The organism is Variovorax sp. VRV01, assembly GCF_014852545.1.
GTDB classification, from domain to species: domain Bacteria; phylum Pseudomonadota; class Gammaproteobacteria; order Burkholderiales; family Burkholderiaceae_C; genus Variovorax; species Variovorax beijingensis_A.
Genome location: NZ_JACVBS010000003.1, coordinates 1 through 55,668 on the forward strand (window position 1 = coordinate 1; position 55,668 = coordinate 55,668).

The window sequence follows — 55,668 nt, forward strand, 5'->3', positions numbered from 1 at the left end:
TATCAGGCCGCACGGGGCGCGTTTCGCTCACCCGCGCGCCGCCGCAGTCGCCATAGACGCCGCTGGTGGAGCCGTAGACGAACGCAAGCGGCACGGAGCGCAGCCGCAGCGCGCGCGCCAGCGCGGTGGTGCGCTGGTCCCGCCACCAGGCGGCGCCGCCGTCGCGCGCCGGCGGCGCCAAGTGCAGCACGCGGGTGGCCACGCCGGCCAGGCGGCGCAGCGTAGCCGGATCGTCCAGGTTGCCCACGAGCGGACGGATGCCGGCCGCCCGCAGGGCCGGCACCCGTTCGCCCGATGAAGTGAGCGCCACCAGCTGCAGGCGGCCGCGCAGGCTGCGCGCCACGCGCTGGCCGACGTCCCCGCAACCCACGATCAGCAGGCGTTCGCGGCGAAAGCGCGCCGGCAGCGCGCCGGAAGGGCTATTGATTGAAGGCAAAATCCGAGTTCCTTTCCCTTTTCAGCCAGGCTGAAACAAGCCGAAGAATACCGATGACTGTTGCAGCGCCGCATGAAGCGGGCTTTTCCATCACCGTCGAGCCCAGCGGGCGTCATTTCGTGGTGCATGGCGACGAAACCATTCTCGCGGCCGGCATCCGCCAGGGCATCGGCCTTCCCTATGGCTGCAAGGACGGCGCCTGCGGCTCGTGCAAGTGCAGGAAGCTCTCGGGCGAGGTCGAGCTCGGGCCGCACCAGAGCAAGGCGTTGAGCGCCGAAGAACAACTCGCGGGCTTCGTCCTGACCTGCTGCGCCCATGCCAAGAGCGACGTGGTGCTCGAGTCGCGCCAGGTCACCGAGGCCGGCGCCCTGCCGATCCGCAAGATGCCGGTGCGGGTGCTGGCGCTCACGCGGCTGTCGCACGACGTGATGAAGCTGCGCCTGCAGCTGCCGGCCGGCGAGCCGCTGCAGTTCCATGCGGGCCAGTACGTGGAATTCATCCTGCGCGACGGCGCGCGCCGCAGCTATTCGATGGCCAATGCGCCGCACACGCTGGCCGAGCCGGGCACGGGCATCGAGCTGCACCTGCGGCATCTGCCGGGCGGCAAGTTCACCGACCATGTGTTCGGCGCGATGAAGGAAAAGGAAATCCTTCGCATCGAAGGCCCCTACGGCAGCTTCTTCCTGCGCGAGGATTCCGCCAAGCCGATGATCCTGCTGGCCTCGGGCACCGGCTTCGCGCCCATCAAGGCGCTGCTCGAGCACATGAAGTTCAAGCGCATCGACCGGCCTGCCACGCTCTACTGGGGCGGCCGCCGGCCCGAAGACCTCTACATGGACGCCTGGGTGCGCGATCAGCTGAGGGAAATGCCGAACCTGCGCTACGTGCCGGTGGTTTCCAACGCCACGCCGGAGGACAACTGGACCGGCCGCACGGGCTTCGTGCATCGCGCAGTGCTGGAAGACTTTGCCGATCTTTCGGGCCACCAGGTGTATGCCTGCGGCGCGCCGATCGTGGTCGACTCGGCCAGGCACGACTACGTGGCGCTGGCCGGCCTGCCCGATGAAGAGTTCTTTGCCGACGCGTTCACCACCGAGGCCGACAAGGCGCTGCCCTGATCCCGCTTTCCCTTCCCCCGAGACACAAAAGAATGAAGACGAGACACTTCCTCCTCGCGCTGCTCGCCAGCGCCACGCTGCTGGCCACCGGCCAGGCCGCGGCCCAGCAGCAGCGCCCGATCCGGCTCGTGGTGCCCTATGCCGCGGGCGGCCCGATCGACGTCACGGCCCGCATGCTGGCCGAACGCGCAAAGGACACCCTGGGCCCGATCATCATCGACAACAAGCCCGGTGCGGGCGGCAACATCGGCGCCGACATCGTGGCCAAGGCAGCGCCCGACGGCCTCACTATCGGCATCGCGGCCACCGCTACCCATGCGGTGAATCCATGGCTCTACAGCAAGATCCCGTTCAACGCAGCGACCGACTTCGCGCCCATCACGCAGATGGTGCGCGTGCCGAACGTGCTGGTAATGAACGCGGAAACCGCGCAGCGCCTGAAGATCAACACCGTGGCCGACCTGATCCGCTACGCCAAGGCCAACCCCGCCAAGCTCAACTACGGCAGCGGCGGCAACGGCAGCGCCGGACACCTCGCGGGCGAGCTGTTCAAGAAGCAGGCCGGCATCTTCGCGCTGCACATTCCGTACAACGGCGGCAATCCGGCGCAGCTGGCGCTGCTCTCGGGCCAGGTCGACTTCAACTTCGACAACCTTGCCACGGCGGCGCCGAACATCCGCTCGGGCAAGCTCAAGGCCATTGCCGTCACGACCTTGCAGCGCAGCAGCGCCATGCCCGAACTGCCACCGGTGGCCGACACGCTCAAAGGCTTCTCGATCGATACCTGGTGGGGCCTGGTGGCACCGGCCGGCACGCCGCACGACGTGGTCATGAGGCTCAACCAGGCCTTCGTGGCCGCGCTGAACGCACCGGAAACGAAGACCCGTTTTGCCACGCTGCTGGCCGAGCCCGTGCCCAGTTCGCCCGAGCAGTTCGGCGCGTTCATGAAGAGCGAGCTCTCCAAGTACGAAGCCGTCGTGAAGGCGACCGGCGCCCGGGTCGACTGACCCGCGCGATTATTCGCCCAGGTAGGCGGCCCGCACGCGCGGGTCGCTCAGCAGATCCTTGGCATCGCCCGTCATCGTGATGAGGCCCGACTCCATCACGTAGCCGCGGTCGGCCAGCTGCAGCGCGCGGTTGGCGTTCTGCTCCACCAGCAGGATGGTCACGCCCTGCGCGGCCACGGTCTGGACCACCTCGAAGATCTTGTCGCACATGATCGGCGACAGGCCCATGGTGGGTTCGTCGAGCAGCAGCACCTTGGGGCGCGCCATGAGCGCACGGCCCATGGCCAGCATCTGCTGCTCGCCGCCCGACATGGTGCCCGCGAGCTGGTCCTTGCGCTCGCGCAGGCGCGGGAAGGTCACGAACACGCGCTCCATGTCGCTGGCGATCTCGGCCTTGTCCTTGCGGATGTAGGCGCCGATCTGCAGGTTCTCGGTAATCGTCATGCGCGTGAAGACGCCGCGGCCCTCGGGCACCATCACGAGGCCCTCGCCCACCAGGTCCCAGGCACCGCGGCCCTTGATGTTGCGGCCCAGGAATTCGATGGTGCCCGCGCCCGCCGGCAGCGTGCCGGTGATCGCCTTCATGGTGGTGGTCTTGCCGGCGCCATTGGAGCCGATCAGCGACACCAGTTCGCCTTCGTGGACCTCGAAGTCCACCCCCTTCACCGCCTGGATGCCGCCGTAGCCGACCCGCAGGCCGCTGACCTTGAGCAGCGTCTTGCCGGTGGCGTTGGCCGCAGTCTTCCGCGGAGTTGCAGTTGCCGTTGCCGTCGTTGTGTCTTCTGCGCTCGTCATTGTCGTCGTCGCCATTTCAGTGTCCTCCGGTGCCGAGGTAGGCCTCGATCACCTTCTCGTTCTTCTGCACGTCGTAGGGCGTGCCTTCGGCGATCTGCTTGCCGTAGTCGAGCACGGTGACGCGGTCGCACAGGCCCATGATGAGCTTGACGTCGTGTTCGATGATGAGGATGGTCCGGTCGTCCTTGCGGATGCGGTCGATCAGTTCGCGCAGCAGCACCTTCTCGGTCGAGTTCATGCCGGCGGCGGGCTCGTCGAGCGCGATGAGCTGCGGGTCGGTGGCCAGCGCGCGCGCAATCTCGAGCCGGCGCTGGTCGCCGTAGGACAGCGTGCGCGCCTTGTAGTCGGCGAACTTGCCGATGCCCACATAGTCGAGCAGTTCCTGCGCTCGGTCGGCAATGGCCTTTTCCTCGGCCTTGAACGAACGCGTGCGCAGCATGGCGCCGAACACGCCCGAATGGGTGCGGATGTGCCGCCCCACCATGACGTTCTCGAGCGCGGTCATTTCGGAGAACAGGCGGATGTTCTGGAAGGTGCGCGCAATGCCGGCCTTGGCCACTTCATGCACGGCCGTCGGTTGGTAGGGCTTGCCGGCCAGCTCGAAGCTGCCGCTGTCGGGCGTGTAGAGCCCGGTGATCACGTTGAAGAAGGTGGTCTTGCCGGCGCCGTTGGGGCCGATCAGGCCATAGACCTGGCCGCGCTTGATGGTGATGCCGACGTCGGAAAGGGCCTGCAGGCCGCCGAAGCGCTTGGAGATTCCGCGAACGTCGAGGATGGTGTCTGTCGTCATGTGGATGGCTTCCTTCGGCTCACGGATTGATCGACATGGGACGCGAGGCCGCACCCGGCAGTTCGTCGGCGGGCGTCTCGATGCCCGGCGCGTGGGTCTGCAGCGAACCCGGCGCCACCGGTGCATCGGAAGCCACGCCCTTGCGCTGCAAGGTCTTGCCATGCTCGGGCGAAGGCCAGAGACCGCGCGGACGCACCAGCATGATCACGATCATGGCCAGCGCGATGAAGAGCTGGCGCAGGATGGATGCGTCGAGGCGGCCGTCGGTCATGGCCTGCAGCGGGCCGGCGACGTAGCGCAGCACCTCGGGCAAGGCGGCCAGCAGCACGGCGCCGAGAATCACGCCCGGCAGGTGCCCGATGCCACCCAGCACCACCATGGCAACGATCATCACCGACTCCATGAGGCTGAACGATTCGGGCGAGACGAAGCCCTGGAAGGCCGCGAACATGGCGCCCGACACGCCGCCAAAACTGGCGCCCATGCCGAAGGCCAGCAGCTTCATGTTGCGGGTGTTGATGCCCATGGCCTTGGCGGCGATCTCGTCTTCGCGGATGGCCATCCAGGCGCGCCCGATGCGCGACATCTGCAGGCGGTGCGAAATGATGATGGTGGCCACCACCAGCGCAAGGAACAGGTAGTAGTAGAGCGTGACCGACGAGATCGTGAAGCCGTCGAACTTCCACGCCTTGCCGAGGTCGAGCCCCCAGAACTTGATGGAGTCGATGGCTGTGATGCCCTTCGGCCCGTTGGTGATGTTGATCGGCTGGTCGAGGTTGTTCAGGAACACCCGGATGATTTCGCCGAAGCCCAGCGTCACGATGGCCAGGTAGTCGCCGCGCAGCTTGAGCGTGGGCGCACCGAGCAGCACGCCCAGCATGCCGGCCACCACGAGCGCCAGCGGTATCACGATGAGCAGCGAGGTGTGCAGCCCGTTCGGAAACATGGCCTTGAACCACGGAAAGGTTTCCGACAGGTGCGACGAGCCCATCAGCGCGAACAGGTAGGCCCCGATCGCAAAGAAGGCCACATAGCCCAGGTCGAGCAGGCCGGCGTAGCCCACGACGATGTTCAGGCCGAGCGAGAGCATCACGTAGAGCAATGCGATGTCGGCGATGCGCACCCAGGCGTTGCCCTGGCTCTGCAGGAAGATCGGCAGTGCGAGCACCGCGACGACGCCCAGGATGTAGAGCGCGAGGTTCTTGCTGTTTTTCATGGCGTGCTGCTCCTCAGGCCCGATCCGCCACACGCTCGCCGAGCAGGCCCGAGGGCCGCAGCGTGAGCATGACGATCAGCACGATGAACGCGAAGATGTCGCTGTAGTTGCTGCCCAGCACGCCACCCGTGAGGGCGCCGATGTAGCCGGAGCCGATGGCCTCGATCAGCCCGAGCAGGATGCCGCCGACCACCGCGCCGGCCAGGTTGCCGATGCCGCCGAACACCGCCGCGGTGAAGGCCTTGAGGCCGGGCAGGAAGCCCATCGCGTGCTGCGCGATGCCGTAGTTGGAGGCGTACATGACGCCCGCGATGGCCGCGAGCACGGCACCGATGATGAAGGTGGCCGAAATGACCATGTCGGGCCGGATGCCCATGAGCGCCGCGACGCGCGGGTTCTCGGCGGTGGCGCGCATCGCGCGGCCGAGCTTGGTGTAGTTGACCAGCCACATCAGCACCACCAGCGAGAACGCCGTGACGCTCAGGATCATGACCTGCGTGGGCGAGATCACCGCGCCGCCCACCTCGATGGGCGTGGTCGACAGCAGGTTGGGGTACGCCTTGTTGGTGGGCTTCCAGATGATCATGGCCAGCGTCTGCAGCAGGATCGACATGCCGATGGCCGTGATGAGCGGCGCGAGCTTGGGGCTGTTGCGAAGCGGCCGGTAGGCGACCTTCTCGATCACGAAGTTGAGCGTGGCCGCAACGATGCAGGCAATGATCAGCGCGATGATGAGGACCAGCCAGCCAGGCGTGCCGGGCATCGACTCCTTCATGAGCCCGATGATGGTCCAGCTCGTGAGCGCCCCCACCATCAGCACTTCACCGTGCGCAAAATTGATCAGATTGATGATGCCGTACACCATGGTGTAGCCCAAGGCTATCAAGGCATACATGCTGCCCAGGACCAGACCGTTGATGATCTGCTGCAGCAATATTTCCATAACGCGTTCCCTATTTGTTGCACCGTTGCGGGGTGCTGTTCACCCACCTTGGCACCGGTTTGGCACCTTGGCTTGATAAGCAAAAAACCAGCCAACATGTGCCGCCGGCTGATTTGTGGGCGGGATTGTAAGCACCCACCAGCGCCGATTTGGTGCGCCTTGCCCGGGGTTTACCCGCTCATGCCATGCTGTATGCGAGTGAAGTCATGCATGGGGTACGCGCATGGTGAAAAAGGCGTATCACTCCTCGCGCTGGCCGTTCAGGCGGCGCAGTTCGCGCAGTTTTTCCGCGATGCGGATTTCGAGCCCGCGCTCGACGGGCTGGTAGAAGACCTGGCCCTCCAGGCCATCGGGCAGGTAGCGCTCGCCCGCGGCAAAGCCGCCCTCCTCGTCATGCGCGTACCGGTACCCCTTGCCGTAGTCGAGGTCCTTCATGAGCTTGGTGGGCGCGTTGCGCAAGTGCATCGGCACGGGACGCGTGCTGTCCTTCTTGATGAGCGCGCGCACGGCGTTGTAGGCGGTGTAGACCGCGTTCGACTTGGGCGCCATCGCCAGGTAGACCACGCACTCGGCCAGCGCGAGTTCGCCCTCGGGCGTACCCAGGCGTTCGTACACCTCGGCGGCGTCGAGCGCGAGCCGCAGCGCACGCGGATCGGCCAGTCCGATGTCCTCGCTGGCCATGCGCACCAGCCGGCGCGCCATGTAGCGCGGATCGGCGCCGCCGTCGAGCATGCGCACGAACCAGTAGAGCGAGGCGTCGGGGTCGCTGCCGCGCACCGACTTGTGGAGCGCGCTGATGGTGTCGTAGAACTGCTCGCCGCCCTTGTCGTAGCGCCGCATGCGCTCGCCGAGCACGCGCAGCAGCCACTCGTCGGTGATGTGGCCGAGCTTTTCGGCGCGGGCCGCCACGGCCAGCGTCTCGAGCGTGTTGAGCAGGCGCCGCGCATCGCCGTCGGCATAGGCGACGAGCCGGTCGATGGCCGTGTCCTCGATGCCCGGCACCGCCTGGATGGCCTGCGCCTTGGCCACGATCTGCTTGAGGTCGGCCTCGGTGAGCGGCTGCAGCACGTACACGGCCGCACGCGAAAGCAGGGCCGAGTTGACCTCGAAAGAGGGGTTCTCGGTGGTGGCGCCGATGAAGGTGAACAGGCCCGACTCCACATGCGGCAGGAACGCATCCTGCTGGCTCTTGTTGAACCGGTGCACCTCGTCGACGAAGACGATCGTGCGCTGCTGCTCCAGGCCGTCGCGCGCGGCCGTGGCGCGCTCGACCGCATCGCGGATGTCCTTGACGCCGCCAAGCACGGCGCTGATGCTGAGGAACTGCGCATCGAAGGCATCGGCCATCAGCCGCGCGATGGTCGTCTTGCCGGTGCCGGGCGGCCCCCAGAGGATGCAGGAATGCGGCTGCCCCGATTCGAAGGCAATGCGCAGCGGCATGCCCGGCCCCAGCAGGTGCTGCTGGCCGATGACCTCGCCGAGCGTCTTCGGACGCAGGCGCTCGGCAAGGGGTTGATGCGAACTGGTGGCCAAACCTGCGGTGCGCCCGATGGCTGCTATTGCTTGATGACGTCGGCGCCGGCGGGCGCCTTGAATTCGAACACGCTGGCAGGCAGCGCCGGATTCACCTCGACCTTGCTGAACTTGAGCACCGAGCGCTGCCCGAAGCTGTCAAGAATTTCGAGCGCCGCCAGCGCATCGCCCTGGAAGCCGACCTGCACATTCTGCAGCTGGCCGTCCTTGTTCTTCGGCGTGGCCTTGACCCACTGCAGGCCGTCGCGCTCGGGCGCGGCCTCGAGCGTGAAGTCGGCCTGCAGCGCGCGCAGGTCGGGTGCCGCGGCAATCAGCGCAGCGGGCGTCGAGCCCAGCGCCTGCGACTGGGCACGCTGCGTGACCTGGTTCAGGTCGGCGTCGTAGAGCCACAGCGTCTTGCCGTCGGCCACGATGCTCTGGGCGAAGGGCTTCTGGTAGTCGAACTTGAACTTGCCGGGCCGCTGGAATTCGAAGGTGCCGGTGGAGGTCTTGGTGCGGCCGGCCTGCCCGTCGCGCGGCGGCGCCGTCACGGTCTGGGTGAACTCGGCACGGCCCGACTTGACGGTCTTCACGAAGGCCTCGAGGCTTTCAAGACCGCCGGCCCAGGCGTTGGCGGAACACAGGAGGCCGATCAACAGCCAATGGCGAATTTTCAATTGGGGTTCCTCGGAAAAGCGATGGCGTCGGCACGACCATACCCCGCTGCGCGTTGCGCCATGCGCGGGGCTTCATGAAGTTTTGCAACGTTATTGCAGCTTTTGCAAAGTGGCTGTCAGTGGGTAACGCCCAGGTGCGCAGGCATGGGCCGGCTATTCGGCGCGCGCCGGCACCAGGATCTCGCGCTGGCCGCTGCCGCTCATGGCGCTGACCAGGCCGGCCTTCTCCATGTCTTCCACCAGCCGGGCCGCACGGTTGTAGCCGATCTTCAAGTGGCGCTGCACCAGCGAGATGCTGGCCTTGCGGTTCTTCAGCACCACCTCGACCGCCTGGTCGTACATCGGGTCCTTCTCGGCATCGCCGCCCTCGCCCAGCATGTCGCCGTCGCCGTCGACCGTGCCGCCTTCGAGCACGCCTTCGATGTAGTCGGGCTCGCCCTGGCTCTTGAGGTAGGCCACCACGCGGTGCACTTCCTCGTCGCTCACGAACGCGCCGTGCACGCGGATCGGAAGGCCCGTGCCGCTCGGCATGTAGAGCATGTCGCCCATGCCCAGCAGCGCCTCGGCGCCCATCTGGTCGAGGATGGTGCGGCTGTCGATCTTGCTCGACACCTGGAATGCGATGCGCGTGGGAATGTTCGCCTTGATGAGGCCGGTGATCACGTCGACGCTGGGCCGCTGCGTGGCAAGGATCAGGTGGATGCCGGCCGCGCGCGCCTTCTGCGCGAGGCGGGCGATCAGCTCTTCGATCTTCTTGCCCACTACCATCATCAGGTCGGCCAACTCGTCGATCACCACCACGATGTGCGGCTCGCGCTTGAGCGGCTCGGGATCGTCGGGCGTGAGGCTGAAGGGGTTGTAGATGAACTCCTCGCGCGCCTTGGCTTCGTCGATCTTGGTGTTGTAGCCGGCCAGGTTGCGCACGCCCAGCTTGCTCATGAGCTTGTAGCGGCGCTCCATCTCGGCCACGCACCAGTTCAGGCCGTGCGCGGCCTGCCGCATGTCGGTGACCACCGGTGCCAGCAGGTGCGGAATGCCTTCGTAGACCGACATTTCGAGCATCTTCGGGTCGATCATGAGCAGGCGGACGTCGCGTGCCTCGGCCTTGTAGAGCAGCGAGAGGATCATCGCGTTGATGCCCACCGACTTGCCCGAACCGGTGGTACCGGCCACCAGCACGTGCGGCATCTTCGCAAGGTCGGCCACCACCGGGTTGCCGATGATGTCCTTGCCCAGGCCCATCGTGAGGAAGGACTTGCCTTCGTTGTAGACCTGCGAGCCGAGGATTTCACTGAGCTTGATCGACTGGCGCTTGGCATTCGGCAGCTCGAGCGCCATGTAGTTCTTGCCCGGAATGGTTTCCACCACGCGGATCGACACCAGCGAAAGCGAACGCGCCAGGTCCTTGGCCAGGCCGACGATCTGCGAGCCCTTGACGCCGGTGGCCGGCTCGATCTCGTAGCGCGTGATCACCGGGCCCGGCGACGCCAGCACGACGTGCACCTCGACGCCGAAGTCCTTGAGCTTCTTCTCGATCATGCGCGAGGTCATCTCGAGCGTGTCGGCCGAGACCGTTTCCTGGCGCGCCTGCGCGGCGTCGAGCAGGTCGACCTGCGGCAGCTTGCTGTCGGGCAGTTCCTTGAAGAGCGGCTTCTGGCGCTCCTTGACCACGCGGTCGCTGCGGGGCACCTCGGTCATCGCGGGCTCGATCTGCACCGGCGGCGACGCCGCGCGGCGCTTCGGGCGCGGCTCGATGCGCAGTTCTTCGTCGCCGTCGGCATCCATCGGCTCACCGCCGGCCGCTGCGCGCGAGAACGGCAGGTCTTCTGCCTCGGCGCGCTCGCGCGCGGCCTGCTTGCCCATGGCGATGTCGGCCGCCATCTCGCGCTTTTCGCGGCGCGACTCGAACAGCGAGTAGGCCCGCGCGCCGATGCGTTCGGCGATCTGGCTCCAGGAGAAGCGGAACACCAGCGCCGAGCCGATCACGCCGGCGGCGATGGCCACCAGCGCCGAGCCGGTAAAGCCCAACCAGCGCACGCTGGCGGGCCCCACCAGGTAGCCCAGCACGCCGCCGCCCGAGCCCGGCAGGTGGGACTCGAGCCGATACAGGCGCGACCATTCGAGCACCGCGCTCGCGCACAGCAGCAGCACCAGGCCGAACCAGAAAGCCAGGCGGCTGCGGTTGAAGCGCCCGCGCACCGGCTGCTCGGCCGGCGCAGCCTCGCCGCCGCGCAGCCAGTTGGCCAGCGACGAGAGCCATGCCCGCAGGCCCGCCGCCAGGCACCACCAGACCGAATAGCCCGCCAGAAAATAGCTGCCGTCGGCCAGCCAGGCGCCGATGCGGCCACCCCAGTTCTTGATCTCGCCGCCGGTGCCGGAGGTCGACCATGCCGCATCGGAGGGCGTGAAGCTCAGCATGGCCAGCAGCCAGAACAGGAGCCCCGCAAAGCCCGCCACCAGCGTGATCTCGTGGGCGAAGCGCATGGCGCGCACGCGCACCGGTTGCCCCTCGGCGGCAGAAGAAGATTGAAGTGTATTGAGCGAATAGGTCATGAAAAACGCGGCACCCAATCCTTCGAAACGGCGGCTGGATGCCTGAACACTACAACAAAAGGGTGCGGCCGCCTGAAGCGCCGGACCCGGCGGCTCAAGCCAGGGACAAGAGCCGGTCCTTGACGATCATGGAGCCGTCGTCCTGGGTCTGGACAAATCCGCGCTCCTCGAGATCCTTCATCACGCGGCTCACCATTTCGCGCGAGGCGCCCACCATTTTCGCGAGATCCTGGCGCGAGATCTTGTCGCGCACCTTCAGGTTGCCTGCCCCATCGTCGATCGCGAACTCGAGCAGCGAACGCGCCACGCGCCCATAGACGTCCATCAGCGCGAGCGACTCGATCTTGCGGTCGGCATGGCGCAGGCGCTGCACCAGGCCGCGCATGATGTTGTAGGCCATCGAGGAGTTCTCGGGCAGGCAGCGCGCGAACGCGTCCCGGTCCAGCATGAGGACGTCGCATTGGATCTCCGTGCGCACCGTGGCCGAATGGGGCTCGTCGTCGATCAGGCTCATCTCGCCGATGTAGTCGCCGGGATGCAGCGTGGCAAGGATCACCTCACGCCCGCGGTTGTCGGCGCTCGTCACGCGCGCGCGTCCGGTCAGGATGATGTAGAGCGCGTCGGATTTCTTGCCCTGCTCGACAACGACCTCGGCCCGCTTGAAGCGCTTCTTGATGATCGCATCCGCAATGCTTGCAGACTGCGAGGACGTGAGCGAGGCAAACAGCGGAACGCGCCGCAGCAACTCAAGATTGGACAGCATCGACATTTATCAATCCCTGATACGGCGTGCGCAAGCTCGTCCATGGTCGGGCCCGATGGATTACTACAATCGCGCGCATTGAAAACACCGTGCACCCGGTGTTGAACCGAGCGGTGATACTCCACATATATCGCTACCACCCTGAAAATGTACACGCTGAAGCAGCGCAAATCCTAGGTTTTCCACTCATGTCCGCTCCCCAACACGCCAAGGTCTTGATTCTGGGCTCCGGCCCGGCCGGCTACACCGCCGCCGTCTATGCAGCCCGCGCAAACCTCCAGCCGCTGCTCATCACGGGCATTGCCCAGGGCGGCCAGTTGATGACGACCACCGAGGTCGACAACTGGCCCGCGGACGTGCACGGCGTGCAGGGCCCCGAGCTGATGCAGCGTTTTCTCGAGCACGCGGAGCGCTTCAAGACGCAGATCGTCTTCGACCACATCAACAAGGTCGACCTCGGCAAGCGCCCGTTCACGCTCACCGGCGACAGCGGCACCTACACCTGCGATTCGCTGATCATCGCCACCGGCGCTTCCGCCAAGTACCTCGGGATCGACTCGGAACAGAAGTTCATGGGCCGCGGCGTCTCGGCCTGCGCCACCTGCGACGGCTTCTTCTACCGCGAGCAGGAAGTGTGCGTGATCGGCGGCGGCAACACCGCCGTCGAGGAAGCCCTGTACCTAGCCAACATCGCGAACAAGGTCACGCTGGTGCATCGCCGCGACAAGTTCCGCGCCGAGCCCATCCTGATCGACAAGCTCATGGAAAAGGTCGCCGAGGGCAAGATCGTCCTGAAGCTGCACAACGAACTCGACCAGGTGTTGGGCGACGACACGGGCGTGACGGGCATCCGGATCAAGAACACGCAGAGCGGCGCCACCGAGCAGATCGACCTCAAGGGCTGCTTCATCGCCATCGGCCATCACCCCAACACCGACATCTTCCAGGGCCAGCTGGAAATGAAGGACAACTACATCCTGACCCGCTCGGGCCTGCAGGGCTTTGCCACGATGACCAGCATTCCGGGCGTCTTTGCCGCCGGCGACGTGCAGGACAACGTGTACCGCCAGGCCATCACGAGCGCCGGCACCGGCTGCATGGCCGCGCTGGACGCCCAGCGCTTCCTCGAGCAGGACGGTACGCTTTAGGCGGGTGGCCCCAAAAGGGCTATAATCCGAGGCTTTGCCGAAATAGCCCCTTTCACGAGGGGCCGAGCATCCGGGCAAAGCCGGGGTACCGCCACCCGTTTTCTGGCGAGGTCAAGCTGCAAAACACCTGCAATCCGCCAAGATTGGCCACGATTGCATCGGTGCCAGCTGTTCAAGAAAGAGTGTCCTCATGGCACGCGTATGCGACGTAACGGGCAAAGGCCCGATGGTCGGAAACAACGTTTCCCACGCCAACAACAAAACCAAGCGCCGGTTCCTGCCGAACCTGCAATACCGCCGTTTCTGGGTCGAGACCGAAAACCGCTGGGTTCGCCTGCGTGTTTCGAGCGCCGCACTGCGCCTGATCGACAAGAACGGCATCGACGCCGTGCTCGCAGACCTGCGTGCACGCGGCCAAGCTTAAGGAGCTGAATCATGGCAACGAGCAAAGGCGGACGCGAAAAGATCAAGCTGGAATCCACCGCGGGTACCGGCCACTTCTACACGACCAGCAAGAACAAGAAGACGATGCCTGAAAAGATGTCGATCATGAAGTTCGACCCCAAGGCACGCAAGCACGTCGAATACAAGGAAATCAAGCTGAAGTAATTCGGCCCGATTTCCCCAGCAAAAAACCCGCTGCTCACCCAGCGGGTTTTTTGTTGCCTGTCGAATGCCACATGCGGCAGGCACAAAAAAGCCGACCCCGAGGTCGGCTTTTTGATGGGCGAAGAGGGCTTGCTGCCTGCTCGCTCAGGCGCGTGCAGCGCGCAGGCGGGTCGAGAATTCGCGCAGGCCGGCGATGCCGCTGGCCTCCGCGCGATGGCACCAGGCCGCCAGATCGGCCGCCAGCTGCTCGCGCGACTGCGAAGTGTTGAGCCAGAGCTGGCGCAGCTCTTCGCGCATGGTGACCATCTTGTCGATCACCGGGTGGGCAGCGCGCGCCTGCACGAGGTGCGAGCGGGCCGATGCCGGCACCTTGTCGTCGTCGCGATGAAGCCAGTTCTTGGCCGCCTTGAGCACCGAGATGTCGCCGCCCTTGGTCTTGAGCGCAGCCAGTTCGGCCTTGGTGACACGGCGCATCTCGCGGGCATAGCCGGCCATGACTTCATAGCGGTTGGCAATGACAGCCTCGAGCGTCTTCTCGTTGGCCACGGGCTGGATGTCGCCCATCTGCATCTTCGGCGGCACCTTCTTGACCTTGGCCCAGCCGATCTTCTGCATCATCTGGATGTAGACCCAGCCGATGTCGAATTCGTACTTCTTGACCGAGAACTTGGCCGAGGTGGGGTACGTGTGGTGGTTGTTGTGCAACTCTTCGCCGCCAATGATCAGGCCCCAGGGCGAGACATTGCGGCTGGCGTCCGGCGCCTCGAAGTTGCGGTAGCCCCAGTAGTGGCCGATGCCATTGATGATGCCGGCCGCGGTGATCGGGATCCACAGCATCTGCACGGCCCAGACCGTCAGGCCGAGCGCGCCGAACAGCGCCAGGTTGATGACCAGCATCAGGCCCACGCCTTGCCAGCTGTAGCGGGTGTACAGGTTGCGTTCGAGCCAGTCGTCAGGCGTGCCGTGGCCGTAGCGCTCCATCGTTTCCTTGTTCTTCGACTCGGCGCGATACAGCTCGGCGCCGCGCCACAGGACTTCGTCGATGCCCTTGACCTGCGGGCTGTGCGGATCTTCTTCGGTTTCGCACTTGGCGTGGTGCTTGCGGTGGATGGCCACCCATTCCTTGGTCACCATGCCGGTGCCGAGCCACAGCCAGAAGCGGAAGAAATGCGAAGGAATCGGGCCCAGATCCATGGCCCGGTGCGTCTGCGTGCGGTGCAGGAAGATCGTGACCGCAGCGATCGTGATGTGCGTGGTGACGAGCGTGTACAGCACGACTTGCCACCATGTGAGGTCCCACAAGCCGTTGCCGAGCCAGTCGATGGCCGCGCTCAAAACGGCAGAGTCAGGAATCAACATTGAATTAGGTGCTCCATGGCCACACGAAGGTGCAGCCTTTCAGTTAACCCGCGATTTTAAGGTGGCAGGGCCAAAAAGAGGCCTTTTGCCCTTTCACAAATGCGCAGATTTACCCTAGTTTGGAGTGCCGTGCCTATTTGCGGTTCCACACCGCCGCAAAGAAACCGTCCGTGGCGTGGCGGTGCGGCCACAGCCGCAAATAGCGGCGCCCGTCCGTTCCGCCCGCGCAGAGCGCCTCGAAACCCTCCACCTTGAGGCCCTGCAGCAGTTCCGCGGCGTCCTGGGGCACGAAATCGGGGTTGGCGGCGCTGAAAGCCTCGGCAATGGCCTCGTTTTCCTCGGGCAGCACGCTGCAGGTGGCATAAACCAGCCGTCCGCCCGATTTCAGCAGGCGTGCCGCGCTTTGCAGGATGGCGGCCTGCTTGACCGTCAATTCCTCGACCGATTGGGGCGACTGGCGCCATTTCAGGTCCGGATTGCGGCGCAGCGTGCCCAGGCCCGAGCACGGCGCATCCACCAGCACCCGGTCGATCTTGCCGGCAAGGCGCTTGATGCGGTCGTCCCGCTCGTGCGCAATGGCAGCCGGATGAACGTTCGACAGCTTGCTGCGCGCGAGCCGCGGCTTGAGCGCGTCGAGCCGGTGGGCCGAGGTATCGAAGGCGTAAAGCCGGCCGGTGTTGCGCATGGTCGCGCCGATGGCCAGTGTCTTGCCGCCGGCGCCGGCGCAAAAATCGACCACCATCTCGCCTCGCTTGGCATCCAGCAGCAGCGCGAGCAATTGGGAGCCCTCGTCCTGCACCTCGACGGCGCCGCGGGCGAAGGCGTCCAGCTTGGTCAGCGCGGGCTTGCCCTCGATGCGCAAGCCCCAGGGCGAGAACGGCGTTGCTTCCGATTTGATAGCAGCTTTCGCAAGCTCCGCCTTCACCTCGGCGCGCTTGTCGGTCAGGGCGTTGACGCGAAGATCGAGCGGCGCGGGCTGCTGCAGGCTTTCGACCAGGGCCCAGAAACCGTCGCCCAGCTGGGCCTTGAGCGGTCCCACCAGCCATTCGGGCAGGTTGTGGCGATGGCGTTCGAGCAGATCGTCCGGCTTGACGGCATCGCAATTGTCGAGCCAGCGCTTTTCAGTGTCGTTGAGGGCGCTCTTCAGAAAGTCGCGCGGGCCATGAAAGCCCAGGATCGCCATGCGGCGCTCCTTCGAACCACTGCCCGAGGGCGAGAGATGGTCGAACAGCAGCTTCTTGCGCAAGACGGTGTAGACGGTCTCGGCAAGCGTGGCGCGCTCGCGCGGGCCGAACTCGCGGTGGTCGCGGAAAAAGCGCGAAACGACCTGGTCGGCCGGGTGATCGAATTTCAGGACAAGGCCGACCAGATCGGCGGTGGCCTCCAACAGGGCTTTGGGGTGCATGCCCCGATTGTCTCAGCCGGGCGGCCTGCTACGCCGTGCGCGTCCAGATCGCCCCGAAAGCCTGCCGCTCGATTTCGGCCAGGGTGGGCGAATGGCCGGCCCAGAGCACCAGCGCCGCGCCCGGCAGGCTCACCGTCTGTTCGAGTTGGCGGCAAAGCTGCCAGCGGTCGCCGTCGTCCAGCCCCGGCAGTTCGACGAACACGACATAGGCCCGGCGCCACGGAAACTCGCGCAGGTTCTTGCGCACCAGCCAGGCCCGCGAAATGGGCAGGCAGCGCGCGAGGTCGGCCCGCAGTTCGCCCAGCTCGTGGTCGCTCAGGTCGTGCCGGGCGATCTGGCTGAAGAAGGGCGTCTCGGTGATCTCTTCCCAGGCGCGGGCTTCGGCTTCCTCGGCCTCCTTCAGGCGGCCGCGCCACAGCTTGAGCGCTTCCTCGTCGTGCATTCCTGCATCGGGGTCCTCGAGCGCGGCCACGGCATTTTTTGCGGCCCACCACCGGCTCGCCGCGCTGGCGCCGTACAGGCGCTCGAGCACGGCCAGGCGCGCCGCGCGGTCGCGCAGGGGCAGCATCTGGGCCAGCCCGCGCAGCGCGCCGGAGTGCTCGGGCGCGACCTGGAGCGCGCGCTCATAGCGGGCACGCACCGGGGCGGCCGGATCGAGCCGGCGTTCGGCATCCGCCCACTCCACCAGCTCGTCGGGCGTGTTGCGCTCTCCCCGCGCCGCGAGCAGCTCGACGCGCTCGCGGAGGCGCGAACGATGCGCGTGGTGCTGCTTCCAGTCGCCGGCATGGGCGCGGCGCCATTGGTTGTCGAAATGCGCGATCCACCTGGCGCTGTCGGCCAGCATGCCCAATGCCGGCTCGGCCGACCACGGCGGCACCACGGCCTTCTGGCCGAGCGCCTCGAGCCGGTCGCGCAGCACCGGATGAGTGTCGTCCAGATCGCTGACGCGCCGCATGGCGTCGCGCAGGGCCTGGCGCGCGAATTCGGCGTCCGGCGGCGTGGCGGCACGCTCCCTCAGGGCTTCGAAGGGACCGGGCGGCTGCGGCTCGCGTTCGGCGCGCGCCCAGTGCGAGGCCCAGAACTCATCGGCATACCAGCTGGCCTTGATGGCTATTTCGGTCAAGGCGGCCGCGGCCACGGGCGTGCCCAGCAGGCGGCCGGAGATGCGGTCGGCTTCGTATTCGTCCTGCCGCGCGAGCGCGAAGGTCCGGGCTGCGAAGCGCGGAAAGTACCAGCGGAAGAACGCCTGCGACACCAGCGCCATCACGCCTTCGTCGCGCTGCAGGCTCGCGTCCAGCTTCAGCCACGAAAGGCGCGTGCGGTAGATCCAGGCGCTGAGCTTGCCGTGGTTGCCGCGCAGGTGCCCATACTCGTGCGCGAGCACCGACAGCAGCCGCCGCCGGTCCAGCATCATGAGCAGCGGCAGCCCGATGCTGAGGGAATTGACCGCCCCGCCGAAGAGCCCGAAACGCGGCACCTGCCGGATGCTGGCATTGAACTCGTCGTCGAGATAGACGCGATGGACCGGCGGCCCCTTGATCTTCTTGCGGATGCGCTCGAGCGCCTCGAACAGCGCCGGCGCATCCGCACGAGAAAGCTCGCGCCCTTCGGGTTCGTCGAACCGGACCCAGAGCGCGCGCAGCGTGGCCCAGAGCAGGCCCAGGGCGAACAGCAGCAGCCAGCCGCGCGTGAAGCTGAAACGCCCGCGTCCGGCAGCCAGCGCGACCCAGGCGATGATGCCGACGGAAAGCGCAAGGCAGGCCAGCACCCAGAGATAGCCGAGGGCGGCAAAGGCCGCGACGCCGCGCCGGTAGCGCGCGCTGTGGTCCGCGCTGGCATGCTCGCTCAGCCTGACGAGGTGAACAAAATCAGCGCGATCCATCCGACTCTCCTCCCTCCGACCCTACCGTTTGAAAGGCACGCTAGACCGTGAACGACGACAACGACCTGCCACCCCTGATCGAGACACCGCCCGGCCGCTACCGGCACTACAAGGGCGGCGAATACGAGGTACTGGGCACCGTGCGCCACAGCGAAACGCTGGAACCGATGACGCTGTACCGCGCGCTCTATGGCGCGAAGGGGCTGTGGGTCCGGCCGGCCGCGATGTTCGAGGGCACCGTGGACATCGATGGCGTTCGCCATCGGCGCTTCGCGCCGGTCCGCAACGCTACATAGCCGACGGCACCGGCCCCGACGCGCCTCAGCCGCAGCGAACGTCCGTCACGCGGCCGCGTGCGTCCACATCGAGGTTCAGTCGCCCGCCGTTGAGTTCCATCGTCACCGCCTCCCCGGGCTTCAGCGCGCGCACCGTGCCCGCACCGGCGCGCACGCGGGCGGCGGCCTCGAGCTGGGGCGACAGCGGCTGGCCAACGGCGAAACGCGCGCCGTCCGCATTGCACTGGAACACCGGCTCGGGTGGTGCAGCGGATGCGGATGCAGGGGTTGGTGCAGGGGCTGGCGCGGCGCAGGCCGACAGCAGGATGGCGCCGGCGACCGCGGACAGTAGCGATTGGGTTTTCAATTCATGCTCCCGAAAACCCGCGAATATAAACAAATTTAAGACGTGTGACTTGATGTATCTGCAAGCCACGCAGCAATGGCGCGTGGATACAACTGATGCTCTTGCGCGAGCACCCGGCCGGCCAGCGTGGCGGCCGTGTCATCCGGCAGCACCGGCACCACCGCCTGGTCCAGGATCGGGCCATGGTCGAGTTCCGTCGTGACTTGGTGCACCGTGACGCCGGCCACCTTGCAGCCCGCGTCGATCGCCCGCTGGTGCGTGTTCAGCCCCGGAAAGGCCGGCAGCAAGGAAGGATGAATGTTGACCAGCCGGCCTGCGTAGCGCCCGACGAAGCCCGGCGTCAGGATGCGCATGAAGCCCGCCAGCACCACCAGCGCCGGCGAATGCGCGTCGACCGCCTTCGCCAGCGCCTCGTCGAAAGCCTCGCGCGTCGCGAACTCCTTGTGTGGGACTACGGCGGTTGCGATGCCGTGCGTTCTGGCGACCGCGAGCCCGCCCGCTTCGGCCTTGTTGCTGACGACCGCGGCAATGCGGGCGCCGAAGCGCTCGGACCAGCGGTCGCGCTCGGCGGCGCGCACGATGGCCGCCATGTTGGAGCCGCCGCCGGAAATCAGGATCACGATGTTCTTCATGGGAGGCCGGGATTATCTGTGCTCCGCCCGCGTTGTCGCCGCGCGGACACCGATTCACAGCACGACCGTGCTAAAACTCGAAGCTCCGGAGACACGCCGCGCCGTTTGCGGCGGCACGATCAACACAGCGAGGCACGCATGGATTTGAGCTTCACGCCCGAAGAACACAAGTTCCGCGAAGAAATTCGCGCCTGGGTCAGGGAAAACCTTCCCCAAGAGATTTCGCACAAGGTGCACAACGCGCTCGAACTGACGCGCGACGATCTGCAGGGCTGGGCCAGGATCCTCGGCAAGAAGGGCTGGCTCGGCTACGGCTGGCCGAAGGAATTCGGCGGCCCGGGCTGGACCGCCATCCAGCGCCACCTGTTCGAGGAAGAAACCGCGCTGGCCGGCGCGCCGCGCATCATCCCCTTCGGCCCGGTGATGGTCGCCCCGGTGATCATGGCCTTCGGCAATGCCGAGCAGCAGAAGCGCTTCCTGCCCGGCATCGCGAGCGGCGAGGTCTGGTGGAGCCAGGGTTACAGCGAACCGGGCTCGGGTTCCGACCTCGCCTCGGTCAAGACCCGTGCCGAACGCAAGGGCGACAAGTACATCGTCAACGGCCAGAAGACCTGGACCACGCTCGGCCAGTACGGCGACTGGATGTTCAACCTCGTGCGCACCAGCAACGAGGGCAAGCCGCAGACCGGCATCAGCTTTTTGCTGCTCGACATGAAGTCGCCCGGCGTCACGGTGCGGCCGATCAAGCTGCTGGACGGCAGCCATGAAGTGAACGAGGTGTTCTTCGACAACGTCGAGGTGCCGGCCGAGAACCTGATCGGCGAGGAGAACAAGGGCTGGACCTACGCCAAGCACCTGCTCTCGCACGAGCGCACCAACATCGCCGACGTGAACCGCGCCAAGCGCGAGCTCGAGCGCCTGAAGCGCATCGCGAAGAGCGAAGGCGTCTATGAAGACCAGCGTTTCCGCGACGAGATCGCCAAGCTCGAGGTCGACATCGTCGCGCTCGAGATGATGGTGCTGCGCGTGCTCTCGGCCGCCACCTCGGGCAAGAACTCGCTCGACGTCGCGGGCCTGCTCAAGATCCGCGGCAGCGAGATCCAGCAGCGCTACAGCGAACTGATGATGCTGGCGGGCGGTGCCTATTCGCTGCCGCTCATCCGCGAAGCGATGGAAGCCGGCTGGCAGGGCAACTTTCCGGGCGGCAACCCTGCCCTTGCGCCGCTCGCATCGACCTTCTTCAACATGCGCAAGACCACCATCTACGGCGGCTCGAACGAAGTGCAACGCAACATCGTCGCTCAGACGGTGCTGGGCTGAGGAGACAAGAACATGGATTTCAATTTCACCGACGACCAGGAACAGCTGCGCGACGCCGTTCGCAAGTGGGTCGACAAGGGCTACGACTTCGAACGCCGCCGCGGCATCGAGGCCCAGGGCGGCTTCTCGCGCGAGGCCTGGGACGAACTGGCCGAACTCGGCCTGGGCGGCCTCTACATCGCCGAGGACGACGGCGGCCTGGGCATGGGCCCGGTGGCCGGCATGGTGGTGATGGAAGAGCTGGGCCGCGGCATCGTGCTGGAGCCCTTTGCGCAGACGCTGATCGCCGGCGCCGTGCTCAGCGGCTATGCCGGTGCCGACACCAAGGACAACTGGCTGCCGCGCATTGCCGGCGGCCAGGCCATCGTGGTGCTGGCCTACCAGGAACGCAGGTCGCGCTACCGGCTCGACCTGTGCGACGCCAAGGCCGTGAAGGCCGGCGACGGCTGGTCGCTGACGGGCGCCAAGAGCGTGGTGCCCGTGGGCGACGAAGCCGATGCCTACCTGGTGCCGGCCAAGGCCGACGGCAAGATCGCCCTCTTCCTGGTCGAACGCAGCGCGAGCGGCGTCGAGGCCCGCGGCTACGGCACGCAGGACGGCAGCCGCGCGGCCGAGGTGGTGTTCGACAAGGCAGACGCCACGCTGGTCACGGCCGACGGCCTGGCCGCGCTCGAATATGCGGTGGACGTCGGCATTGCCGCCACCTGCGCCGAAGCAGTGGGTGTGATGGACAAGACCGTGGCCCTCACCGTCGACTACATGAACCAGCGCAAGCAGTTCGGCGTGGCCATCTCCACCTTCCAGGCGCTGCGCCACCGCGTGGCCGACATGAAGATGCAGCTCGAGCTCGCGCGCTCGATGAGCTACTACGCCACGCTCAAGCTCAATGCGCCGGCTGAGGAGCGGCGCCAGGCACTGGCGCGCGCCAAGTACCAGCTCGGCGTGTCGATGCGTTTTGTCGCCGCGAATTCGGTGCAGCTGCATGGCGGCATCGGCGTGACCGACGAATACATCGGCAGCCACTATTTCCGCAAGCTCACGCAGCTCGAAATGACCTTCGGCGACACGCTGCACCACCTGGGCGAAGTGTCGGCGCGCATGCAGGACACGGCCGGCGTCTTCGCCTGACTGCGTTTTTCCCATAGCATCCAACGCCCGCCCGCCTTGCGCCGGCGGGCGTTCTTACTGGAACCTGCCAGGAACACACCTCACATGCCATCACGCCGCACCCTACTGGCCCTCGGGCTCGCATCGACCGCCATGCTGACCGCCTGCGCCACCGCCCCCTCGCCTTCGTACACCGAACGCCCGCCGATCGTCTTCATGCACGGCAACGGCGATTCGGCCGCACTGTGGCTGACCACCATCTGGCGCTTCGAATCGAACGGCTGGCCGCGCGACCGGCTCTTCGCGCTCGACCAGCCCTATCCGCTGGCGCGCGACGACGATGCCGTGGCGCAGCCGGGCCGCAGCTCGACCACCGATTCGGCCGTGTTCCTGAAGGCCGAGGTCGACAAGGTGCTGAAGGCCACGGGCGCCGGCAAGGTGGTGCTGATCGGCAATTCGCGCGGCGGCAACACGATCCGCAACTACGTGCAGAACGGCGGCGGCGCAGCCGTCGTGAGCCACGTGGTGCTGGGCGGCAATCCGGCGCACGGCATCTGGGCGGTGAAGGGCTTCCGCGAGAACAACGAGTTCTCGGGGCTCTCGGGCTTCATGCAGCAGCTCAATGCGCCGAAGGGGCCGAACGGCGAGGAAGTCACGCCGGGCGTGAAGTGGCTCACGCTGCGCTCCGACAACAACGACAAGTACGCCCAGCCCGACGGCGTGTGGATCGGCGTGCCGGGCCAGCCGACGAACATCGGCTTCGACGGCCCCGCGCTCAAGGGCGCGACCAACGTGGTGCTGCCGCGCGTGGACCACCGGGAAACCTCGTTCTCGCCCGCCGCGTTCGCGGCGACCTGGCAGTTCCTGACCGGCGAAGCGCCGCGCAGCACGGCGGTGGCACCCGAGGCGAGCGTCGTGCTCGACGGCCGTGCATTGGGCGCGGAGAACCTTTCGCTCAATGGCGGGCAGGTCACCGTGTATGCCATCGATCCGGCCACGGGCGCACGGCGCGGCGATGCGGTGCACAGCAAGAGCATCGGCGCCGATGGCCGCTGGGGTCCGTTCAATGCGCGCGGCGACACGGCCTACGAGTTCGTGCTCAGCGCACCCGGCTACGGCATCACGCACATCTACCGCAGCCCGTTTCCGCGCAGCAGCCGCGTCGTGAACCTGCGCCCCGAACGCCTCGCGCCGGCCGATGGCAGCGCCCAGGTGGTCGTCGTCTTCACGCGGCCCCGCGGCTACTTCGATGCAGAGCGCGACACCATGCGCTTCGACGGCCAGAGCCCGCCGCCCGGCGTGCCGCCCAGGGGCTCCGGCGTGTCGAGTTCGCGGTTGCGCCTGGCCGCCGCGCAACCGCAGCGCGCCGTGACCGGTGAATTCAACGCGGAGCGCATCACCGGCCTGACCTGGCCTGCGGCGCAGCAGCACGTGACGGTGCTCGAATTGACCTACTGACTGATCGACGAGGGCCAAGGACATGAACGACACGACTTCTCCCTTCGTGCTGGCGGCACGCGATGCACGCGGCGTGGCCACGCTGACGCTGAACCGCCCGGCCTCGTTCAATGCCCTCTCCGAAGGCATGCTCGGCGCACTCGAACAGGCGCTCGCTGACATTGCGGCCGACGACACGGTGCGCGCCGTCGTCATCGCGGCGGCGGGCAAGGCCTTCTGCGCGGGCCATGACCTGAAGGAAATGCGCGCCGAACCCTCCCTCGGCTACTACCAGCGGCTCTTCGAGCGCTGCGGCGCCATGATGCTGTCGATCCAGCGCCTGCCCGTGCCGGTGATCGCGCGCGTGCACGGCATTGCGACGGCCGCGGGCTGCCAGCTGGTCGCGGTGTGCGATCTGGCGGTGGCCGCGACCGAGGCGCGCTTCGCGGTCAGCGGCGTGAACGTGGGACTGTTCTGTGCCACCCCGAGCGTCACGCTGTCGCGCAACCTCGGCCGCAAGCAGGCCTTCGAGATGCTGGTGACCGGCGAATTCATCGGCGCGGAGGAAGCCCGCGAGAAGGGCCTGGTCAACCGGGTGGCGCCACCCGGCCAGCTCGACGCCGCGGTGGAGGCGCTGGTGGCGAGCATCGTCGCCAAGCCGCGCCAGGCGCTCGCGCTCGGCAAGGCGCTGTTCTACCGGCAGCTCGAAACCGGCATCGAGGCCGCGCTGGCCGACGCCAGCCAGACCATGGCCTGCAACATGATGGACGAGAGTGCGCTCGAAGGCGTCCAGGCCTTCATCGAGAAGCGTCCGCCGGACTGGAAGCGCTAGGTGTCGTGCAGCCGCGAACTCTGCGGCAGGTGCGCCATCAGGAATTCCATCTGGTCCGCCAGGATGCGGCGATTCCGCAAAATGAAATCTTCCCAGAGGCTGGGCACGTAGGGCGCGTACAGCAGCGGCATGTTGGCCTGCTCGGGCGTGCGGCTGCTCTTGCGGTGGTTGCAGGGCCGGCAGGCCGTGACCACGTTCATCCAGGTGTCGATGCCGTTCTGCGCGAACGGAATGATGTGCTCGCGGGTGAGTTCGTCTTCGTGGAAATGCCCGCCGCAGTAAGCACAAATGTTGCGGTCGCGCGAGAACAGCTTGCTGTTGGTGAGCCCCGGGCGCTGGGTGAAGGGATTGATGCGCGGCACACCCTTGGTGCCGATGATGCTGTTGATCGCGATCTGCGATTGCTGGCCGGTGATGGCATTGTGGCCGCCACGGAACACGGCCACCTGCGCGCCCACCTCCCAGCGGACTTCGTCCGCTGCATAGTGGATGACCGCCTGTTCGAGCGATATCCATGACTGGGGCAGCCCTTGGGCCGACAGCTTCAAGACCTTCACCACACGCCTCCTCAAAAAGGGAAGAATCACGGAAAGACCAGGGACACGCAGCGCGCCGGAGACCCCTTCGGGCGACGCACTGAGTCACAATATACCGGCTTTGTGACAAAACGGCCTGATGTGCCCATTTGACGGGCAAAAGGCGCTATCAAAAAGATACCCACCCATGCAGGTTTTCCGCGGCTTCCGGCACCCGGGCGTGGCTCCGGCCTGCGCCCTCACCATTGGCAATTTCGACGGCGTGCACCGTGGCCACCAGGCCATGCTGGCGCTGCTGCAGACCGAGGCACGCCATCGCGGGCTGCCCAGTTGCGTGCTCACCTTCGAGCCGCACCCGCGCGACTATTTCGCCGCCGTCACCAGGAAACCCGACCTGGCACCCGCGCGCATCGGCACGCTGCGCGACAAGCTCACCGAGCTCGCGGCCTGCGGCGTGGCGCAGACGGTCGTGCTGCCCTTCGACGGCCGGCTGGCCTCCCAGTCGCCCGAAGCCTTCATCCAGAACGTGCTGATCGACGGCCTGGGCGCGCGCTACGTGCTGGTGGGAGACGACTTCCGCTTTGGCGCCAGGCGGGCCGGCGACTACGCCATGCTCGACGCGGCCGGCGATGCGCACGGCTTCGACGTGGCGCGCATGAACAGCTACGAGGTCCACGGCCTGCGCGTTTCCAGTTCGGCCGTGCGCGAGGCGCTGGCCGAGGGCCGCATGGCCGATGCCCAGCATCTGCTCGGCCGGCCCTACACGATCTCGGGCCACGTGGTCCATGGCCGCAAGCTCGGCCGCGCGCTGGGCGCCTCGGCGCCCGGCAAGGACGACGGGTTCCGCACCCTCAACCTGCGCTTCAAGCACTGGAAGCCGGCGGCCAGCGGCATCTTCGCGGTGCTGGTGCACGGGCTGGCCGACCAGCCGCTGCCCGGCGTGGCGAACCTCGGCGTGCGGCCGTCGCTCGATGCCAACGACGTCAACGCGGGCCGCGTGCTGCTGGAGACGCATTGCCTGGAGTGGCCCTCGCATCTGGGTGCCGAAGGGGCCTACGGTAAAATCGTCCGCGTGGAACTCCTGCACAAACTGCACGACGAATTGCGCTACACCAGCCTCGAGGCCCTGACTGCGGGCATCGCGAAGGATGGGCGCGACGCGCGCGCGTTCTTTGCGTCGACCCACGCCGAAACCCACCGCCAGACCACGCGCGATCGAATTTAGCCCTGCACGCACCGTGCTGCCGCCCTTCGACAAGCTCAGGGCGAACGGCTTTTCTTCCGCACCGACCGCTCAAATGCAGTTCGGGCTGAGCCTGTCGAAGCCCCTCTGTTTCGCACCCCAACATGTCTGACGCCGCTTCCCCCACCGATTACCGTTCCACGCTGAACCTGCCCGACACCCCCTTCCCGATGCGCGGCGACCTGCCCAAGCGCGAACCGAGCTGGGTCAAGGAATGGAACGAAGAAGGCCGCTACCACCGCCTGCGCGACGCCCGCCACGGCGCGCCCAAGTTCATCCTGCACGACGGCCCGCCGTACGCCAACGGCCAGATCCACATGGGCCACGCGGTGAACAAGATCCTCAAGGACATGATCACCAAGGCGCGGCAGCTCGAAGGCTACGACGCGCTCTACGTGCCCGGCTGGGACTGCCACGGCCTGCCGATCGAGAACGCCATCGAAAAGCAGTACGGCCGCAACCTGAGCCGCGACGAGATGCAGGCCAAGAGCCGCGCCTACGCCACGGAACAGATCGCGCAGCAGATGGCCGACTTCCAGCGCCTGGGCGTGCTGGGCGAATGGGACCACCCCTACAAGACGATGGACTTCGCCAACGAAGCCGGCGAGCTGCGCGCGTTCAAGCGTGTGATCGAGCGCGGCTTCGTCTACCGCGGCCTGAAGCCCGTGTACTGGTGCTTCGACTGCGGCTCGTCGCTGGCCGAGTTCGAGATCGAATACGCGGACAAGAAGAGCCAGACCCTCGACGTGGCCTTCAAGGCGCATGACCGCGAGAAGGTGCTCAAGGCCTTCGGGACCGACCACACGATCCTCGGCGACATCTTTGCCGTGATCTGGACCACCACCGCGTGGACCATCCCGGCCAACCAGGCGATCAACCTGAATCCGGAGATCGAATACTCGCTGGTCGACACCGAGCGCGGCCTGCTGATCCTCGCCAACTCGCTGGTCGAGATGTGCATGACGCGCTATGCGCTCGACGGCAAGGTGCTGGCCACGGTCAAGGGCGAGGCACTCGGCGGGCTCGAATTCGAGCATCCGCTGTACGACGTGGACGCGGGCTATCGGCGCCTGTCGCCCATCTACCTGGCCGACTACGCCACCGCTACCGACGGCACCGGCCTCGTGCACTCGTCGCCGGCCTATGGCGTGGACGACTTCAACTCCTGCATCGCCCACGGCGTGGCCTACGACGACATCCTGAACCCGGTGCAGGGCAACGGCAGCTACGCGCCCGACTTCCCGCTGTTCGGCGGGCAGAACATCTGGAAGGCGGTACCGGTGATCATCGCCGCGCTGCGCGACGCCAACCGGCTGCTGACCACCGAGACCATCTCCCACAGCTACCCGCACTGCTGGCGCCACAAGACGCCGGTGATCTACCGCGCCGCGGCGCAGTGGTTCATCCGCATGGACGAGGGCGAAGGCGTGTTCACCAAGGACAAGGCGCCCAAGACGCTGCGCCAGACCGCGCTCGACGCCATCGAACAGACCAGCTTCTACCCGGAGAACGGCAAGGCGCGCCTGCACGACATGATCGCCGGGCGGCCCGACTGGTGCATCAGCCGCCAGCGCAGCTGGGGCGTGCCGATCCCGTTCTTCCTGCACAAGGATTCGGGCGAGCTGCATCCGCGCACGATGGAGATCCTCGACCAGGCCGCCGACATCGTCGAGAAGGGCGGCATCGAGGCCTGGAGCCGCGTCACCGTCGAAGACATCCTGGGCGCCGAAGATGCACCGAGCTATACCAAGAGCACCGACATCCTCGAGGTGTGGTTCGACTCGGGCTCGACCTTCTATCACGTGCTGCGCGGCACGCACCCCAACGTGCACCACGAGAGCGGCCCCGAAGCCGACCTGTACCTCGAAGGCCATGACCAGCACCGCGGCTGGTTCCATTCGTCGCTGCTGATCGCCTGTGCGCTGGAAGACCGCGCGCCGTACCGCGGCCTGCTTACGCACGGCTTCACGGTGGATGCCAAGGGCATCAAGATGAGCAAGTCGCTCAAGAACGGCATCGACCCGCAGGAGATCAGCAACAAGCTGGGCTCGGAAATCATCCGCCTGTGGGTGGCCGCAAGCGACTATTCAGGCGACATCGCGGGCGACGACAAGATCCTCGCGCGCGTGGTCGATGCCTACCGCCGCATTCGCAACACGCTGCGCTTCCTGCTGGCGAACACGAGCGACTTCGACATCGCGAAAGATGCGGTACCGCTCGAGGAGCTGTTCGAGATCGACCGCTATGCGCTGTCGCGCGCGGCGCAGTTCCAGGCCGAGATCCTTGCGCACTACAAGGTGTACGAGTTCCATCCGGTGGTGGCCAAGCTGCAGATCTACTGCTCGGAAGACCTGGGCGGCTTCTACCTCGACATCCTGAAGGACCGGCTCTACACGACCGCGCCGGGCTCGCGGGCGCGCCGCAGCGCGCAGACGGCGCTCTGGCACATCTCGCAGGCGATGCTGCGCTGGATGGCACCGTTCCTGAGCTTCACGGCCGAAGAGGCGTGGAAGTTCGTGAGCACGGGCAAGCCGGGCGAGTCGATCTTTGCGCAGACGTACAGCCAATTCGCCGCGCCCGACGAAGCACTGCTTGCCAAGTGGAGCCGCATCCGCGAGATCCGCGACGTGGTCAACAAGGACATCGAGGCCGTGCGCGCCGAAGGCAAGCTCGGCTCGTCGCTGCAGGCCAACCTGCGGCTCAGCGCAGCAGCTGATGACTTCGCGTTGCTGGGCTCGCTGGGCGACGACCTGAAGTTCGTCTTCATCACCTCCGCCATCGAACTGGCGGCGGGCGAGGCGCTGTCTTCGGTGGTGACGCCGAGCAGCGCGCAGAAGTGCGATCGCTGCTGGCACTACCGCGACGACGTGGGCCACGACCCGGCGCATCCCACGATCTGCGGCCGTTGCACGAGCAACCTGTTCGGTGCCGGCGAGCCGCGGAGCTTTGCCTGATGGCGGCCGCACGCTCCATGTCGGCATCGCGCTCGCGCAGCGGCAGCATCTGGCCGTGGCTCGCTCTGGCGGCAATCGTCCTGATCATCGACCAGTTCACCAAGACGCTGATCCTGGGCTACTACAAGCTCGGCGACGCGACCTACGTCACGAGCTTCTTCAACGTGGTCCGGGCGCACAACACGGGCGCCGCGTTCTCGTTCCTGGCCGACCACTCGGGCTGGCAGCGTTGGTTCTTCACGGCCATTGGCGTGGCGGCCGCGGTGTTCATCGTCTGGATGCTGAAGTCGCACGCGGGGCAGAAGCTATTCTCGTTCTCGATGGCCTGCATCCTGGGCGGCGCGATCGGCAATGTGATCGACCGGATGATGCACGGCTACGTGGTGGACTTTCTAAGCTTCCACGTCGGTGACTGGTACTTCCCGGCCTTCAATGCGGCGGACAGTGCGATCACGCTGGGAGCGATCTGCCTGGTCCTGGATGAGATACGGCGGGTTCGGCGCGGGAAGTAGGTTCGGCGTCCTTTAGAGGCCGTCCGCCCTCACCCCAAACCTCTCCCGGAGGGGGAGAGGGGGCAAGACGGGCCTCCAACACAACGCGAGGGTTTCTCCCCACTTTCACGGCCTGTCATAGCGGGGTCATACTGTCGCGGTGAAATGTAATCGATTACATGACACCGCACGAATGAGCATCCAAGCCGTTGCAGCCAAAGCCGGGGTTTCCGTGGCCACCGTGTCGCGGGCCTTCAACTTCCCCGACAAGGTGACCCGCTCCACGCGGGAGCTGGTGGAGCGCGTCGCGCGTGAACTCGACTACGTGCCGAATGCCAGCGCGCGCACCTTGCGCACCCAGCGCAGCCGTGCATTGGGCGTGGTGCTGCCGACCCTGCTGAATCCGACCTTTGCCGAATGCCTGCAGGGCATTGCGCGGGCAGCCATTGCCGGCGGCTACGCGATCATTCCCGTCACCACGGGCTACCAGCTCGACGAGGAAGAACGCGCGGTCCACCTGCTTCTGGCCGGCAATGTCGACGGGCTGATCCTCGTGGTCTCCAATCCGTCCACGTCGGCCGCGCTCGCTCGGCTGCGCGGCACCGGCACGCCCTACGTGCTGGCCTACAACAGGCACCCCGAGCATCCCTGCGTGACCGTCGATGGCGAGGCGGCCGTGGCCGATGCGGTGGCGCGGCTGGTGCTGCTGGGACATCGCCGCATCGCGATGGTCAGCGGCACGCTCGCCGCGTCCGACCGCGCGCAGCAGCGCTATCGCGGCTACCGCAAGGGCATGGCCGATGCCGGGCTCAAGGCGCCGCCGCTGATCGAGGTGCCTTTTGTCGAAAGCGCGGTCGATGCGCTCGCCGGCGTGCTGCAGGCGCCCGGCCGGCCCACCGCACTGGTCTGCTCGAACGACCTGCTCGCCATCCGCAGCATCCGCGCCGCGCACCTGGACGGCCTTGGTGTGCCGGACGACCTCAGCGTCATCGGCTTCGACGGCATCGCGCTCGGCGAAGACCTGACGCCGGCGCTCACAACCATCGCCCAGCCCAACGACGACATCGGCCGCCGCAGCGTCGAACTGCTGATCCAGGCCATGGCCGGCGGCACCGCGCTGCAGGCCGATGCGAGCCTGCTGCTGCCGTACTTCTTCCGGGACGGCGAGTCGTGCGCGGCCGCGCGCGACACCGCCGCCGACTGATCACTCAACCCGCTACCGCCTCTCACCCTCCAAGGAGCTCCTTCATGCTGACTTCCCGCTTCTCGCGCATGGCCCGCCTGGGCCTGCTGGCTGCCGCGCTCGCCGCCGGCAGCACGGCCATGGCCCAGACCGCCATTTGCTACAACTGCCCCACCGAGTGGGCCGACTGGGGCACGCAGCTCAAGGCCATCAAGGCAAAAACAGGCATCACCGTGCCGGCCGACAACAAGAATTCGGGTCAGTCGCTTGCGCAGCTGGTGGCCGAGAAGGCGAGCCCCGTGGCCGACGTCACCTACCTGGGCGTGACCTTCGCGGTGCAAGCACAGAAGGAAGGCGTGGTCGAGCCCTACAAGCCGGCTGCGTGGAAAGACATTCCCGACGGCCTGAAGGACCCGGCCGGCAACTGGTTCACCATCCATTCGGGCACGCTCGGCTTCATGGTCAACGTCGATGCGCTCAAGGGCAAGCCGGTTCCGAAGTCGTGGGCCGACCTGCTCAAGCCCGAATACAAGGGCCTGATCGGCTACCTCGATCCCGCCTCGGCCTTTGTGGGCTATGTCGGCGCAGTGGCCGTGAACGAGGCGCGCGGCGGCACGCTCGACAACTTCGCGCCGGCCATCGACTACTTCAAGGCGCTGCAGAAGAACGAGCCCATCGTGCCCAAGCAGACCTCCTACGCGCGCGTGCTGTCGGGCGAGATCGCGATCCTGCTGGACTACGACTTCAACGCCTACCGCGCCAAGTACAAGGACAAGGCCAACGTCGCCTTCGTCATCCCGAGCGAAGGCACGCTGGCCGTGCCCTACGTGATGAGCCTGGTTGCCAAGGCACCGCATGCCGCGGAAGGCAAGAAGGTGCTCGACTTCGTGCTGTCGGACGAAGGCCAGGCGATCTGGGCCAAGGCCTACCTGCGGCCGGTGCGCACGAGCGCAATGCCCAAGGACATCGAGGCGCAGTTCCTGCCGGCCAGCGAATACGCACGCGCCAAGAGCGTGGACTACGCGCGCATGGCGGAGGCGCAGCGGGCGTTCTCCGACCGCTATCTCAAGGAAGTACGCTGAAGAAGCCCGCGCCATGAAGTCGTCGTCGGCCAACGCCTGGAACCCACGCTGGCGCCTGCTCGCTTGCGCAGCTCCTGCCGCCGTGTTCTTCGCGGCCTTCTGGCTGCTGCCGGTGGTGCGCCTGCTCACGCTGCCGGCGAGCAAGGGCTGGGCCACCTACTTCGCTGTGCTCACCGACTCGCGCTACCTGCAGAGCATGGCCAACACCGTGGCACTGTCGGTGGCGGTGACCTTGGCAACGCTGGTGCTGGGCGCCGCCGTGGGCATCTACCTTGCGCGGCACACCTTCGCAGGCAAGCGCATGCTGCTGTCGCTGCTCACGCTGCCGCTGTCCTTTCCGGGCGTGATCATCGGTTTCTTCGTGATCCTGCTGGGCGGGCGGCAAGGGCTGGTGGCCGATATCGGCGACAGCCTGTTCGGCGAACGCATCACCTTCGCCTATGGCCTGCTCGGCCTGTTCCTGGCCTACCTCTACTTCTCATTGCCGCGCGCCATTGCCACCTATGCCGCCGCGGCCGAGGCCATGAACATGCAGCTCGAAGAAGCCGCGCGTTCGCTCGGCGCCTCGCGCCTGCGGGTAGCACGCGACGTGTGGCTGCCAGAGCTCGCGCCCACCACGCTCGCCTGCGGCGCGATCCTGTTCGCCACCTCGATGGGCGCCTTCGGCACCGCCTTCACGCTGGCCAGCAAGTTCGAGGTGATCCCCATCACCATCTACAACGAGTTCACCAACTACGCCAACTTCGCGCTCGCCGCATCGCTGTCGATCGCGCTGGGTCTCGTGACCTGGCTGGTGCTGTTCGCCGCGCGGCGCTTCGGCGCCAACCCGGTCGCGCGCTGAATCAAGGAATTGCCTCATGCGCAAGAACACGCAACCCAGGGCGCCCTTCCTGCTGGCCATCACCGTGCTTGTGAGCCTCTTCATGATCGCGCCGATGCTGCTGTCGGTGATGGCGGGCCTGGTCAACAACTACAGCGCCGGTCTGAAGAGTGGCCTCACGCTGCGCTGGCTCGGCGAGGTGTGGGAGAACTACGGCGGCACCGTCGGCTGGTCGCTCGCGCTGGCGCTGGCCTGCGTGGTGGGCACCGTGCTGCTGGGCGTGCCCTGTGCCTACGCGCTCGCGCGCAGCCGCTCGCGCGCGGCGCACATCTTCGAGGAGCTGCTCACGCTGCCGGTGGCGGTGCCGGGCCTGGCCACCGCGCTGGCGCTGATCCTCGCCTACGGCCAGCTCACGGCCTTTCGGCAGAGCTTCGCCTTCATCCTCGTGGGCCACATGGTGTTCACGCTGCCGTTCATGGTGCGCACCGTGAGCTCGGCCTTCCAGCGCGACGACCTGCTCGCGCTCGAAGAGGCGGCGCGCTCGCTGGGCGCCAACTTCCGCCAGCGCTTCATGGGCATCCTCGTGCCCGCCGTGTTCCCCGCGATCGTCGCCGGCAGCCTGATGGTGTTCACGCTCTCGGTGGGCGAGTTCAACCTCACGTGGATGCTGCACACGCCGCTCACGCGCACCCTGCCCGTGGGCCTGGCCGACAGCTATGCCTCGATGCGCATCGAGATCGGATCGGCCTACACGCTGGTCTTCTTCGCCGTGATCCTTCCGGTGCTGTGGGGCCTTCAATACCTTGCCAACCTGATGCAGAAACGCCATGGAACTTGAACGCGTCCCCATCGACATCGCGAATTGCGCGAAAACCTACGCTGACGGCACGCGCGGCCTGCTGCCGACCGACCTGCATGTGGAGGCGGGCGAAGTGCTCGCGCTGCTCGGGCCCTCGGGCTGCGGGAAGACCACGCTGCTGCGGCTGATCGCGGGGCTCGAAGCGCCCGACGAAGGCAGCCGCATCGTGTTCGGCGGGCAGGACGTCACCGGGCGGCCGGTGGAGCATCGCGGCGTCGGCATGGTGTTCCAGAGCTATGCGCTTTTCCCGCAGATGACGGTGGCGGCCAACATCGGCTATGGGCTGCGCATCCGCGGCGTGGCGCCGGCAGAGGAAAGGCGCGCAGTGGGCGAGCTGGTCGAGCTGACGCGCCTGGGCGGGCTGGAGAACAAGCGCCCTGCCGAACTCTCGGGCGGCCAGCGGCAGCGCGTGGCGCTGGCGCGCGCCGTGGCCGTGCGTCCGCGCGTGCTGCTGCTGGATGAGCCGCTGGCCGCGCTCGATGCCAAGCTCAAGGAGTCGCTGCGCGACGAGCTCGCCGAACTGCTGCGCCGCCTGCACATCACGGCCATCCACGTCACGCACGACCAGCAGGAGGCGATGGCCATTGCCGACCGCCTGGCGGTGATGAGCGCCGGGCGCATCGTGCAGATCGGCCGCGGCGAAGAGCTGTACCGCGCGCCGGCGCATCCCTTCGTGGCGGAGTTCCTGGGCCGCGTCAACCGCCTCGCGCGCGAGGCCGACGCCATTGCGCAAGGCGTTGTCCGACTCGGCGGAAGCACCCTGCCTTGCCCGCCCGCCTGGCGCAGCCATGCGATGCTGCTGGTGCGGCCGGAAGACGTCGAAGTGGGTGCGCCGCGGCCCGACTGGGGCGCCGCCACGGTCGAGCGCCGCACCTTCCTCGGCGACCGCGTGCAGCTGCAGTTGCGCATGCAGGACCAGCCCCTGCTCGTGGCCGATGTGGGCCGCGACACGCCTTTCGGCCCCGGCGATCCGGTGGGCCTGCGCATCCTGCCCGACCGCCTGATGACCTCGCAGGAGACCAGCGCATGACGACAACGACACAAGACACCACTTTCCTGGTCCAGCTGACCGACCTGCACATCCGCGAACCGGGACGCCTGGCCTATGGCCGCATCGACACCGCGCCCTACCTGGAGCGCGCGGTGCAGTCGGTGCTGCGGCTGCCGCAGCAGCCCGACGCCGTCGTGATCACGGGCGACCTCAGCGACTTCGGCCGCGCGGCCGAATACGAGCACCTGGCGCGCCTGCTGGCGCCGCTCGCGATGCCGGTCTACCTGATGCCCGGCAACCATGACGAGCGCGGCCAGCTGCGCCGCAGCTTCCCCGGCCATGCCCATCTGGCGGCGGGCGTGGGCTCGGCCGGCTTCGTGCAGTATTCGGTGCGCGTGGGCGCGTTGCGCCTGCTCGCGCTGGACACCTGCGTGCCGGGCGCGAGCCACGGCGAACTCTGCGGCGAACGCCTGGCCTGGCTCGAGGAACAGCTCGACGCCTGCCGCGGCGAACCGGTGGTGATTGCCATGCACCACCCGCCCTTCCGCACGCTGATCGGCCACATGGACGAGATCGGCCTGCTGCAGGGCGCCGAGGCGCTCGAAGCACTGGTCGCGCGGCATGACAACGTGGAGCGCGTGATCTGCGGCCACCTGCACCGCGCCATCGACGTGCGCTTCGGCGGCACCATCGCATCGACTTCGCCGGCACCGGCGCACCAGGTCTGCCTGGACCTGTCGCCCGATGCGGCCTCGGCCTGGACGCTGGAGCCGCCGGGCTTCAGGGTCCATGCCTGGTCGGCCCGGGACGGCCGGCTCGTGACCCATCTGGCGGCTTCCGGTACCTTCGAAGGCCCTTTTCCCTTCCATGACAACGGAGCGTTGATCGACTGAGGCCATACATGTGGAAAATGGGGCCGCAAACGAACAAAAACGAAAAGGATAGAAACCGGCATCCATGAAGCACCTCCTGAACCTGCTCGCCGCCGTCGCCCTCCTGGTGTGGGGCACGCACCTCGTGCGCACGGGCGTGCTGCGCGTGTTCGGCGCCAACCTGCGCAAGATCCTGGTGCAGAGCATGCGCAACCGCTTCACGGCCGCGCTCTCTGGCATCGGCGTCACGGCCCTCGTGCAGTCGAGCACCGCCACTTCGCTGATGACTTCCTCCTTCGTGGGGCAGGGCCTGGTCACGCTGCCGGCGGCGCTGGCGGTGATGCGCGGAGCGGACATCGGCACGGCGCTCATCTCGGTGCTGTTCTCGGCCGACCTGTCCTGGCTGTCGCCGATGTTCATCTTCGTGGGGGTGGTGCTGTTCATTTCCCGCTCGGCCAGCGTGGCGGGCCGCGTGGGGCGGGTGCTGATCGGCCTGGGGCTGATGCTGCTGGCGCTGCAGCTGGTGGTGGAGGCGACGGAGCCGCTCTTTTCAGCGCCGGCCGTGCGCGTGCTGCTGGCCTCGCTCAACAGCGACGTGCTGCTCGAGATCACCATCGGCGCCGCGCTGGCGATCGTGGCCTATTCGAGCCTGGCCGTGGTGCTGCTGGTGGCGGCCATGGCCAGCTCCAACGTGGTGCCGCTGGACGTCGCGCTCGGACTGGTACTGGGCGCCAACCTCGGCAGCGGCCTGCTGGCGGTGCTGACCACGGCCAAATCCGCCGTGCCGGTGCGCCAGGTCACGGTGGGCAACCTGTTGTTCAAGGCGCTGGGGGTGGCCATCCTCGCGCCCTTCGTCGGGCTCTGGCTGCGCCATGTGCAGCCGCACGTGCCGAATGCGACCCACGGCGTGGTGCTGTTCCACCTGGCGTTCAACGTGATCATCAGCGTGGGCTTCATCGGCCTCACGCAGTGGGTCGCCACGCTGGTCACCAAGGTGCTGCCGGTGCCGCCGCTGCCGGCCAGCTCGACGCGGCCGCACCACCTCGACCCGTCGGCCCTCTCGACGCCCTCGCTCGCCATTTCGAACGCGGCGCGCGAGGCGCTGCACCAGGCCGACGTGGTGGAGACCATGCTCATCGGCACGCTCGACGTGATCCGCCACAACGACCTGCGCCTGGCGCAGGAACTGCGGCAGCTGGACGACACGGTGGACGAGCTCTACTCGGCCATCAAGTACTACATGACGCGGATCTCGCGCGAGGCGCTGGGCGAGGAAGAAAGCCGGCGCTGGACCGACATCATCAGCTTCACCATCAACATGGAGCAGATCGGCGACATCATCGAGCGCGTGATCATCGACATCGAGGACAAGAAGATCAAGCCGCAGCGCAATTTCTCCGAGGCGGGCATGGCGGAAATCGTGGAGCTGCACGGACGGCTGGTCGCCAACCTGCGCCTGAGCATGAGCGTCTTCCTGAATGGCAACGTGCGCGACGCGCAGCGGCTGCTGCAGGAGAAAGCCCGCTTCCGCGACCTCGAGCGGGCCTATGCCACCACCCACCTCGACCGGCTCTCCGACCGCACCACGCTGAGCATGGAGACCAGCTCGCTGCACATCGACCTGATCAGCGACCTGAAGCGGATCAACTCGCACATCTGCTCCATTGCCTATCCGATCCTGGAATCGGCGGGCGCGCTGGCGCCGAGCCGCCTGCGCGAATCGCGGCTCGGGAAGATCGAGGGCTGATCCGGCGCGCAGCGGTCAGTGCGCCGTCGGCAACCGCGGCGCCATCAACTGCTCCTGCCGGCGGCGCAGGCAGAAATCGATCAGGTCGTCGAGTTCGGTGGCCTTGTCGAACACCGCGTCGGCGCCCAGCTGCGCGCACTTGCGGCGCATCTCCGGGGTCAGGTAGTTGCTGAGCACCACCATCTTCTGGTTCGGATCGCGGTTGCGGCAGGCTTCGAGCACGCCGAAGCCGGTGCCATCCTTGAGGAACAGGTCGACGATGGCCAAGTCCCACTGCGAGAGGTTGCCTGCGAGCCAGCGCGCGCCCTCGTCCTGCGTTTCGGCCTGGCCCACCGGATCGATCCGCGCCACCTCGCGCAGGGTTCCGGCCAGGTTCTCGCGGATGGCGGGGTTGTCCTCGACGATGAAGGTTCTGACGGTGTCCATGGCGCTGGCCTTCGCTGGCTTTGCTGAAGGCTACAAAGTGCACCTTGCACAAGACGCAGGCATGACACCCCACCCCGGGTAGGACAGGGCTGGCCCTGCAGCGGGCCCGCCACGGCCCGGACTCAGAGCGTGAGGATGGTGCAGCCGGTGGTCTTGCGCGCTTCCAGGTCGCGGTGGGCCTGCTGCACGTCGGCCAGTGCATAGCGCTGGTCGATCGGGATCTTCACCGCGCCGCTCTGCACCACGCCGAACAGGTCGTCCGCCATCGCCTGCGTGCTCTCGCGCGTGGCCATGTGCGTGAACAGCGTCGGCCGTGTCACGTAGAGCGAGCCCTTGGACGCGAGCGTGCCCAGGCTGATCGGCGGCACCGGGCCCGAGCCGTTGCCGAACACGGCCAAAAGGCCGAAGGGGCGCAGGCAGTCGATGGAACCTTCCCAGGTGTCCTTGCCGACCGAGTCGTACACCACCTTCACGCCCTTGCCGCCGGTGATCTCCTTTACCCGGGCCGCGAAGTTCTCGGTGCTGTAGTTGATGGCATGTGCCGCGCCGTGCGCCAGGGCCAGCTTGCACTTGGCATCGCTGCCCGCGGTGCCGATCAGCTGCAGGCCCAGGGCCTTGGCCCACTGGCAGGCGATCAGGCCGACGCCGCCGGCCGCCGCGTGGAACACGATGAAGTCGCCGGGCTGCAGGCCCTCCACCGGCAGCGTCTTCTTCAGCAGGTATTGCGTCGTCAGGCCCTTGAGCATCATGGCCGCGCCGGTCTCGAACGAGATCGCATCGGGCAGCTTGCAGACGTTCTTTGCCGGCATCACGCGCAGCTCGCTGTAGGCGCCGGGCGGCTGGCTCGCGTAGGCGGCGCGGTCGCCGGCCTTCAGGTGCACCACGCCTTCGCCCACGACCTCGACCACGCCCGAGGCTTCCATGCCCAGCTGCAGCGGCATCTGGAAGGGATAGAGCCCGCTGCGCTGGTAGGTGTCGATGAAGTTCAGGCCCACGGCCTTGTGGCGGATGCGGATCTCGCCGGGGCCGGGCTCACCCACCTCGACGTCGACGATCTTCAGTTCCTCGGGACCGCCATGGCGGTCGATACGGACGGCTTTGCTCATCATCTTCGAAGTCTCCAGTCGCACAGAAAAGAAGAGGCGCATCGTGCCACGTTTGGCCTTCGCGCGGCGGGGGCGGGGAATGCCCGGTAGAGTCGGCGGCCATGCAGATCCAGCAGCGCCTCACGCCGTCCACCGTCTTCCTGCTCACCGTGCCGCCGCTGCTCTGGGCGAGCAACGCGGTGGTGGGCCGCCTGGTGCGCGACCTGGTGTCGCCGCTCACGCTGAACTTCGTGCGCTGGGTCATCGCGTTCGTGCTGCTGCTGCCGCTCGCGTGGCCGGTGCTGCGCCGCGGCAGCCCGATGTGGCCGCACTGGAAGCGCTACGCGGTGCTGGGGCTGCTGGGCATCGGCTGCTACAACGCGTTCCAGTACCTGGCGCTGCAGACCTCCGCGCCGATCAACGTCACGCTGGTGGGCTCCAGCCTGCCGCTGTGGATGCTGGCGGTGGGCGGCATTTTCTTCGGCGCCCGTGTCAGCGGTCGCGAGATCGGCGGCTCGCTGCTCTCGATGCTGGGCGTGCTGCTGGTGCTGAGCCGCGGCGAATGGCGGCAGCTGCTCGCGCTGCGGCTGGTGCCGGGCGATCTCTACATGATCCTGGGCACCATCGCCTGGGCGTTCTACAGCTGGTTCCTCGCGCGCACGCGGGAGCCGCAGGGCGTGCGGCAGGACTGGGCCGCGTTCCTGATGGCGCAGCTGGTGTTCGGCCTCGCATGGTCGGGGCTGTTCGCGGCCGGGGAATGGATGCTGACCGATGCGCGCATGGCGCTCGGATGGCCGCTGCTGGCGGCGCTGGCCTTCATCGGCATCGGCCCGGCCGTGCTGGCCTACCGCTGCTGGGGCAGCGGCGTGCAGCATGCGGGGCCGCAGGCGGCGAGCTTCTTCATGAACCTCACGCCGCTGTTCGCTGCGCTGCTGTCCGCGGCCTTCCTGCGCGAGCCGCCGCACTGGTACCACGGTGCGGCCTTCGCGCTGATCGTGGGCGGGATCGTGGTGTCCTCACGGCGCCGATAGGCGCGCGACGCGACGTGCGCGAAGCCTGGGGGCGATCTCAGTACGTACCAGGGTAGGCGCCGCCGTCAGCAAGGACGTTCTGCCCCGTCATGTAGCCTGCCTGCATGCTGCAGAGAAAGGCGCAGATCGCGCCGAACTCGGCCGGCGTGCCGAAGCGCCTGGCCGGGATGTTCTTCTTGCGGGCTTCCCACACGGTGTCGAAGTCCTGGCCGGTCTTCTGGGCCGTGCCTGCCATCGTGCCCTTGAGGCGGTCGGTGTCGAAGGAGCCGGGCAGCAGGTTGTTGATGGTCACGCCCTGCGCGGCGATGGAGGTGCGCGCCACGCCGGCCACGAAGCCCGTGAGGCCGCTGCGCGCACCGTTGGAGAGGCCCAGGATGTCGATGGGCGACTTCACCGAGCTCGAGGTGATGTTGACGATGCGCCCGAAGCCGCGCTTGGCCATGCCGTCGACCGTGGCCTTGATGAGCTCGATGGGCGTCAGCATGTTGGCATCGACGGCCTTGATCCAGGCCTCGCGGTCCCAGCTGCGGAAGTCGCCCGGGGGCGGGCCGCCGGCGTTGGTGACGACGATGTCGAAGTCGTGGCCCAGTGCGAACACCGCGGCGCGGCCGGCCTCCGTCGTGATGTCGGCGGCCACGTGCTTGACGAAAGGCGCCGGCGAGCCGGCTGCCGCTGCGGCCAGCTTCGCAGCCGCCGCTTCCAGCGCCTCGGCGCCGCGCGCCACGATGACCACGTTCACGCCCTCGCGCACCAGCGCCTCGGCACAGCCGTAGCCGAGTCCCTTGCTCGCGCCGCACACCAGCGCGGTCTTGCCTGCAATGCCCAAATCCATGTTGTTGCTCCTTGACTGCAGGGACGCTAGCGCCCCATGCGTGTGAAAACGAAGATGCCCGCAATCACGAGCACCGTGCCGGCCGCGATCCACGCGGTGAACGGCTCGCCGAGTATGACCACGCCCATGAGGATGGTCGACAGCGGCCCGATCATGCCGGTTTGCGCGGCCATGGCCGGGCCGATGCGCTCGATGGCCATCATGACCATGAGGACAGGCACCGCCGTGCACAGCGTGGCGTTGAGCACCGACAGCCAGATGACCTCGGGCGCCACCTGCATCGCGGCGCTCATCGGCCGCGTCAGCACGAACTGCAGGATGCACAGCAGGCAGGCCACGGTGGTGGCCAGCCCCACGAGCCGCAGCGAGCCCAGGCGCTTGACGAATTCGCCGCTGTAGACAAGGTAGCCCGCATAGCTCACGGCGCTCAGGAACACGAGGAAGGTGCCCCAGGCCGCCGCCCCGCCACCCTTGCCGCCACCGCCGATCCAAAGCTCATGCCCGAACACGAGCAGCACGCCGGCATAGCTCACAATCATGCCGAGCACCTGCGGCCGCGTGGCGCGCCGCCGGTACAAAAGCCAGCCGAACAGCAGCACCAGCGTGGGGTTGAGATAAAGGATGAGCCGCTCGAAGCTGGCCGAGATGTAGGCAAGCCCCGCAAAGTCGAGAAAGCTCGCAAGGTAATAGCCCGAGAAGCCGAGCCCCACCACGCCGAACCAGTCGCGCCCCGTGAGCGCGGGCTTGCCGCGGCCGGCCCACCACGCCATCAGCGCAAAGAGCGGCAGCGCAAACAGCATGCGCAGCATGATCAGCGTGATCGCATCCACGCCGTAGCGGTAGGCCAGCTTGACGATGATGGCCTTGCCGCTGAACGCGACCGCGCCCAGCGAGGCGAGGATGAGGCCGGGCGCAATGCTCCTTGCGCCGCTTGCGGAAGATGAGGGAATGCCGGTCTGTACGGCGGACTTGGTCATTCCCCGATCATCGCGTAGCCGTCAAAAGCCTGCCGCCAAGCCATCGCGGCGCGGATCGCTGGCGGCCACGTAGCCTTCGACCGATGGATCGCCTGCGCGCCAGATGAACTGGCCGGCGCCGAAGTCCTGGTAGGAGTCGTCGATCACGTCGAGGTGGTGGCCGAGCTCGCGCAGGCCCTGAACCGTGGCCGGATTCATCGCGGCCTCGACGTTGATCTCGAGCCCCGCGTTGAAGCGCCAGCGCGGCGCATCGCAGGCGGCCTGCGGGTTCTGCTTGTAGTCGAGCATGCGCACCAGCGTCTGCATGTGGCCTTGCGGCTGCATGTTGCCGCCCATCACGCCGAAGCTCATCACCGGCTGGCCGTCCTTGGTGAGGAAGGCCGGAATGATGGTGTGGAACGGCCGCTTGCCCGGCGCCACGACGTTCGGGCTCTCGGCCTTGAGGCTGAAGCCATGGCCGCGGTTCTGCAGGCTGATGCCGAACTCGGGCTCCACGCAGCCCGAGCCGAAGCCCATGTAGTTGCTCTGGATGAAGCTCACCATCATGCCGCTCTCGTCGGCCGCCGTGAGGTAGATGGTGCCGCCCTTGACGGGGTTGCCGGCCTTGAAGTCCTGTGCCTTTTTCACGTCGATGAGTCTCGCACGCGATGCCAGGTAGGAGTCATCGAGCATTTGCGCGGGTGTCACCGTCATCGACGATGGCTCCGACACGTAACGGTAGACGTCGGCGAAGGCGAGCTTCATCGCCTCGATCTGCAGGTGCTGCGAAGCCACCGAGTCGACCGGCAGCGAGGCGATGTCGAACTTCTCGAGGATGCCGAGCGCGATCAGCGCCGCAATGCCCTGCCCGTTGGGCGGAATCTCGTGCAGCGTGTGGCCGCGGTAGTCGCGCGAGATCGGCTGGACCCATTCGGGCTGGTAGGCCGAGAGGTCGGCCACCGTGAGCGAGCCGCCCTGCTCTTTCGAAAACCTGGCGAGCGCCTCGGCGATCTCGCCGCTGTAGTAGGCCTCGCCCTTGGTGCGGGCAATGGCCTTGAGCGCGCGCGCGGCGGCCGTGAAGCGGAACAGCTCGCCCACTTCGGGCGCCCGGCCCCAGGGCATGAAGGTCTGCGCGAAGCCCGCCACCGAGGCCAGCACCGGCACCGCGGCGGCCCATTTCTGCTGCACGACCGGCGGCACCAGGTAGCCGCGCTCGGCAATGTCGATGGCCGGCGCCAGCAGGTCGGCAAAAGGCAGCTTGCCGAAGCGCTCGCTCAGCGCCACCCAGCCTCGCACCGCGCCCGGCACGGTGACCGAATCGATGCCGCGCATCGGCGGCGTGGCGGCATCGGCGCCGTACTTGGCCTTGAAGTAGTCGGGCGTCCAGGCCTTGGGCGCACGGCCCGAGGCGTTGAGGCCGTGCAGTTCCTTGCCATCCCACAGGATGCAGAAGGCGTCGCTGCCCAGGCCGTTGCTCACGGGCTCGACCAGCGTCATCACGGCCGCCGTGGCAATGGCCGCATCGACGGCATTGCCGCCCTGCTGCAGCATGCGCAGCCCCGCCTGTGAGGCGAGCGGATGCGACGTGGACACCACGTTGCGCGCAAAGATCGGAATGCGGGTGGAGAGATAGGGGTTGCTGAAGTCGAAGTTCATGGGATGTGCTCGCTCATTCGTTGGTGATCTTGCGCTCGACCACGATCTTTTTCCACTTGGCGGCGTCGGCCGCCACCATCCTGGCGAACTGCTCGGGCGTTCCGGCAGCAGCAGGCTCGATGCCCAGGCGCGAAAGCTTTTCCTTCACCTCGGGATCGGCCAGCGCCTCGTTCGCGGCCTTGTTGACGCGCGCCACGATGTCCGCCGGCAGGCCCTTGGGGCCGTAGAAGCCGAACCAGGTGTTCGACTCGAAGCCCGGCAGCGTGTCGGCGATCGGCGGCAGCTCGGGCGCGAGCGGGCTGCGCTTCAGCGTGGTAACGCCCAGCGCGCGCAACCGGCCGTCGCGCACATGCGGCATGCCGGTGGGCAGCGAGTCGAACAGCACGTCGACCTTGCCGCTGATCAGGTCGGGAATGGCCAGCGCCGTGCCCTTGTAGGGAATGTGCGTCACGAACACGCCGGCCTGCGCCTTGAACAGCTCCGCCGTGAGCTGCACGATGGTGCCGTTGCCGCTGGAGGCGTAGTTGAGCTTGCCGGGATTCTTTTGTGCGTAGGCTATCCACTCGCGCACGGTCTTCGCGGGCGAATTGACCGGCACCAGCATGATGCTCGGCGCATCGCCCACGTGCGCGATGGGCGTGAAGTCGCGCACCGTGTCGTAGGGCAGCTTGCTGGTGATGGCCGGCCCGATGGAGTGGGTGCTGGTGGTGGCCAGCAGCAGCGTGTAGCCGTCGGCCGGCGCCTTCGCGGCCATGTCCGAGCCGATGGCGCCGCCTGCGCCCGGCTTGTTGTCGATGACCAGCGTGGTGCCGAGCTTTTCGCCCATCTTCTGCCCGAGCGTGCGGGCAAAGAGGTCGGTCGCGCCGGCCGCCGGGAACGGCACGATGAGCCGCACCGGCTTGTTCGGGTAGCCCTGGGCCAGGCCGGGCGTCGACGCAGCCACGCAAAGCGCCGCTGCGGCCGCTTGGAGGAACTGGATTCTTTTCATGGTGCTGATTCTGGCCCGGTGGAGAAAAGCTCGCATGCTATGCAGCGCACCGGCATCAAGCCAGATAATTCGAGTTATTCAACTATGAGTTCGGTTTATGGCAAGGAACGCGGCGGAAGAAGTCTCCCTGCAGCAGCTGCGCGCGCTGGCGGCGGTGGCCGAATCGGGCAGCTTCACGCTCGCGGCGGAAGCCCTTCAGCTGACGCAGCCCGCGATCAGCCACCTGGTCAAGCGCATGGAGGAAGAACTCGGGCAGCCGCTGGTGGTGCGGGGCCGCCGCATCCAGCTGACGGGCGCGGGCCAGATGATGGTCGAGACCGCCGTGCGCGCGTTGCGGCTGATCGATGAATCGGTGGACGCCTGCCGCTCGCAGTCGCAGCTGCGCGAAGGACGCGTGGTGCTGGCGGTGGGCCACCTCACGGCGGGCGCCCTGCTGCCACCGATGCTCGGCCGGTTCTCGCAGAAGCACCCCACGCTGGCAACCACGCTGCTCGACAGCACCGCGGAGCAGATGATCTCGCGCATCCTCTCGCAGGAGGCCGACCTGGGCTTCGGTTCCGATATCGGGCAGAAACACTCCGAACTCGCGACCGAGCCGCTGTTCACCGAGCGCATGGCACTGTTCGTGCGCGACGACCATCCGCTGGCACAGCGCGTGGTGGTCGATGCCCGGCAGCTCGAGGCGCTGCCCTTCATCCATGTGAACCCCGACGCCAACGTGTGGCGCGCCGTGAGCCGCCAGCTTTCGAGCATGGCCAATGTGTATCCGCGCGTGGTCCACCACGTGTCGATGCTGTCGACGGCTTTCGGCCTGATCCAGGCGGGCGCAGGCGTGGCGCTCCTGCCGCGCTATGTGGAGGTGCTGATGCCCGGCAACCTGCGCGCGGTGGCCGTCACGCGCCCGGTGCTCGAGTACCCGGTCGTCGCCATCCGCCTCGCCAAGCATCCGCTCAGTCCCGCAGCCATGGCCTTCCTCACCATGGCGCGCCAGCACATGAAGCCGCCAAGAGCAGCCAGCAGGCCCTGAAAAAGAAAAAGGCGCCCGAAGGCGCCTCTTGGGTCGCTGTCAATCGAGCCCTCAGTCAACCTCGACGAAGGCTTCTTCGCGCTTCGATTTGACGGCCGGCAGCAGCACGATCACCAGCAGCAGCGCCGCGGCGGCCAGCAGGCTGGCGGAAATCGGGCGCGTGACGAACACGCTCCAGTCGCCGCGCGACAGCAGCAGCGAGCGCCGCAGGTTCTCTTCCATCATCGGCCCGAGGATGAAGCCCAGCAGCAGCGGGGCAGGCTCGCAACCCAGCTTGAAGAAGGTGTAGCCCACCAGGCCGAAGATGCCCACCATCCAGATGTCGAAGGTGTTGTTGTTGGTCGAGTACACGCCAATCGCGCAGAACAGCACGATCGCCGGGAACAGGAACTTGTAGGGCACCGACAGGAGCTTGATCCACATGCCGATCAGCGGCAGGTTCAGGATGATCAGCATCGCATTGCCCAGCCACATCGAGGCGATCAGGCCCCAGAACAGCTCGGGGTTGCTGGTCATGACCTGCGGGCCGGGCTGGATGTTGTGGATGGTCATCGCACCCACCATCAGCGCCATCACCGCGTTGGGCGGAATGCCCAGCGTCAGGAGCGGGATGAAAGAGGTCTGCGCGCCGGCATTGTTGGCCGACTCGGGCGCCGCCACGCCGCGGATGTTGCCCTTGCCGAACGGCACTTCGCCAGGCTGCAGCTTGGTCTTCTTCTCGATGGTGTAGGCCGCGAAGGCCGCCAGCAGCGCGCCGCCGCCCGGCAGGATGCCGAGCGCCGAACCCAGCGCCGTGCCGCGCAGCACCGCGGGGATCATGCGCTTGAAGTCTTCCTTGGTCGGGAACAGGCCCGAGACCTTGGCGGTGAACACTTCGCGCTCGTCGTCGGGACGCGAAAGGTTGGCAATGATTTCGCCGTAGCCGAACACGCCCATGGCAATGGCCACGAAGCCGATGCCGTCGGTGAGCTCCGGAATGTCGAAGCTGTAGCGCGCCACGCCCGAATTCACGTCGGTGCCCACCAGGCCCATCAGGAGGCCCAGCACGATCATGGCGATGGCCTTGAGCAGCGAGCCCGAGGCCAGCACCACGGCGCCGATCAGGCCCAGGATCATCAGCGAGAAATACTCGGCCGGACCGAACTTGAAGGCCAGCTCGGTCAGCGGCGGCGCGAAGGCCGCGAGGATCAGCGTGCCGACGCAGCCGGCAAAGAACGAGCCCAGGCCCGCAGCGGCAAGCGCCGGACCCGCACGGCCCTTGCGCGCCATCTGGTAGCCGTCGATCACGGTCACCACGGAGGAGGATTCCCCCGGCAGGTTCACCAGGATGGCGGTGGTCGAGCCGCCGTACTGCGCGCCGTAGTAGATGCCGGCCAGCATGATCAGCGCCGACACGGGCGGCAGTGCGTAGGTGGCGGGCAGCAGCATCGCGATGGTCGCGACCGGACCGATGCCCGGCAGCACGCCGATCAAGGTGCCCAGGATGCAGCCGACCAGGCAGTACAGCAGATTGGTGAAGGTAAAGGCAACGCCAAAACCCATCGAGAGGTGTTCAAACAATTCCATTTGCGCGCTTTCTTCTCAACCGGTGATGAAGGTCGGCCAGACCTGGATCTGCAGCTTGAGCGCCCAGATGAAGGCGACATAGCTGCCGACGGCCAGCACGGTGGCCAGGATCAGCACGCTGGGGAGCTTGAACTCATGGCCCGCCAGGCTCGAGATGATCACGAGCGCGTAGATGGCGATGATCATTCCCATGGCCGGCACGCCGATGCTCGGCAGGCCGCCCAGCAGGATGCCGAACGCGAGATTGGCGCCCAGGATGAACACGACCTGCTTCCAGGCCCACTTGCCGATCTTTTCGCCGTCGGTGGTTTCGACGGTCAGGCCGCTGAACATGATGCCCAGGCCGATGACGGCCATCAGGATGCCCAGCATCAACGGGAAGTAACCCGGCCCCATGCGGGCGCCGCTGCCTACGCTGTAGGTGGTGGCGCCCCATGCGAACGCCACGCCCACGACCGTAAACATCAGTCCCGAGAAAAAGTCTTTCTGACTCTTGATTTTCACGAACAGTCTCCTCGAACAAATTTCGATGCGAGATTGTCGAGTCAGCTGGCGGTCAGCCCGATGTGGATTCCACTAACCGAAAGCCTAGGGATAACCCCTGGGCCTCGCCGCTGCCGTTCACTCCAGCGGCGGCGTCGCGCTCAGCACTTCCTCGATGGTGGTGACGCCTTCGGCGATGCGCAGCGCCCCGGCCAGGCGCAGCGGGCGCATGCCGTCGATCACGGCCTGCCGGCGCAGCCCGGCCAGGTTGGGCTCCTTGGTGACCTGGGCCTTGAAGTCTTCGCTGATGCTCAGCAGCTCGTACAGGCCCATGCGGCCCATGTAGCCGGTCATGCGGCAGTCGACGCAGCCCACGGGCTTGTAGGCGCGCACCGAACCGGTGATCTGCCAGGGTTTGACGATGGTTTCGAGCTTCTCGCGCGTGACCGTGTCGTCGGGCTGCTTGCAGTTGGGGCACAGCGTGCGCACCAGCCGCTGGGCCAGCACGCCGAGCATCACGGCGTTGATCAGGTAGGAAGGCACGCCGAGCTCCATCAGCCGGGTGATGGCGCTCGGTGCATCGTTGGTGTGCAGGGTGCTGAACACCAGGTGGCCGGTGAGCGCGGCCTGCACCGCCATCTCGGCCGTGGCCAGGTCGCGGATCTCGCCGACCATGATGATGTCCGGGTCTTGCCGCATCAGCGCGCGCAGGCCTTCGGTAAAACCGAAATCGAGTTGCGGCTGCACCTGCGTCTGGTTGAACGAAGGCTCGATCATCTCGATCGGGTCTTCGACCGTGCTCACGTTGACCTCTTCGGTGGCCACGCGCTTGAGCGTGGAGTACAGCGTGGTGGTCTTGCCCGAGCCGGTGGGCCCGGTCACCAGGATGATGCCGTTGGGCCGCGTGACGAGCTGCTCCCAGCGCTGCGCGTCGTGCTGCGCGAAGCCCAGCGCGTCGAGATCCTTCACCGCGGTGTCGGGATCGAAGATGCGCATCACCATCTTCTCGCCGAAGGCGGTCGGCAGGGTGGACAGGCGCATTTCGACTTCGTCGCCGCGCATGTTGCGCGTCTTGATGCGGCCGTCGAGCGGACGGCGCTTCTCGACCACGTCCATGCGGCCCAGCAGCTTGATGCGCGACACCATGGCGTTCATCACGCCCATGGGCATCTGGTAGGCCGGATGCAGGATGCCGTCGATGCGAAAGCGGATCACGCCCTGCTCACGGCGCGGCTCCAGGTGGATGTCGCTCGCGCGCTGGTCGAAGGCGTATTGCCAGAGCCAATCGACCACCTGCACCACGCTCTGGTCGTTGGCGTCGAGCTGCTTGGTGCTCTTGCCCAGCTCCACCAGCTGCTCGAAGCTCGCGCCGCCGGTGTTGCCGCCGGCTTTCTGCGCGGCGCGCACCGACTTGGCGAGCGCGAAGAACTCGGCCGTGTAGCGCTGGATGTCGGTGGGGTTGGCCACCACGCGGCGCACCGTGCGGCGCGACTGGCGCTCCACCTCGGCGATCCAGTCGGTCAGGAAGGGCTCGGCCGTGGCCACCACCACTTCATTGGGCAGCACCTGTACCGGCAGCACCTTGTGGCGCTCGGCATAGGCCGCGCTCATGGTGTCGGCGACTTTGCCCACGTCGACCTTGAGCGGATCGATGCGCAGGTAGGCCAGCCCCGCGCGGCCGGAGAGCCACTGCGTGAGCATTTCGAGATCGAGCGGCTTGCCGTCGCTTTCGCGCGTCATGGCCACGTTGGCCAGCCGCACCAGCGGCGCCTGCCGGCTCTCGGCCTGGGCGCAGCGCGCGATCGTGCGCTTGGCTTCCACCGGAGAAATCATGCCGTCGGCGGCAAGCCATTCGATCAGGCGACGCAGGTCGAGCGGGCCTTCGTGGCGGGCGGCCGGGGATGCGGTAGCGGAAACAGCGCTCATGGGCCGGTTGGTCGGGTGAGGGTGGGATTCAGCGGTTTGAACACGCGCAGCCATTTGGGCGCGGGCAGGCCCCATCGAGTCTGGATCGTTTGGGCGCGCTCGGCAAGGGCTTCGCGCTTGGGCCGGCTGGGTGCTCGCTGCGCCAGCACCACCGTGTTGCCTTCGCGCGTCGGCTTGAAGGCCCAGACCGCGTCGGCGCCGAATGCACCGGCGATCTTCTCGAGGCTGCGTTCGTAGCTCGACGAGCGGCCGAAGAGGTTGACCGTCATGCAGCCGTCCTCGGTGAGCAGCGCGCGGCAATCGGCGTAGAAGTCTTCGCTGTCGAGCACCGGCGCGGCGGCCTCATGGTCGTACAGGTCGACCTGCAGTGCATCGACCGTGCCCTGCCATTCGGGCTTGCGGATCTCCTGCGCGGCATCGGCAATGACCACGCGCAGCTTCGGGTCGTCGGCCGGCAGCTTGAACCAGCCGCGACAGGCCGACACCACCTGCGGATTCAGCTCCACCGCGGTGGTGCGCATGCGCAGGGTCTTGCGGCAGAACTTGGTGAGCGTGGCCGCACCGAGGCCCAGCTGCATCGCATGGCGGCCGGCCAGGCTCTTCGGGTCGGCGAACAGCAGCCAGGCCATCATGCGCTGCACGTATTCGAGCTCGATCTCGAACGGCGCGTCGAGCTTCATCGAGCCCTGGACCCATTCGGTGCCCAGGTGCAGGTAGCGGATGTCGCCCCAGTCGGAAAAGTTGACTTCGGGGAGAACGGGAGTTTTGCTCGTGGCCATCAAAGAAGGTGGTGGGCGTCAAAGACCTCGCGCCAGGCTGCGAGCTTGCGCTCGAAGCTCCACGACGCGTTGGCGGGGCTGGTGGAAGGCAGCTGGTAGACCGGCACCCCGAGGGTGCGCGTGTGGCGCGCATGCTTGAAGCTCTCGCCGCCGTTGTGCGCAATGGCCGCCAGCCGGGGCAGGTGCAGGCCCGCGATGTCATTGGCCACGGGCGCGCGGATGGCGGAGTCGAGGCTGCCCTCGCGCTCGCAGGCCGCATACACGTCCCATACGCCCAGGCCGCGCTCGAGCAGCCACATTTTCTTCCCGGGATAGCTGTCTTCGCCCACGGGGAGCGGATGGTGGGGCCAAACGGCTTGCAAGATTTTCCAGAACTGATTTTGCGGATGCGCATAGTACTGCTGCAGTTCGAGCGACCGCACGCCCGGGAAGCTGCCCAGGATCAGTACGACGGTGGCGGGCGAGACGATGGGGGCCAGGCCCGTGAGCACGGGGCTGCGGGTGTCGGATGCGGCGGGTAGGTTCATGGATGGGCTCTATCTTGGCACTGTCGCCCGCCCATGAAAAAACCCGCCGAAGCGGGTTTTTCCGAAAGCGAATTCCGATTACTTCTTGGCGGCTTCGTTCTCGGCGGTGCCGGGCACCTTCTCGCCGATCGCCTTGCCGGCGCTGCGCATGCCGTCGGCCGTCTTGTGGCCGGCGGTCTCCACGGCGTCGCCGGTCTTGGCGGCCACGCTCTTGGTGGCGTTGGTGGCTTTCTTGGTGGTGCGCTTGGTCGCGTTCCAGGCCTTCTTGGTGCCGCGCTCGGTGGCGTTCACGGCCTTCTTGGTCGTGCGCTTGGTGGCATCGACGGCGTCCTTGCCGGCTTCCTTCACCTTTTCGGTGGTGCTGGGTTCCGCGGTGGCCGGAGCCGGCGTGGCGGTGGCCGGCGCAGTGGTCTGGGCCACGGCGGACACGCCGATGGAGGCGAGCGCGAGGGCGAGCACGACGGGCACGGTGCGAATGAAAGAGGTGGTCATGTGTAAAGACTCCTTGTTGGATGAAGAGTTGGAGTGACAGACTTGCCACTGAACAAGCAACGCCAGTTCGAACGCCAAGGATGACAGTAAAAATGCGCGCCTCGCTTGCGCAAGCGCAAGACGGGGTATCGGCCTACGCGCGGTGCGGCCGGGCTTCCGACAAGGGGAGAAGACTTTCGAGCCGAGGCAGGGCTCTGAGCGCATTCCGAGTCGTGGCCTCGGCCAGTTCATCGATACCGATGCCGCGCAATTGCGCCACCACTTCTGCGATGCGCGGCAGTTCGCCGGGTTCGTTGCGGCCCTGCGATTCACCGGCCGCACGCTGCGCCTGCGTGCGATAGATCCAGTGCGGCTGGATGTCCGGCGCATCGGTTTCCATCACCATCGATTCGAGCGGCAGCGTGGCCGCCAGCCGCCGCAGCTGCAATGCGCGGTCGAAGGTCACGGCACCGCCAAAGCCCAGCTTCAGGCCGATCTCGATGCAGGCCCTGGCCTGCTGCTCGCTGCCATTGAACGCATGGGCAATGCCCTGCCACGGCCGGCCGGCCGCGGTCTGCCGCAGGTGCTTGAGCACCTTGTCGACCGAGCGGCGCACGTGGATGAGCACCGGCAGATCGTGGTTGCGCGCGAGTTGCAACTGAGTGTGAAAAAAGTGCTGTTGCTTGTCGCTGTCCAGCCCTTCCACGAAGTAGTCGAGGCCGATCTCGCCGACCGCGACCAGCCGTGGATCGCCGCGGCGCGCGGCAAGCTCGGCATCGAGTGTCTCCAGGTCGGCCTCCTCTGCATTGCCGGTGCACAGCGGATGGATTCCGAGCGCATAGGCATCGCCCTGCACCTGCGCCAGTTCGCGCACGGTCGCGAAATTGAAGACCGCCACGGCGGGAATCACGCACAGCGCGACGCCGCGTTCGGCCGCCCGCGCACGGATGAGCGGCATTTCCGCACCGAATTCGGGCGCGTCGAGGTGGCAGTGGGTATCGACAAAAACAGCCATGGCGAGATGATGCCCGAAGGGATGCAAGGCAGAAGAAAGCGTGCTACTGTGACTCCCTACTGACCCGTCATCCCTTGCCGGAGGTGCCCCGATGCGCAGGCCCGCTTTCTACAGCCGTTCGCCCCGCACGCTGCCTCAAGCGGCCGATCCCGCGGCCGATGAGGCGGCCGTGCCGTCGCCCGAGGGCGCAGCGGGCAACGGCGCGCCACCCCCGCCGCACGCCAAGGCCGGCTGGCAGCCGGGCCGGCGCAGTTTCGCGTTCCTCCTCGTGCTGTGCACCGCGCTCGTTGCGGGTGGTGCCACGTGGTGGCCCCGGCAGGGCAAGGCGTTGACGCAGAAGGACATCGATTCGGCCGTGCTGCGCACGCTGCAGACCCACACACTCCCCTCGCCCGCCGCCAAGGCCGCCGAGATCGTGCGGCCCTCGGTGGTGCGGGTGGTCGGCTACGGCCCCGAGAAGGCCACGCCCGAGGCCAGGATCCAGAAGCGCGGCCGCAACATGGCCAAGGGCAAGCCGCCCGAAGCCGATGCGCCCCCGGGCGAGGTCGAGCGCGGCGTGGGCACCGGGGTGGTCATCGTCGACAAGGGCGTGATCCTCACCAACCTGCACGTGGTTGCCGGCGCCGAAACCATCAAGGTCACCTTCTCCGACGGGCTCGAGGCCGTGGCCACCATCACCGGCGTGCAGCCCGAGAACGACCTCGCGGTGCTGCAGGCCCAGAAGATCCCCGACGACCTGATTCCCGCCGCCATGCGCTCGACCGCAGACCTGCAGCCCGGCGACCAGGTGGCCGCGGTCGGTTTTCCGTTCGGCATCGGCCCCTCGGTGTCGGCCGGCGTGGTATCGGGCCTGAAGCGCTCGTTCCGCTCGCCCGAGGGCAAGCAGGAACTGGGCAACCTGATCCAGTTCGACGCGGCGGCCAATCCCGGCAACTCGGGCGGCCCGCTGATCAACATGGACGGCGAGGTGCTCGGCATCGTCACCGCCATCCTCAATCCCACGCAGCAGCGCACCTTCATCGGCATCGGGTTTGCGGTGCCCATCGAGAACGCGGCCTCGGCCGCCGGTTCGCCGCCGTTCTAGGCCAGCAGGAACGCGCCCAGTTTCGATCGTTCAACAAGAGGTCCCCGCATGAGCACAGAGAACCCCTTTTCCACCTCTCCCGCCACGGCCGAGCTGATGGAGCAGATCCTCTACGAGGTCAAGCGCGTGGTGGTGGGCCAGGACCGCTTCCTGGAGCGCGTGATGGTGGCCATGCTCGCGGGCGGGCACCTGCTGGTCGAGGGCGTGCCGGGCCTTGCGAAGACGCTCACCGTCAAGACGCTGGCCGATACCGTGCGCGGCCAGTTCAAGCGCATCCAGTTCACGCCCGACCTGGTGCCGGCCGACCTGGTGGGCACGCGCATCTACAACCAGAAGACCGGCGAGTTCAGCACCTCGCTCGGCCCGGTGTTCGCCAACCTGCTGCTGGCCGACGAAATCAACCGTGCGCCGGCCAAGGTGCAGAGCGCACTGCTCGAAGTGATGCAGGAGCGCCAGGTCACCATTGCCGGCGAGACGCACAAGGTGCCGCGCCCCTTCCTGGTGATGGCCACGCAGAACCCGATCGAGACCGAAGGTACCTATCCGCTGCCCGAGGCGCAGGTCGACCGCTTCATGATGAAGGTGCTGGTCGACTACCCCAGCGACGAGGAAGAGTTCGTCATCGTCCAGCGCGTGATCGGCTCGCCGGTCGAGGTCAATCCGGTGGCAACCACCGAGCAGCTCGCCACCCTGCAGGCCGAGGCGCGGCGCGTGTACGTCGACCCTTCGCTCATCCAGTACGCGGTCAAGCTGGTGTCGGCCACGCGCACGCCCGACAAGCACGGGCTGAAGGACATGCGCCGCTTCATCACCTTCGGCGCGAGCCCGCGCGCGAGCATCAGCCTGACCGAAGGCGCGCGCGCTCTCGCGCTGCTGCGCGGCCGCAGCTATGCCCTGCCCGAGGACATGACCGCGCTGGTGCCCGACGTGCTGCGCCATCGCGTGACGCTTTCCTACGAGGGCCTGTCCGAAGGCCTCACACCCGACAGCCTGATCGAGAAGATCATGAGGGCCGTTCCCGCTCCTCCCAAACCCCTGGAACATGAAAAGCTGGTGGCCTGAATGAAACCCACCCCCGTCCCTCGCTCACTTCGTGTAGCTCGACTCCCCCCTCAAGGGGGCAACACCAGCGGCCCGGCAAAGCCGGTTCCGCGGTGTTCCCTTGCTCCATATGAAAAGCTGGTGGCGTAAGGCCCCTGCGGCCGCGAACGACGAACGGCTCATCGCCGAGGCCGGTGGGGCCGAACGCGCGCTGCGCCGGCTCGAATGGACCGTGATCCGCCGTCTCGACGGCCTGCTGCAGGGCGACTACCGCACGCTGATGCGCGGCACCGGGCTCGATCTGGCCGACCTGCGCGAATACCAGCACCACGATGACGTGCGCCACATCGACTGGAACGTCACCGCCCGCCTGCAGACGCCGCATGTGCGCGTCTTCACCGAAGACCGCGAGATGGCGGCCTGGTTCGTGCTCGACCTGAGCCGCTCGGTCGATTTCGGCTCGGGCCTCAAGGCCAAGCGCGAAATCTCGGCCGGCTTCGTCGGCGTGCTCGCGCGGCTGCTCACGCGCCACGGCAACCGGGTGGGCGCACTGGTCTACGGCACCGACCTCGAAGCGGTGATTCCGCCGCGCAGCGGCCGCCGCCACGTGCTGCACCTGCTGCATGCGATGGAGCGGCGCGCTGGCAAGGCCGAGGCCGCGCCCGCGCAAAAGGGCATGACGCGCCTGGCCGACCTGCTGAAATCGGCGGCCATGCTGATGCCGCGCCGCTCCACCGTGTTCGTGGTGTCCGACTTCCTGAGCGAGCCCGGCTGGGAACGCCCGCTCGGCCAGCTGGTGCAGCGGCATGAAGTCATTGCCGTGCGCCTGTTCGACCCGCTCGAACTCGAGCTGCCCGACCTCGGCCTGGTGCCGCTGCGCGACGCGGAAACCGGCGAGCAGCTCTGGGTCGACACGCACGACGCCGGCTTTCGCAAGCGCTTTGCACGCCTGGCGGCCGAGCGCGAGGCCACGCTGCGCGCTGCGCTCGCGAAAGCGGGTGTCGACGCACTCGAGCTTTCGACCAGCGACGACCTGGTGGAAGCCATCGTTCGTTTCGCCGACCTGCGCAAGCGCCGCATGCGCATCGGCCCGGGCAGCATGAAGGCGGTGGCAGCATGACATTTCTCTGGCCTCAATTCCTCTGGTTGCTGGCGGCCTTGCCGCTGCTGGTGTTGCTCTACATCTGGCTGATCCGCCGCAAGAAGAAGCTCGCGGTGCGCTATGCGAGCCTGTCGATCGTGCGCGAGGCCATGGGCGCCGGCCAGAGCGTGCGCCGGCACATTCCGCCCTTCCTGTTCCTGCTGGCCATGGCCGCCATGCTGGTGGCCGCCGCGCGGCCGATGGCGGTGGTGATGCTGCCGTCCAATCAGCAGACCATCATCCTGGCGATGGACGTGTCGGGCAGCATGCGCGCGGCCGACGTGCTGCCCAACCGGCTGGTCGCGGCGCAGGAAGCGGCCAAGAGCTTCATCAAGGATCTGCCGCGCCACGTCAAGGTGGGCATCGTGGCCTTCGCGGGCAGCGCGCAGGTGGCGCAGCTGCCCACCACCAATCATGACGACCTGATCACCGCGATCGACAGCTTCCAGTTGCAGCGCGCCACCGCCACGGGCAACGCGATCGTGGTGTCGCTCGCCACCCTGTTCCCCGACGCGGGCATCGACGTCTCCCAGTTCAGCGCGCCCAGCCGCCAGCGCGGCACGCCGATCGACCAGGCGGAAAAGCAGGCCAAGGAGTTCACCCCGGTGGCGCCGGGCTCCTACACCTCCGCCGCCATCATCATGCTGACCGACGGGCAGCGCACCACGGGCGT

Annotated in this window: 54 protein-coding genes (1 of these 54 only partly in view); 26 read left to right on the forward strand and 28 right to left on the reverse strand. The window is 67.0% G+C overall.

The window, feature by feature from the left end:
• The coding region (locus IB278_RS06250; protein WP_192322995.1) for an NAD-binding protein at nt 1-436 on the reverse strand (436 nt) is incomplete at its 3' end.
• Between the two features lie 53 nt (nt 437-489).
• Between IB278_RS06250 and IB278_RS06255 the strand changes: the two genes are divergently transcribed.
• Nucleotides 490-1,554: a CDP-6-deoxy-delta-3,4-glucoseen reductase gene (locus IB278_RS06255; protein WP_192322996.1), complete on the forward strand. Its 1,065-nt coding sequence runs from the start codon at nt 490-492 to the stop codon at nt 1,552-1,554.
• A gap of 32 nt (nt 1,555-1,586) precedes the next feature.
• Nucleotides 1,587-2,561: a Bug family tripartite tricarboxylate transporter substrate binding protein gene (locus IB278_RS06260; protein WP_192322997.1), complete on the forward strand. Its 975-nt coding sequence runs from the start codon at nt 1,587-1,589 to the stop codon at nt 2,559-2,561.
• A gap of 9 nt (nt 2,562-2,570) precedes the next feature.
• Here the strand turns inward: IB278_RS06260 and IB278_RS06265 are convergent, their stop codons facing one another.
• The 8 genes from IB278_RS06265 to IB278_RS06300 form a co-directional block, all read right to left on the reverse strand.
• Nucleotides 2,571-3,356: an ABC transporter ATP-binding protein gene (locus tag IB278_RS06265; RefSeq protein WP_145742000.1), complete on the reverse strand. Its 786-nt coding sequence runs from the start codon at nt 3,354-3,356 to the stop codon at nt 2,571-2,573.
• 16 nt (nt 3,357-3,372) lie between these two features.
• A complete protein-coding gene (locus IB278_RS06270) occupies nt 3,373-4,146 on the reverse strand; it encodes an ABC transporter ATP-binding protein (RefSeq protein ID WP_124957304.1) in 774 nt (257 codons plus the stop codon).
• Nucleotides 4,147-4,165: 19 nt separating this feature from the next.
• The gene (locus tag IB278_RS06275; RefSeq protein ID WP_145741256.1) at nt 4,166-5,362 is read right to left on the reverse strand and encodes an ABC transporter permease subunit; all 1,197 of its coding nucleotides are present in this window, start codon (nt 5,360-5,362) and stop codon (nt 4,166-4,168) included.
• Between the two features lie 13 nt (nt 5,363-5,375).
• Entirely contained in the window at nt 5,376-6,305 is a 930-nt protein-coding gene (locus IB278_RS06280) for a branched-chain amino acid ABC transporter permease (RefSeq protein ID WP_145741254.1), read from the reverse strand.
• Between the two features lie 240 nt (nt 6,306-6,545).
• Nucleotides 6,546-7,838 carry a replication-associated recombination protein A gene (locus tag IB278_RS06285; RefSeq protein WP_145741252.1) on the reverse strand — a complete coding sequence of 431 codons (1,293 nt, stop codon included), beginning with the start codon at nt 7,836-7,838 and terminating at the stop codon, nt 6,546-6,548.
• 23 nt (nt 7,839-7,861) lie between these two features.
• On the reverse strand, nt 7,862-8,494 hold the full coding sequence (lolA, locus tag IB278_RS06290; protein WP_145741250.1) for an outer membrane lipoprotein chaperone LolA: 633 nt from the start codon (nt 8,492-8,494) through the stop codon (nt 7,862-7,864).
• A 153-nt stretch (nt 8,495-8,647) separates the two neighbouring features.
• Nucleotides 8,648-11,047, reverse strand: a complete 2,400-nt coding sequence (locus IB278_RS06295) for a DNA translocase FtsK (RefSeq protein ID WP_145741248.1) — start codon at nt 11,045-11,047, stop codon at nt 8,648-8,650.
• 94 nt (nt 11,048-11,141) lie between these two features.
• Nucleotides 11,142-11,816 (reverse strand): Crp/Fnr family transcriptional regulator, encoded by a 675-nt coding sequence (locus IB278_RS06300; RefSeq protein ID WP_018903175.1) that lies wholly within the window; start codon nt 11,814-11,816, stop codon nt 11,142-11,144.
• A gap of 182 nt (nt 11,817-11,998) precedes the next feature.
• Here IB278_RS06300 and trxB point away from each other — a divergent pair, with 182 nt between their 5' ends.
• The 3 genes from trxB (at nt 11,999) to rpmG (ending at nt 13,567) form a co-directional block, all read left to right on the forward strand.
• On the forward strand, nt 11,999-12,958 hold the full coding sequence (gene trxB, locus IB278_RS06305; protein ID WP_012746430.1) for a thioredoxin-disulfide reductase: 960 nt from the start codon (nt 11,999-12,001) through the stop codon (nt 12,956-12,958).
• Nucleotides 12,959-13,148: 190 nt separating this feature from the next.
• Nucleotides 13,149-13,382 carry a 50S ribosomal protein L28 gene (gene rpmB / locus IB278_RS06310; RefSeq protein ID WP_007830293.1) on the forward strand — a complete coding sequence of 78 codons (234 nt, stop codon included), beginning with the start codon at nt 13,149-13,151 and terminating at the stop codon, nt 13,380-13,382.
• An 11-nt stretch (nt 13,383-13,393) separates the two neighbouring features.
• On the forward strand, nt 13,394-13,567 hold the full coding sequence (gene rpmG, locus IB278_RS06315) for a 50S ribosomal protein L33 (protein ID WP_007830291.1): 174 nt from the start codon (nt 13,394-13,396) through the stop codon (nt 13,565-13,567).
• A 144-nt stretch (nt 13,568-13,711) separates the two neighbouring features.
• Here the strand turns inward: rpmG and IB278_RS06320 are convergent, their stop codons facing one another.
• From IB278_RS06320 to IB278_RS06330, 3 genes are all read right to left on the reverse strand, one after another.
• Nucleotides 13,712-14,926, reverse strand: a complete 1,215-nt coding sequence (locus IB278_RS06320; RefSeq protein ID WP_145741246.1) for a fatty acid desaturase — start codon at nt 14,924-14,926, stop codon at nt 13,712-13,714.
• A gap of 133 nt (nt 14,927-15,059) precedes the next feature.
• Complete coding sequence (locus tag IB278_RS06325; protein WP_192322998.1) at nt 15,060-16,331, reverse strand: RsmB/NOP family class I SAM-dependent RNA methyltransferase; 1,272 nt, start codon at nt 16,329-16,331, stop codon at nt 15,060-15,062.
• A 28-nt stretch (nt 16,332-16,359) separates the two neighbouring features.
• The gene (locus tag IB278_RS06330; RefSeq protein WP_145741242.1) at nt 16,360-18,213 is read right to left on the reverse strand and encodes a M48 family metalloprotease; all 1,854 of its coding nucleotides are present in this window, start codon (nt 18,211-18,213) and stop codon (nt 16,360-16,362) included.
• A 47-nt stretch (nt 18,214-18,260) separates the two neighbouring features.
• Between IB278_RS06330 and IB278_RS06335 the strand changes: the two genes are divergently transcribed.
• On the forward strand, nt 18,261-18,509 hold the full coding sequence (locus IB278_RS06335; protein ID WP_145741241.1) for a DUF1653 domain-containing protein: 249 nt from the start codon (nt 18,261-18,263) through the stop codon (nt 18,507-18,509).
• A gap of 25 nt (nt 18,510-18,534) precedes the next feature.
• Here the strand turns inward: IB278_RS06335 and IB278_RS06340 are convergent, their stop codons facing one another.
• Together IB278_RS06340 and purN are read right to left on the reverse strand one after the other, a co-directional pair.
• Nucleotides 18,535-18,855 (reverse strand): I78 family peptidase inhibitor, encoded by a 321-nt coding sequence (locus tag IB278_RS06340; protein ID WP_145741239.1) that lies wholly within the window; start codon nt 18,853-18,855, stop codon nt 18,535-18,537.
• A 35-nt stretch (nt 18,856-18,890) separates the two neighbouring features.
• Nucleotides 18,891-19,487 (reverse strand): phosphoribosylglycinamide formyltransferase, encoded by a 597-nt coding sequence (gene purN, locus IB278_RS06345; protein WP_145741238.1) that lies wholly within the window; start codon nt 19,485-19,487, stop codon nt 18,891-18,893.
• A gap of 138 nt (nt 19,488-19,625) precedes the next feature.
• Here purN and IB278_RS06350 point away from each other — a divergent pair, with 138 nt between their 5' ends.
• The 4 genes from IB278_RS06350 to IB278_RS06365 all read left to right on the forward strand — a co-directional run bounded on the left by IB278_RS06350 (nt 19,626) and on the right by IB278_RS06365 (nt 24,183).
• Complete coding sequence (locus IB278_RS06350; RefSeq protein WP_192322999.1) at nt 19,626-20,807, forward strand: acyl-CoA dehydrogenase family protein; 1,182 nt, start codon at nt 19,626-19,628, stop codon at nt 20,805-20,807.
• Between the two features lie 12 nt (nt 20,808-20,819).
• Nucleotides 20,820-21,935 (forward strand): acyl-CoA dehydrogenase family protein, encoded by a 1,116-nt coding sequence (locus IB278_RS06355; protein WP_192323000.1) that lies wholly within the window; start codon nt 20,820-20,822, stop codon nt 21,933-21,935.
• A gap of 84 nt (nt 21,936-22,019) precedes the next feature.
• A complete protein-coding gene (locus IB278_RS06360) occupies nt 22,020-23,372 on the forward strand; it encodes an alpha/beta fold hydrolase (protein ID WP_145741233.1) in 1,353 nt (450 codons plus the stop codon).
• 22 nt (nt 23,373-23,394) lie between these two features.
• Nucleotides 23,395-24,183 (forward strand): enoyl-CoA hydratase, encoded by a 789-nt coding sequence (locus IB278_RS06365; protein ID WP_192323001.1) that lies wholly within the window; start codon nt 23,395-23,397, stop codon nt 24,181-24,183.
• Here IB278_RS06365 and IB278_RS06370 read toward each other — a convergent pair.
• A complete protein-coding gene (locus IB278_RS06370; RefSeq protein WP_012746419.1) occupies nt 24,180-24,740 on the reverse strand; it encodes an HNH endonuclease in 561 nt (186 codons plus the stop codon). The two genes, IB278_RS06365 and IB278_RS06370, sit on opposite strands and share 4 nt — an antisense overlap.
• A gap of 166 nt (nt 24,741-24,906) precedes the next feature.
• Here IB278_RS06370 and IB278_RS06375 point away from each other — a divergent pair, with 166 nt between their 5' ends.
• The 10 genes from IB278_RS06375 (at nt 24,907) to IB278_RS06420 (ending at nt 36,961) form a co-directional block, all read left to right on the forward strand.
• Complete coding sequence (locus IB278_RS06375; protein ID WP_145741230.1) at nt 24,907-25,944, forward strand: bifunctional riboflavin kinase/FAD synthetase; 1,038 nt, start codon at nt 24,907-24,909, stop codon at nt 25,942-25,944.
• Between the two features lie 122 nt (nt 25,945-26,066).
• Nucleotides 26,067-28,916: an isoleucine--tRNA ligase gene (gene ileS / locus IB278_RS06380; protein WP_192323002.1), complete on the forward strand. Its 2,850-nt coding sequence runs from the start codon at nt 26,067-26,069 to the stop codon at nt 28,914-28,916.
• Nucleotides 28,916-29,428 (forward strand): signal peptidase II, encoded by a 513-nt coding sequence (lspA, locus tag IB278_RS06385; RefSeq protein ID WP_192323003.1) that lies wholly within the window; start codon nt 28,916-28,918, stop codon nt 29,426-29,428. The genes ileS and lspA overlap by 1 nt, the downstream gene beginning before the upstream one ends.
• A 172-nt stretch (nt 29,429-29,600) precedes the next feature.
• Nucleotides 29,601-30,611: a LacI family DNA-binding transcriptional regulator gene (locus IB278_RS06390; protein WP_192323004.1), complete on the forward strand. Its 1,011-nt coding sequence runs from the start codon at nt 29,601-29,603 to the stop codon at nt 30,609-30,611.
• Between the two features lie 44 nt (nt 30,612-30,655).
• Nucleotides 30,656-31,672 (forward strand): ABC transporter substrate-binding protein, encoded by a 1,017-nt coding sequence (locus IB278_RS06395; protein WP_370878937.1) that lies wholly within the window; start codon nt 30,656-30,658, stop codon nt 31,670-31,672.
• Nucleotides 31,673-31,685: 13 nt separating this feature from the next.
• A complete protein-coding gene (locus IB278_RS06400; RefSeq protein WP_192323005.1) occupies nt 31,686-32,513 on the forward strand; it encodes an ABC transporter permease in 828 nt (275 codons plus the stop codon).
• A gap of 16 nt (nt 32,514-32,529) precedes the next feature.
• Complete coding sequence (locus tag IB278_RS06405) at nt 32,530-33,330, forward strand: ABC transporter permease (RefSeq protein WP_021005985.1); 801 nt, start codon at nt 32,530-32,532, stop codon at nt 33,328-33,330.
• Nucleotides 33,320-34,381 (forward strand): ABC transporter ATP-binding protein, encoded by a 1,062-nt coding sequence (locus IB278_RS06410; protein ID WP_145741221.1) that lies wholly within the window; start codon nt 33,320-33,322, stop codon nt 34,379-34,381. The genes IB278_RS06405 and IB278_RS06410 overlap by 11 nt, the downstream gene beginning before the upstream one ends.
• A complete protein-coding gene (locus tag IB278_RS06415; protein ID WP_192323006.1) occupies nt 34,378-35,235 on the forward strand; it encodes a phosphodiesterase in 858 nt (285 codons plus the stop codon). Before IB278_RS06410 ends, IB278_RS06415 begins: the two co-directional genes overlap by 4 nt.
• A gap of 64 nt (nt 35,236-35,299) precedes the next feature.
• A complete protein-coding gene (locus IB278_RS06420) occupies nt 35,300-36,961 on the forward strand; it encodes a Na/Pi cotransporter family protein (protein WP_145741218.1) in 1,662 nt (553 codons plus the stop codon).
• A gap of 15 nt (nt 36,962-36,976) precedes the next feature.
• On the opposite strand, the gene IB278_RS06425 is transcribed toward IB278_RS06420, so the two are convergent.
• Nucleotides 36,977-37,387, reverse strand: coding sequence for a response regulator (locus IB278_RS06425; protein ID WP_145741216.1), 411 nt, complete (start codon nt 37,385-37,387; stop codon nt 36,977-36,979).
• Nucleotides 37,388-37,509: 122 nt separating this feature from the next.
• Nucleotides 37,510-38,493: a quinone oxidoreductase family protein gene (locus IB278_RS06430; protein ID WP_192323188.1), complete on the reverse strand. Its 984-nt coding sequence runs from the start codon at nt 38,491-38,493 to the stop codon at nt 37,510-37,512.
• 101 nt (nt 38,494-38,594) lie between these two features.
• Here IB278_RS06430 and IB278_RS06435 point away from each other — a divergent pair, with 101 nt between their 5' ends.
• The gene (locus IB278_RS06435; RefSeq protein WP_192323007.1) at nt 38,595-39,503 is read left to right on the forward strand and encodes a DMT family transporter; all 909 of its coding nucleotides are present in this window, start codon (nt 38,595-38,597) and stop codon (nt 39,501-39,503) included.
• A 37-nt stretch (nt 39,504-39,540) separates the two neighbouring features.
• Here the strand turns inward: IB278_RS06435 and IB278_RS06440 are convergent, their stop codons facing one another.
• Genes IB278_RS06440 through IB278_RS06455 form a run of 4 tightly spaced genes read right to left on the reverse strand, consistent with a single transcriptional unit; the run spans nt 39,541 to nt 43,935 of the window.
• Entirely contained in the window at nt 39,541-40,335 is a 795-nt protein-coding gene (locus IB278_RS06440) for an SDR family oxidoreductase (RefSeq protein WP_192323008.1), read from the reverse strand.
• Between the two features lie 26 nt (nt 40,336-40,361).
• Complete coding sequence (locus IB278_RS06445) at nt 40,362-41,312, reverse strand: DMT family transporter (RefSeq protein ID WP_192323009.1); 951 nt, start codon at nt 41,310-41,312, stop codon at nt 40,362-40,364.
• 21 nt (nt 41,313-41,333) lie between these two features.
• Nucleotides 41,334-42,947: a gamma-glutamyltransferase family protein gene (locus IB278_RS06450; protein ID WP_145741208.1), complete on the reverse strand. Its 1,614-nt coding sequence runs from the start codon at nt 42,945-42,947 to the stop codon at nt 41,334-41,336.
• 13 nt (nt 42,948-42,960) lie between these two features.
• Nucleotides 42,961-43,935 carry a Bug family tripartite tricarboxylate transporter substrate binding protein gene (locus tag IB278_RS06455; RefSeq protein WP_192323010.1) on the reverse strand — a complete coding sequence of 325 codons (975 nt, stop codon included), beginning with the start codon at nt 43,933-43,935 and terminating at the stop codon, nt 42,961-42,963.
• A 97-nt stretch (nt 43,936-44,032) separates the two neighbouring features.
• Here IB278_RS06455 and IB278_RS06460 point away from each other — a divergent pair, with 97 nt between their 5' ends.
• Nucleotides 44,033-44,962, forward strand: a complete 930-nt coding sequence (locus IB278_RS06460; protein WP_145741204.1) for a LysR family transcriptional regulator — start codon at nt 44,033-44,035, stop codon at nt 44,960-44,962.
• Between the two features lie 51 nt (nt 44,963-45,013).
• Here the strand turns inward: IB278_RS06460 and IB278_RS06465 are convergent, their stop codons facing one another.
• From IB278_RS06465 to IB278_RS06495, 7 genes are all read right to left on the reverse strand, one after another.
• Nucleotides 45,014-46,528 carry a tripartite tricarboxylate transporter permease gene (locus IB278_RS06465; protein ID WP_145741202.1) on the reverse strand — a complete coding sequence of 505 codons (1,515 nt, stop codon included), beginning with the start codon at nt 46,526-46,528 and terminating at the stop codon, nt 45,014-45,016.
• Between the two features lie 15 nt (nt 46,529-46,543).
• Complete coding sequence (locus tag IB278_RS06470) at nt 46,544-47,032, reverse strand: tripartite tricarboxylate transporter TctB family protein (protein WP_145741200.1); 489 nt, start codon at nt 47,030-47,032, stop codon at nt 46,544-46,546.
• A 117-nt stretch (nt 47,033-47,149) separates the two neighbouring features.
• Nucleotides 47,150-48,937, reverse strand: coding sequence for a GspE/PulE family protein (locus IB278_RS06475; RefSeq protein ID WP_145741198.1), 1,788 nt, complete (start codon nt 48,935-48,937; stop codon nt 47,150-47,152).
• Nucleotides 48,934-49,716: a spermidine synthase gene (locus IB278_RS06480; RefSeq protein WP_145741197.1), complete on the reverse strand. Its 783-nt coding sequence runs from the start codon at nt 49,714-49,716 to the stop codon at nt 48,934-48,936. Before IB278_RS06480 ends, IB278_RS06475 begins: the two co-directional genes overlap by 4 nt.
• Nucleotides 49,716-50,243 (reverse strand): DNA-deoxyinosine glycosylase, encoded by a 528-nt coding sequence (locus IB278_RS06485; RefSeq protein ID WP_192323011.1) that lies wholly within the window; start codon nt 50,241-50,243, stop codon nt 49,716-49,718. The genes IB278_RS06480 and IB278_RS06485 overlap by 1 nt, the downstream gene beginning before the upstream one ends.
• A 78-nt stretch (nt 50,244-50,321) precedes the next feature.
• The gene (locus IB278_RS06490) at nt 50,322-50,735 is read right to left on the reverse strand and encodes a hypothetical protein (protein ID WP_145741193.1); all 414 of its coding nucleotides are present in this window, start codon (nt 50,733-50,735) and stop codon (nt 50,322-50,324) included.
• Nucleotides 50,736-50,868: 133 nt separating this feature from the next.
• Nucleotides 50,869-51,729, reverse strand: coding sequence for a TatD family hydrolase (locus IB278_RS06495; protein ID WP_145741191.1), 861 nt, complete (start codon nt 51,727-51,729; stop codon nt 50,869-50,871).
• A gap of 91 nt (nt 51,730-51,820) precedes the next feature.
• Between IB278_RS06495 and IB278_RS06500 the strand changes: the two genes are divergently transcribed.
• The 4 genes from IB278_RS06500 to IB278_RS06515 all read left to right on the forward strand — a co-directional run.
• Entirely contained in the window at nt 51,821-52,813 is a 993-nt protein-coding gene (locus IB278_RS06500; protein WP_145741189.1) for a S1C family serine protease, read from the forward strand.
• Nucleotides 52,814-52,861: 48 nt separating this feature from the next.
• Nucleotides 52,862-53,875 carry an AAA family ATPase gene (locus tag IB278_RS06505; protein WP_025569675.1) on the forward strand — a complete coding sequence of 338 codons (1,014 nt, stop codon included), beginning with the start codon at nt 52,862-52,864 and terminating at the stop codon, nt 53,873-53,875.
• Nucleotides 53,876-53,984: 109 nt separating this feature from the next.
• Nucleotides 53,985-54,974 (forward strand): DUF58 domain-containing protein, encoded by a 990-nt coding sequence (locus tag IB278_RS06510; RefSeq protein WP_145741185.1) that lies wholly within the window; start codon nt 53,985-53,987, stop codon nt 54,972-54,974.
• Nucleotides 54,971-55,668, forward strand: partial view of a VWA domain-containing protein gene (locus IB278_RS06515; RefSeq protein ID WP_025569678.1) — the 5' portion only. The gene runs 340 nt beyond the window's last position; 698 of the gene's 1,038 nt are visible here — the first part of the coding sequence; the start codon lies at nt 54,971-54,973; the stop codon falls past the right edge of the window. The genes IB278_RS06510 and IB278_RS06515 overlap by 4 nt, the downstream gene beginning before the upstream one ends.

Excerpts from the sequence above, each read along its gene's own strand:
- IB278_RS06500 (WP_145741189.1), top strand. The coding sequence starts at position 51,821 with ATGCGCAGGCCCGCTTTCTACAGCCGTTCGCCCCGCACGCTGCCTCAA.
- IB278_RS06325 (WP_192322998.1), bottom strand. The coding sequence starts at position 16,331 with ATGCACCCCAAAGCCCTGTTGGAGGCCACCGCCGATCTGGTCGGCCTT.
- IB278_RS06265 (WP_145742000.1), bottom strand. The coding sequence starts at position 3,356 with ATGACGAGCGCAGAAGACACAACGACGGCAACGGCAACTGCAACTCCG.
- rpmB (WP_007830293.1), top strand. The coding sequence starts at position 13,149 with ATGGCACGCGTATGCGACGTAACGGGCAAAGGCCCGATGGTCGGAAAC.
- IB278_RS06275 (WP_145741256.1), bottom strand. The coding sequence starts at position 5,362 with ATGAAAAACAGCAAGAACCTCGCGCTCTACATCCTGGGCGTCGTCGCG.
- IB278_RS06360 (WP_145741233.1), top strand. The coding sequence starts at position 22,020 with ATGCCATCACGCCGCACCCTACTGGCCCTCGGGCTCGCATCGACCGCC.
- IB278_RS06425 (WP_145741216.1), bottom strand. The coding sequence starts at position 37,387 with ATGGACACCGTCAGAACCTTCATCGTCGAGGACAACCCCGCCATCCGC.
- IB278_RS06440 (WP_192323008.1), bottom strand. The coding sequence starts at position 40,335 with ATGGATTTGGGCATTGCAGGCAAGACCGCGCTGGTGTGCGGCGCGAGC.
- IB278_RS06435 (WP_192323007.1), top strand. The coding sequence starts at position 38,595 with ATGCAGATCCAGCAGCGCCTCACGCCGTCCACCGTCTTCCTGCTCACC.
- rpmG (WP_007830291.1), top strand. The coding sequence starts at position 13,394 with ATGGCAACGAGCAAAGGCGGACGCGAAAAGATCAAGCTGGAATCCACC.
- IB278_RS06300 (WP_018903175.1), bottom strand. The coding sequence starts at position 11,816 with ATGTCGATGCTGTCCAATCTTGAGTTGCTGCGGCGCGTTCCGCTGTTT.
- purN (WP_145741238.1), bottom strand. The coding sequence starts at position 19,487 with ATGAAGAACATCGTGATCCTGATTTCCGGCGGCGGCTCCAACATGGCG.
- IB278_RS06395 (WP_370878937.1), top strand. The coding sequence starts at position 30,656 with ATGCTGACTTCCCGCTTCTCGCGCATGGCCCGCCTGGGCCTGCTGGCT.
- IB278_RS06400 (WP_192323005.1), top strand. The coding sequence starts at position 31,686 with ATGAAGTCGTCGTCGGCCAACGCCTGGAACCCACGCTGGCGCCTGCTC.
- IB278_RS06320 (WP_145741246.1), bottom strand. The coding sequence starts at position 14,926 with ATGTTGATTCCTGACTCTGCCGTTTTGAGCGCGGCCATCGACTGGCTC.
- IB278_RS06295 (WP_145741248.1), bottom strand. The coding sequence starts at position 11,047 with ATGACCTATTCGCTCAATACACTTCAATCTTCTTCTGCCGCCGAGGGG.
- IB278_RS06270 (WP_124957304.1), bottom strand. The coding sequence starts at position 4,146 with ATGACGACAGACACCATCCTCGACGTTCGCGGAATCTCCAAGCGCTTC.
- ileS (WP_192323002.1), top strand. The coding sequence starts at position 26,067 with ATGTCTGACGCCGCTTCCCCCACCGATTACCGTTCCACGCTGAACCTG.
- IB278_RS06430 (WP_192323188.1), bottom strand. The coding sequence starts at position 38,493 with ATGAGCAAAGCCGTCCGTATCGACCGCCATGGCGGTCCCGAGGAACTG.
- IB278_RS06365 (WP_192323001.1), top strand. The coding sequence starts at position 23,395 with ATGAACGACACGACTTCTCCCTTCGTGCTGGCGGCACGCGATGCACGC.
- IB278_RS06460 (WP_145741204.1), top strand. The coding sequence starts at position 44,033 with ATGGCAAGGAACGCGGCGGAAGAAGTCTCCCTGCAGCAGCTGCGCGCG.
- IB278_RS06420 (WP_145741218.1), top strand. The coding sequence starts at position 35,300 with ATGAAGCACCTCCTGAACCTGCTCGCCGCCGTCGCCCTCCTGGTGTGG.
- IB278_RS06465 (WP_145741202.1), bottom strand. The coding sequence starts at position 46,528 with ATGGAATTGTTTGAACACCTCTCGATGGGTTTTGGCGTTGCCTTTACC.
- IB278_RS06450 (WP_145741208.1), bottom strand. The coding sequence starts at position 42,947 with ATGAACTTCGACTTCAGCAACCCCTATCTCTCCACCCGCATTCCGATC.
- IB278_RS06330 (WP_145741242.1), bottom strand. The coding sequence starts at position 18,213 with ATGGATCGCGCTGATTTTGTTCACCTCGTCAGGCTGAGCGAGCATGCC.
- IB278_RS06390 (WP_192323004.1), top strand. The coding sequence starts at position 29,601 with ATGAGCATCCAAGCCGTTGCAGCCAAAGCCGGGGTTTCCGTGGCCACC.
- IB278_RS06350 (WP_192322999.1), top strand. The coding sequence starts at position 19,626 with ATGGATTTGAGCTTCACGCCCGAAGAACACAAGTTCCGCGAAGAAATT.
- IB278_RS06495 (WP_145741191.1), bottom strand. The coding sequence starts at position 51,729 with ATGGCTGTTTTTGTCGATACCCACTGCCACCTCGACGCGCCCGAATTC.
- lspA (WP_192323003.1), top strand. The coding sequence starts at position 28,916 with ATGGCGGCCGCACGCTCCATGTCGGCATCGCGCTCGCGCAGCGGCAGC.
- IB278_RS06410 (WP_145741221.1), top strand. The coding sequence starts at position 33,320 with ATGGAACTTGAACGCGTCCCCATCGACATCGCGAATTGCGCGAAAACC.
- IB278_RS06445 (WP_192323009.1), bottom strand. The coding sequence starts at position 41,312 with ATGACCAAGTCCGCCGTACAGACCGGCATTCCCTCATCTTCCGCAAGC.
- IB278_RS06355 (WP_192323000.1), top strand. The coding sequence starts at position 20,820 with ATGGATTTCAATTTCACCGACGACCAGGAACAGCTGCGCGACGCCGTT.
- IB278_RS06455 (WP_192323010.1), bottom strand. The coding sequence starts at position 43,935 with ATGAAAAGAATCCAGTTCCTCCAAGCGGCCGCAGCGGCGCTTTGCGTG.
- IB278_RS06255 (WP_192322996.1), top strand. The coding sequence starts at position 490 with ATGACTGTTGCAGCGCCGCATGAAGCGGGCTTTTCCATCACCGTCGAG.
- trxB (WP_012746430.1), top strand. The coding sequence starts at position 11,999 with ATGTCCGCTCCCCAACACGCCAAGGTCTTGATTCTGGGCTCCGGCCCG.
- IB278_RS06375 (WP_145741230.1), top strand. The coding sequence starts at position 24,907 with ATGCAGGTTTTCCGCGGCTTCCGGCACCCGGGCGTGGCTCCGGCCTGC.
- IB278_RS06475 (WP_145741198.1), bottom strand. The coding sequence starts at position 48,937 with ATGAGCGCTGTTTCCGCTACCGCATCCCCGGCCGCCCGCCACGAAGGC.
- IB278_RS06510 (WP_145741185.1), top strand. The coding sequence starts at position 53,985 with ATGAAAAGCTGGTGGCGTAAGGCCCCTGCGGCCGCGAACGACGAACGG.
- IB278_RS06260 (WP_192322997.1), top strand. The coding sequence starts at position 1,587 with ATGAAGACGAGACACTTCCTCCTCGCGCTGCTCGCCAGCGCCACGCTG.
- IB278_RS06480 (WP_145741197.1), bottom strand. The coding sequence starts at position 49,716 with ATGGCCACGAGCAAAACTCCCGTTCTCCCCGAAGTCAACTTTTCCGAC.
- IB278_RS06405 (WP_021005985.1), top strand. The coding sequence starts at position 32,530 with ATGCGCAAGAACACGCAACCCAGGGCGCCCTTCCTGCTGGCCATCACC.
- IB278_RS06485 (WP_192323011.1), bottom strand. The coding sequence starts at position 50,243 with ATGAACCTACCCGCCGCATCCGACACCCGCAGCCCCGTGCTCACGGGC.
- IB278_RS06490 (WP_145741193.1), bottom strand. The coding sequence starts at position 50,735 with ATGACCACCTCTTTCATTCGCACCGTGCCCGTCGTGCTCGCCCTCGCG.
- IB278_RS06415 (WP_192323006.1), top strand. The coding sequence starts at position 34,378 with ATGACGACAACGACACAAGACACCACTTTCCTGGTCCAGCTGACCGAC.
- IB278_RS06280 (WP_145741254.1), bottom strand. The coding sequence starts at position 6,305 with ATGGAAATATTGCTGCAGCAGATCATCAACGGTCTGGTCCTGGGCAGC.
- IB278_RS06505 (WP_025569675.1), top strand. The coding sequence starts at position 52,862 with ATGAGCACAGAGAACCCCTTTTCCACCTCTCCCGCCACGGCCGAGCTG.